The organism is Arthrobacter sp. 10T425, assembly GCF_056393985.1.
Map to the genome: position 1 here is coordinate 111,583 of NZ_JBFTGZ010000011.1, position 46,176 is coordinate 157,758.

Annotated in this window: 42 protein-coding genes and 2 pseudogenes (1 of these 44 only partly in view); 13 read left to right on the forward strand and 31 right to left on the reverse strand. The window is 65.5% G+C overall.

Annotated elements, in window-relative coordinates; all coding sequences use genetic code 11:
- Positions 1-423 carry the 3' portion of a hypothetical protein gene (locus AC1DDH_RS14145; RefSeq protein WP_476955667.1) on the forward strand. The gene continues 414 nt to the left of window position 1, outside the view, so the window shows 423 of its 837 coding nt (coding positions 415-837); its start codon lies beyond the left edge, outside the window; the stop codon is at positions 421-423.
- Between the two features lie 162 nt (positions 424-585).
- On the opposite strand, the gene xylB is transcribed toward AC1DDH_RS14145, so the two are convergent.
- Both xylB and xylA read right to left on the reverse strand, forming a co-directional pair.
- Entirely contained in the window at positions 586-2,100 is a 1,515-nt protein-coding gene (gene xylB / locus AC1DDH_RS14150) for a xylulokinase (RefSeq protein WP_476955668.1), read from the reverse strand.
- A gap of 19 nt (positions 2,101-2,119) precedes the next feature.
- Entirely contained in the window at positions 2,120-3,310 is a 1,191-nt protein-coding gene (gene xylA, locus AC1DDH_RS14155; protein WP_476955669.1) for a xylose isomerase, read from the reverse strand.
- Positions 3,311-3,533: 223 nt separating this feature from the next.
- Between xylA and AC1DDH_RS14160 the strand changes: the two genes are divergently transcribed.
- The 9 genes from AC1DDH_RS14160 (at position 3,534) to AC1DDH_RS14200 (ending at position 12,185) form a co-directional block, all read left to right on the forward strand.
- On the forward strand, positions 3,534-3,686 hold the full coding sequence (locus AC1DDH_RS14160) for a hypothetical protein (RefSeq protein ID WP_230010248.1): 153 nt from the start codon (positions 3,534-3,536) through the stop codon (positions 3,684-3,686).
- A gap of 10 nt (positions 3,687-3,696) precedes the next feature.
- Positions 3,697-4,917 carry an ROK family transcriptional regulator gene (locus AC1DDH_RS14165; RefSeq protein ID WP_476955670.1) on the forward strand — a complete coding sequence of 407 codons (1,221 nt, stop codon included), beginning with the start codon at positions 3,697-3,699 and terminating at the stop codon, positions 4,915-4,917.
- A gap of 196 nt (positions 4,918-5,113) precedes the next feature.
- Complete coding sequence (locus AC1DDH_RS14170) at positions 5,114-6,133, forward strand: VOC family protein (RefSeq protein ID WP_476955671.1); 1,020 nt, start codon at positions 5,114-5,116, stop codon at positions 6,131-6,133.
- 6 nt (positions 6,134-6,139) lie between these two features.
- Positions 6,140-7,102: a fumarylacetoacetate hydrolase family protein gene (locus AC1DDH_RS14175; protein ID WP_476955672.1), complete on the forward strand. Its 963-nt coding sequence runs from the start codon at positions 6,140-6,142 to the stop codon at positions 7,100-7,102.
- Positions 7,099-8,142 (forward strand): cyclase family protein, encoded by a 1,044-nt coding sequence (locus AC1DDH_RS14180; protein ID WP_476955673.1) that lies wholly within the window; start codon positions 7,099-7,101, stop codon positions 8,140-8,142. The genes AC1DDH_RS14175 and AC1DDH_RS14180 overlap by 4 nt, the downstream gene beginning before the upstream one ends.
- A 61-nt stretch (positions 8,143-8,203) precedes the next feature.
- Positions 8,204-9,328 carry an FAD-dependent monooxygenase gene (locus AC1DDH_RS14185; RefSeq protein ID WP_476871428.1) on the forward strand — a complete coding sequence of 375 codons (1,125 nt, stop codon included), beginning with the start codon at positions 8,204-8,206 and terminating at the stop codon, positions 9,326-9,328.
- Positions 9,325-10,398, forward strand: a complete 1,074-nt coding sequence (locus AC1DDH_RS14190; RefSeq protein ID WP_476955674.1) for an amidohydrolase family protein — start codon at positions 9,325-9,327, stop codon at positions 10,396-10,398. Before AC1DDH_RS14185 ends, AC1DDH_RS14190 begins: the two co-directional genes overlap by 4 nt.
- A 10-nt stretch (positions 10,399-10,408) precedes the next feature.
- Positions 10,409-11,407: a fumarylacetoacetate hydrolase family protein gene (locus AC1DDH_RS14195; protein WP_476955675.1), complete on the forward strand. Its 999-nt coding sequence runs from the start codon at positions 10,409-10,411 to the stop codon at positions 11,405-11,407.
- Position 11,408: 1 nt separating this feature from the next.
- Positions 11,409-12,185 carry an SDR family NAD(P)-dependent oxidoreductase gene (locus AC1DDH_RS14200; protein WP_476871431.1) on the forward strand — a complete coding sequence of 259 codons (777 nt, stop codon included), beginning with the start codon at positions 11,409-11,411 and terminating at the stop codon, positions 12,183-12,185.
- An 18-nt stretch (positions 12,186-12,203) separates the two neighbouring features.
- Here the strand turns inward: AC1DDH_RS14200 and AC1DDH_RS14205 are convergent, their stop codons facing one another.
- From AC1DDH_RS14205 to AC1DDH_RS14230, 6 genes are all read right to left on the reverse strand, one after another.
- The gene (locus tag AC1DDH_RS14205) at positions 12,204-12,986 is read right to left on the reverse strand and encodes an SDR family NAD(P)-dependent oxidoreductase (protein ID WP_476871432.1); all 783 of its coding nucleotides are present in this window, start codon (positions 12,984-12,986) and stop codon (positions 12,204-12,206) included.
- A 73-nt stretch (positions 12,987-13,059) separates the two neighbouring features.
- A complete protein-coding gene (locus tag AC1DDH_RS14210; RefSeq protein ID WP_476871433.1) occupies positions 13,060-14,022 on the reverse strand; it encodes a LysR family transcriptional regulator in 963 nt (320 codons plus the stop codon).
- Between the two features lie 75 nt (positions 14,023-14,097).
- Positions 14,098-15,675 carry a GMC oxidoreductase gene (locus tag AC1DDH_RS14215; protein WP_476955676.1) on the reverse strand — a complete coding sequence of 526 codons (1,578 nt, stop codon included), beginning with the start codon at positions 15,673-15,675 and terminating at the stop codon, positions 14,098-14,100.
- 16 nt (positions 15,676-15,691) lie between these two features.
- Complete coding sequence (locus tag AC1DDH_RS14220; RefSeq protein WP_476955677.1) at positions 15,692-17,173, reverse strand: MFS transporter; 1,482 nt, start codon at positions 17,171-17,173, stop codon at positions 15,692-15,694.
- Between the two features lie 186 nt (positions 17,174-17,359).
- Positions 17,360-18,157: a hypothetical protein gene (locus tag AC1DDH_RS14225; protein WP_476955678.1), complete on the reverse strand. Its 798-nt coding sequence runs from the start codon at positions 18,155-18,157 to the stop codon at positions 17,360-17,362.
- Positions 18,154-19,194, reverse strand: a complete 1,041-nt coding sequence (locus tag AC1DDH_RS14230; RefSeq protein ID WP_476955679.1) for a Gfo/Idh/MocA family protein — start codon at positions 19,192-19,194, stop codon at positions 18,154-18,156. Before AC1DDH_RS14230 ends, AC1DDH_RS14225 begins: the two co-directional genes overlap by 4 nt.
- Positions 19,195-19,299: 105 nt before the next feature.
- Between AC1DDH_RS14230 and AC1DDH_RS14235 the strand changes: the two genes are divergently transcribed.
- Positions 19,300-20,562, forward strand: coding sequence for an ROK family protein (locus AC1DDH_RS14235; protein ID WP_476849715.1), 1,263 nt, complete (start codon positions 19,300-19,302; stop codon positions 20,560-20,562).
- Between the two features lie 29 nt (positions 20,563-20,591).
- Here AC1DDH_RS14235 and AC1DDH_RS14240 read toward each other — a convergent pair whose 3' ends face one another.
- Positions 20,592-21,008 carry a C-glycoside deglycosidase beta subunit domain-containing protein gene (locus AC1DDH_RS14240; protein ID WP_476931959.1) on the reverse strand — a complete coding sequence of 139 codons (417 nt, stop codon included), beginning with the start codon at positions 21,006-21,008 and terminating at the stop codon, positions 20,592-20,594.
- Positions 21,009-21,076: 68 nt separating this feature from the next.
- Between AC1DDH_RS14240 and AC1DDH_RS14245 the strand changes: the two genes are divergently transcribed.
- Positions 21,077-22,105 (forward strand): apurinic/apyrimidinic endonuclease family protein, encoded by a 1,029-nt coding sequence (locus AC1DDH_RS14245; RefSeq protein ID WP_476955680.1) that lies wholly within the window; start codon positions 21,077-21,079, stop codon positions 22,103-22,105.
- An 86-nt stretch (positions 22,106-22,191) separates the two neighbouring features.
- On the opposite strand, the gene AC1DDH_RS14250 is transcribed toward AC1DDH_RS14245, so the two are convergent.
- From AC1DDH_RS14250 to AC1DDH_RS14305, 12 genes are all read right to left on the reverse strand, one after another.
- Entirely contained in the window at positions 22,192-23,196 is a 1,005-nt protein-coding gene (locus AC1DDH_RS14250; RefSeq protein ID WP_028275812.1) for a sugar phosphate isomerase/epimerase family protein, read from the reverse strand.
- A 13-nt stretch (positions 23,197-23,209) separates the two neighbouring features.
- Positions 23,210-24,421 carry a Gfo/Idh/MocA family protein gene (locus tag AC1DDH_RS14255; RefSeq protein WP_476955681.1) on the reverse strand — a complete coding sequence of 404 codons (1,212 nt, stop codon included), beginning with the start codon at positions 24,419-24,421 and terminating at the stop codon, positions 23,210-23,212.
- Positions 24,418-24,816 (reverse strand): C-glycoside deglycosidase beta subunit domain-containing protein, encoded by a 399-nt coding sequence (locus AC1DDH_RS14260; protein ID WP_223913478.1) that lies wholly within the window; start codon positions 24,814-24,816, stop codon positions 24,418-24,420. Before AC1DDH_RS14260 ends, AC1DDH_RS14255 begins: the two co-directional genes overlap by 4 nt.
- Before the next feature lie 8 nt (positions 24,817-24,824).
- Entirely contained in the window at positions 24,825-25,889 is a 1,065-nt protein-coding gene (locus AC1DDH_RS14265; protein WP_476955682.1) for a sugar phosphate isomerase/epimerase family protein, read from the reverse strand.
- A 20-nt stretch (positions 25,890-25,909) separates the two neighbouring features.
- Entirely contained in the window at positions 25,910-27,013 is a 1,104-nt protein-coding gene (locus AC1DDH_RS14270; protein ID WP_476931962.1) for a sugar phosphate isomerase/epimerase family protein, read from the reverse strand.
- Positions 27,010-27,405, reverse strand: coding sequence for a C-glycoside deglycosidase beta subunit domain-containing protein (locus AC1DDH_RS14275; RefSeq protein ID WP_230009126.1), 396 nt, complete (start codon positions 27,403-27,405; stop codon positions 27,010-27,012). Before AC1DDH_RS14275 ends, AC1DDH_RS14270 begins: the two co-directional genes overlap by 4 nt.
- Before the next feature lie 73 nt (positions 27,406-27,478).
- On the reverse strand, positions 27,479-29,041 hold the full coding sequence (locus tag AC1DDH_RS14280) for a GMC oxidoreductase (protein WP_476955683.1): 1,563 nt from the start codon (positions 29,039-29,041) through the stop codon (positions 27,479-27,481).
- Entirely contained in the window at positions 29,035-29,811 is a 777-nt protein-coding gene (locus AC1DDH_RS14285; RefSeq protein ID WP_476955684.1) for a TIM barrel protein, read from the reverse strand. The genes AC1DDH_RS14280 and AC1DDH_RS14285 overlap by 7 nt, the downstream gene beginning before the upstream one ends.
- Before the next feature lie 31 nt (positions 29,812-29,842).
- The gene (locus tag AC1DDH_RS14290) at positions 29,843-30,214 is read right to left on the reverse strand and encodes a nuclear transport factor 2 family protein (protein WP_476955685.1); all 372 of its coding nucleotides are present in this window, start codon (positions 30,212-30,214) and stop codon (positions 29,843-29,845) included.
- A 6-nt stretch (positions 30,215-30,220) separates the two neighbouring features.
- Entirely contained in the window at positions 30,221-31,057 is an 837-nt protein-coding gene (locus AC1DDH_RS14295; RefSeq protein WP_223913472.1) for a carbohydrate ABC transporter permease, read from the reverse strand.
- 3 nt (positions 31,058-31,060) lie between these two features.
- Positions 31,061-32,020, reverse strand: a complete 960-nt coding sequence (locus AC1DDH_RS14300) for a carbohydrate ABC transporter permease (RefSeq protein ID WP_476857624.1) — start codon at positions 32,018-32,020, stop codon at positions 31,061-31,063.
- A 53-nt stretch (positions 32,021-32,073) separates the two neighbouring features.
- The gene (locus AC1DDH_RS14305) at positions 32,074-33,363 is read right to left on the reverse strand and encodes an ABC transporter substrate-binding protein (RefSeq protein WP_476857625.1); all 1,290 of its coding nucleotides are present in this window, start codon (positions 33,361-33,363) and stop codon (positions 32,074-32,076) included.
- 229 nt (positions 33,364-33,592) lie between these two features.
- On the opposite strand from AC1DDH_RS14305, the gene AC1DDH_RS14310 reads away from it, so the two are divergent.
- Positions 33,593-34,537, forward strand: a complete 945-nt coding sequence (locus AC1DDH_RS14310) for a LysR family transcriptional regulator (RefSeq protein WP_223913469.1) — start codon at positions 33,593-33,595, stop codon at positions 34,535-34,537.
- A gap of 64 nt (positions 34,538-34,601) precedes the next feature.
- On the opposite strand, the gene AC1DDH_RS14315 is transcribed toward AC1DDH_RS14310, so the two are convergent.
- The 10 genes and pseudogenes from AC1DDH_RS14315 to AC1DDH_RS14360 all read right to left on the reverse strand — a co-directional run.
- Entirely contained in the window at positions 34,602-36,080 is a 1,479-nt protein-coding gene (locus AC1DDH_RS14315) for a sugar phosphate isomerase/epimerase family protein (RefSeq protein WP_476955686.1), read from the reverse strand.
- A gap of 32 nt (positions 36,081-36,112) precedes the next feature.
- Positions 36,113-37,405, reverse strand: coding sequence for a C-glycoside deglycosidase beta subunit domain-containing protein (locus AC1DDH_RS14320; protein ID WP_476955691.1), 1,293 nt, complete (start codon positions 37,403-37,405; stop codon positions 36,113-36,115).
- A 123-nt stretch (positions 37,406-37,528) separates the two neighbouring features.
- The gene (locus AC1DDH_RS14325; RefSeq protein ID WP_476955687.1) at positions 37,529-38,437 is read right to left on the reverse strand and encodes a phosphotransferase; all 909 of its coding nucleotides are present in this window, start codon (positions 38,435-38,437) and stop codon (positions 37,529-37,531) included.
- A gap of 659 nt (positions 38,438-39,096) precedes the next feature.
- A complete protein-coding gene (locus AC1DDH_RS14330) occupies positions 39,097-40,539 on the reverse strand; it encodes an HNH endonuclease signature motif containing protein (protein ID WP_476955692.1) in 1,443 nt (480 codons plus the stop codon).
- A 77-nt stretch (positions 40,540-40,616) separates the two neighbouring features.
- A complete protein-coding gene (locus AC1DDH_RS14335; RefSeq protein WP_476955688.1) occupies positions 40,617-41,519 on the reverse strand; it encodes an aminoglycoside phosphotransferase family protein in 903 nt (300 codons plus the stop codon).
- A gap of 390 nt (positions 41,520-41,909) precedes the next feature.
- Positions 41,910-41,990 (reverse strand): annotated as a pseudogene (locus AC1DDH_RS14340) (short-chain dehydrogenase); the annotation flags it as partial.
- A 672-nt stretch (positions 41,991-42,662) separates the two neighbouring features.
- Positions 42,663-43,592 carry a formyltetrahydrofolate deformylase gene (gene purU, locus AC1DDH_RS14345; protein ID WP_223913465.1) on the reverse strand — a complete coding sequence of 310 codons (930 nt, stop codon included), beginning with the start codon at positions 43,590-43,592 and terminating at the stop codon, positions 42,663-42,665.
- Positions 43,589-45,055 carry a D-serine/D-alanine/glycine transporter gene (gene cycA, locus AC1DDH_RS14350; protein ID WP_476849732.1) on the reverse strand — a complete coding sequence of 489 codons (1,467 nt, stop codon included), beginning with the start codon at positions 45,053-45,055 and terminating at the stop codon, positions 43,589-43,591. The genes purU and cycA overlap by 4 nt, the downstream gene beginning before the upstream one ends.
- The gene (locus tag AC1DDH_RS14355; protein WP_476955689.1) at positions 45,045-45,881 is read right to left on the reverse strand and encodes a methylenetetrahydrofolate reductase; all 837 of its coding nucleotides are present in this window, start codon (positions 45,879-45,881) and stop codon (positions 45,045-45,047) included. Before AC1DDH_RS14355 ends, cycA begins: the two co-directional genes overlap by 11 nt.
- A gap of 76 nt (positions 45,882-45,957) precedes the next feature.
- Positions 45,958-46,176: pseudogene (locus AC1DDH_RS14360) on the reverse strand (lipoyl synthase); the annotation flags it as partial.

A 46,176-nucleotide genomic window follows, 5' to 3' on the forward strand; every position in this document is an offset into this window, starting at 1 on the left:
GTCGAATTCGGAACCAATAAGCCCATCTCCAGCCTGGTCTCGTCGGCGTCGAGCATCGACGGTGCGGCTGGCCCCACGACGACGCTGGGCACGGCCCTGGGTGGCACTCCGACTGTCCCGGACAAAACGGACGCATCGACCAAGGACGTGAAGGAAGGACCCGGGCAAATCGCGCAAGTGCCCGGGCAGGTCGAGCAAGGTGCCACCAAGACAGATGGCCTGACCACGGAGGGTAGCCCCAGTGGCGCGGACAGCGGCTCGGCCGGAACCGCAGTGCCGGGAGCCGGCGCACCAAGCGACACCACGCCGGCGGACGTCGCCCCCGAAACCGGCCAGAGCCCGAAGCCTGCCCCCGCAACCGAACAGACCCCGCAGCCCGAGGTGTCCTCGGATTCGGGATCGGCCGAGCAGCCCGCACCGTAATGGCGATGACAGGGATCAAGGACCGATAGGAACCTGTTAGGGCTGGCGGGGTCGGACGGCGGTGGTGTGGCGGCTGGCTCATCCGACGAGGACCACCGTATTCTCAGCGGTCAGCCGGCATTTCGTTGCCGCGATGAAGCAAAGGCATTCACGAGCTCCGGCTCAGTTGCCGGGGTCAACGCGACTGCTCGCCCGCAGGTAGTTTTGCCTGATGGCCGGGTGGAAGTCCGGGGCGGGTGCGGCGTCCACCGCGACCGGCCAATCCGGCCGGTTGCCGATGGAGGCCCAGACTGCCTGGACGGCAGCACCCCGGGCCACGTACTCCCCCGGGCTGGGAACCACGACCGGCAGGTCGAAGACCTGGGCCGCGATGGCCTGCACCGCGGGGCTCTGCACGGCGCCGCCGATCAGCAGGAGCCGTGTTGCGGGGCTCCCTTGCGCCCGGAGGGCATCCAGGCAGCCGGACAGTCCGCACATCATGCCTTCGATGGCGGCCCGGGCCAGATTGCTCCTGGTGCTGGAGGCAATGCTGAGCCCGTGGAAGCTGGCCTTGGCGTGGGGCAGGTTGGGCGTGCGCTCACCTTCGAAGTAGGGCACGAGCACCACGCCACCGGCGCCGGGTTCGGCGCCCAGGGCAAGTCGCGAAAGTTCGTCGAAGTCCACGCCCAGGATGCCTGCCACGGAGCCGAGCACGCGCGCGGCATTAAGCGTGACGGCGATGGGCAGGTACTCGCCGCTGGCGTCCGCGAAGCCCGCCACCGTTCCGCTGGGATCGGCGACGGCACGGGAGGCCACCGAGAACACCGTGCCGCTGGTGCCGACGGACACCACCACGTCCCCGGGTTCGGCCCCCAGACCCAGGGCGGCGGCCGCGTTGTCCCCGGCGCCGGCACCGAGGAGAATGCGGTGCCCGGGTCCGGCAGGGCCAGCCAGTTCCGCTGTGCCGGAACCAAAGCAGCCGGGGTGAACCGCCCCGGCAGAGCCGCCGGGGCCCAGCACCCGCGGCAGAACCACGGTGCCTGGATCCCGGTGCCCGGCACCCCCGCCGGCCTCCCTGGCGTCCCGGCCGAAGGCCAGTTTGAACAGCTCCACATCGTATTCGCCGGCCGAAGGGCTCCAGTATCCGGTGCCGCTGGCATCGGAGCGGTCGGTGGTGAGCTGGTCCAGGTCCGGGCCCAGCGGGCTGGTTGCTGCCGGACCGTAACCGCGGAGCCGCCAGGTCAGCCAGTCGTGGGGCAGCGCAACAGCCGCCACCCGGTCCGCCAGGTCCGGTTCGTGGTCCCGGACCCAGCGGATCTTGGTGATGGTGAAGGAGGCCACCGGGACCAGCCCGGTCCTGCGGGCAAAGTCCTCCGCCCCCACTTCGTCGGTGAGAGCGGCCGCTGCCGACGCCGATCGGGTGTCGTTCCACAGCAGCGCCGGGCGCACCACGTTGCCGGCGTGGTCCAGCAGCACCATGCCGTGCTGCTGTCCCCCCACCGAGAGCGCGCTGACGTCCGCCAGCCCGCCGGCGTCGTCGAACGCCGCTGACAAGGCCCGCCACCAGTGGTCGGGGTGGACTTCCGTTCCGTCCGGGTGGGCGGCCCGGCCCTCGCGGACCAGCGTGCCGGTGCCGGCGTCGAGGATCACCACTTTGCAGCTTTGGGTGGAGGAGTCGACGCCGGCAACAAGGTTCATGGAAGCAGCCGTCACGGTCTTAGCGGGCGCCGAGCAGGTGCTCGATGAAGAGCTGCTGCAGCTTCACGAAACCGAAGCCCTTGCCGCCGAAGTAGGCGTCGGCGTCGAAGTCCTCGTAGGAGGCGCGGTCCGCGCGGAGCTGGTCGTAGCCTTCGCCCGGGTTGAGGGTGGGTTCGTTGATTTCCGCCACGCGGGAGGACTGCAGCGCGGCCTGGACCTCGGGGTCGGCGCGGAAGGCCTTGGCGCGTTCCTTGAGCAGCAGGTAGGTCTGCATGTTGGCGGCCGCGGAGTCCCATACGCCGTCGATGTCCTCGGTGCGGCTGGGCTTGTAGTCGAAGTGGCGCGGGCCGTCGTAGGCCGGTCCGCCGTCGGGGCCGCCGTTTTCGAGCAGGTCCACGAGCGAGAACGCGTTCTGCAGGTCGCCGTGGCCGAACACCAGGTCCTGGTCGAACTTGATGCTGCGCTGGCCGTTGAGGTCGATGTGGAAGAGCTTGCCCTGGTAGAGCGCCTGGGCGATGCCGTGGGTGAAGTTCAGTCCGGCCATCTGCTCGTGTCCGGTCTCGGGGTTGATGCCCACCAGTTCGGGGCGCTCGAGGGTTTCGATGAACGCCAGGGCGTGGCCGAGGGTGGGCAGGAGGATGTCGCCGCGGGGTTCGTTGGGCTTGGGCTCGATGGCGAACCGGATGTTGTAGCCCTTGTCCGTGACGTAGTCGCCCAGCAGGTTCACGGCTTCGCGGTAGCGTTCCAGGGCGCCGCGGATGTCCTTGGCGGCGTCATATTCGCTGCCTTCCCGGCCGCCCCACATGACGAAGGTTTCGGCACCCAGCTCGGCGGCGAGGTCAATGTTGTCCAGGACCTTGCGCAGGGCGAAGCGCCGGACGCCGCGGTCGTTGCTGGTGAAGCCGCCGTCCTTGAAGACGGGGTGGCTGAAGAGGTTGGTGGTGACCATCGGGACGATCATGCCGGTGGCCTTCAGCGTGCCGGTCAGCCGGTCGATATCGCGCTGGCGGTCAGCCGCGGAGCAGCCGAAGGGAAAGAGGTCGTTGTCGTGGAAGGTGATGCCGTAGGCGCCGAGGTCGCTGAGCCTGTTGACGGCTTCCACCGTGTCCAGCGGCGGGCGGGTGGCGGAGCCGAACTGGTCCTGGGCCTCCCAGCCCACTGTCCAGAGGCCGAAGGAAAACTTGTCGTCACGGGTGGGCTGAATCGCCATTGAATGCTCCGAAGGTAGGTGTGGCTGCTGTTGCGCGGCTGGCGGGGAACCAGAGGGAATTGTTCTTGACCCAAACATATTATGAATTTTTGCGGTGTCAACCCCGCCAAGCACGGAATGGATACCCGGCTCTGGCCCTGCGGGTGGGTGAATGTTAAGTTGTTCGTAACAGCAATTTGGCCGGCAGATCAAGCAATGAGGCCCTTGGGGGAAGGATCCCACCGTGATTGATCAGATGGTGACCGAACGCAACTGGCCGGAAAACCTCAGCTACGAAACCCATCCGCGCACTGCGTCGGAACCGCAAGACCTCCGGCTGGATTCGGATGAGAAATTCCGCAACGCCTTCCTGGACCGCGCGGTGGCCGGCCGCTGATAGTGTCACGATGATGCCTCCACGTACTCTTGCTTCCGCGGCGGCGAGGGAGCCGGATCCGTCCCGCCGCAACAATTTGTCGCTGCTGACCTCCCTCGTCCACCACCACGGCGTCCTCAGCCGTGCCCAACTGACCCGGCACACGGGACTGAACCGTTCCACCGTCGGGACGCTGATCGGACAGCTCGTTGCGTTGGGCCTGGTCTATGAAACGGCGCCCGCCGGCGAAGGGCACGTCGGCAGGCCGAGTCCGAACGTCCATCCGAGCCCGTCGGTCGCGGCGTTGGCAGTCAACCCAGAAATCGACGCCGTCACTATCGGCCTGGTCAGTCTCGGGGGGAAGGTGCAAAAGAAGATCCGCTTCGACACGGAACGGATACCGAGCGCCCGCGAAGCGGTGAATATCGCATCGGCCGTGATCGCCGGGATGCGCTCCGAGCTGGATGCGTCCTACCGGATCACGGGCATTGGCATGGCCGTGCCGGGCCTGGTCAACCGCGACGACGGCGTGGTCCGGCACGCTCCGCACCTGGGCTGGCGGAACGAGCCGGTCGCCCGAATGCTGAGCGAAGCCACCGGCTATCCGTGCCAGGCCGCGAACGACGCCTCCCTCGGCGCCGAAGCGGAGCTGATTTTCGGCGCCGGCGCCGGGCAGGGGAACCTGATCTACCTCAACGGCGGCGCCAGCGGCATCGGCGGCGGAATCATCTCCGACGGGCAATTGCTCAGGGGCGCCTCCGGCTACGCAGGGGAGATCGGCCATACCTTTGTCCGCTCCGGAGGAAAGCGCTGCCACTGCGGCGCCACCGGCTGCCTGGAAACCGAAGTCTCCCAGTCCCGCCTCCTCGAACTGGCCGGGCTAAGCCGCGGCGACACCGCCGACCTCGAAAAGGCGCTGGCAACCAGCAGCAGTGCTGAGGTGAACGACGAAGTGGCACGCCAGCTCATGTTCCTGGACATAGCCCTGCGCAATGCCGTGAACATTTTCAACCCCGAGGCAATCGTCCTGGACGGCTTCCTGGGAACGCTGTACGCCCTCGCACCGGAGTCGGTGGACGGAGTGCTGCTGTCCCAGGCAATGGACGGCCCCGCCGGGCAGGTCCAGATCTACCGTGCAGCGCTCGGTTCTGACCTGATGATGATCGGGGCCGCGGAGCTGGCGTTTACCCCGCTCCTGGCCGACCCCGCGGGCCTCGGCACAACCACCCGCACCGCGCCCGCGGCGGGCTAGGAACCCGACACTGGTTCGAAAGCCGGAGCAGCCGGTACGGCGTTGCGCGCGGATCGACCCCTCAGGCCAACTATCTGCCATACAAATAGGTGGCATCAGTAAACGCCTCTTCACCGAATACCTCTCTTGCCTCAGTCTGGTTACTAGACCTGCAGCGACCCCACTCAAGGCAATCAGTACTTAGAAGGAATTCAACGTGGAAACTCCCCTCTCCCATCTTGCCCACCTGGAAATCACCACTCCCGACGTCGAAGCCTCGGCACGGTTCTACGAGGAAAAGTTCGGCATGCGCATCGTCGACCGGGTGGACGGCAACGTCTACCTGCGCTGCTGGGGTGACTACTACCGCTACAGCCTGGTCCTCACCGAAGGGCCGGAAGCGTCCCTGGGCCGGATGGCCTGGCGCGCCAACTCCCAGACCGCCCTGGAAGCCGCAGCCCAGCGCGTCGAAGCAACCGGTGTCCAGGGCAGCTGGACCGCCGGCGGCCACGGCTACGGCAAGGCCTACGAATTCACCGGCCCCTATGGCCACCCCATGCGCCTCTTCTTCGACGTTGAGAAGTTCGTGGCTGAGCCCGGTTTTGAATCCACCTACCCGGACCGGCCGGAGCGCCGCAGCAGCCACGCCGCAGCGCCCCGCTTCCTGGACCACGTCACCGTGGCCTCCTCCGATGTCCGAGGCTTCGCCAAGTGGTACAACGAGGCCCTGGGCTTCCGCGTCATGGCCTTCGTGGACCTGGACGAGGCACCCATCACCGTCTTCTCCGTGCTCACGACCAACGAAAAGTCCCACGACCTGGGCGTCGTCCTGGACACCTCCAGCCGCGCGGGACGCGTGAACCACATCGCCTTCTGGGTGGACGCCACCGAAGACCTGCTGCGCACCGCGGATGTCATGATGGAAAACGGCACCGCCATGGAATACGGCCCCTCCATCCACGGCGTGGGCGAGCAAAACTTCCTCTACTTCCGCGACCCGTCAGGCCTGCGCGTCGAGCTCAACTCCGGCGGATACCGCAACTACGTCCCGGACTGGGAAGCCAACACCTGGAAGCCCTCCGAAGGCTCCAATAACTTCTACAAGAACGGCGCCATGCCGCACTCCATGACCGAATCCTTCCCTCCCGCGGAAGGCTTTACCGCCACCGAAGAAGGCGCCTCCCCCGAAATGAAGGAAGCCCTCCTGAACCCCTACGCCAAGCAGGGACGGGGCTAGGACACCATGGCCGAAACACAATATGCACTCATCCGGTTCCAGGAGACCGGTGACAGCAAGGCCCGCGCGGGCCTGCTGGTCGGCGACCGCGTCGTGGCCCTGAATGAGGAGATCAATACACTGATCGAGCACTGGGGCGCCGCCGAGAGCCAGCTGGACGCCATCGCCGCGTCGGTCGGCGAGGACACCGGCCTGGCGATGGCCGACATCGAGGTCCTCGCCCCGGTAGAGCCTGTCCAGGTCCTTCAGACCGGCGCCAACTACCGCAAGCACGTCATCGACCTCGCCGCAGCCCACCGCGAACCGGGCCAGGACGAGGACGAAGTCCGGGACCGGACCGCCGCGATGATGGACAAGCGCGCGGGCCAGGGAACGCCGTACTTCTTCATCGGGCTGCCGACGGCGATCGCGTCCGCCACGGACGACCTCACCCTGCCTGCCTACTCCAAGTCCCACGACTGGGAACTTGAACTGGCCGCGGTGATCGGCAGGACGGCGTTCCGGGTCACCCCCGAGGAAGCCCTGGACTACGTCTTCGGCTACACCATGGTCAACGACATCACGACCCGTGAGTACGTGTTCCGCAAGGACATGCCGGCGATCGGCTCGGACTGGTACCGCGCCAAGAACGCCCCCGGCTTCCTGCCCACCGGACCGCTGCTGGTACCCGCCAAGTTCTTCGGCGACCCGCAGGACGTCCAGGTTACGCTGAAGCTCAACGGCAAGGCCATGCAGGACGAGTCCACCTCAGACATGATTTTCGGTGTCGCCAAGCTGATCAGCGAGGCCTCGCAGATCATGCCGCTGCGCCCGGGAGACCTCGTGCTCACCGGAAGCCCCGCCGGCAACGGCCAGCACTTGGGAAGGCTGCTCCAGGACGGCGACGTCATGGAGGGCACCATTACAGGTCTGGGCACCCAGCGCATCCATTGCAAGGACGAAGTTGTATCTGAAGGCAGCCAGCAGTGACCAGCCAGGACACAGCACCAACCACCACCGGCACCGGGGAATCAGTCACCGATTCCCCGGTCATCCGGCGTGAGGATCCGCTCGGCAGCATCCGCGCCATGGCCGAATCCCACAACAACTGGGGCCGCTGGGGCCAGGACGACGTCCTTGGGACCCTGAACTTCATCGACGCGGACAAGCGTATTGAAGCAGCAGCCCTGGTAAAGACGGGCGAGGCCTTCTCGCTGTCCCAGCCGTTCGACACCAACGGACCGCAGAAGGGCTGGCGGCGACGCACCAACCCTGTCCACACCATGACCGACACCGGCGTGGACGCCGAACGCGGCAACCAGGGCTTCCCGCACGGCTTCGGCGGCGCGGACGACGTCATTGCGATGCCGCTGCAGTGCTCCACCCAGTGGGACGGCCTCGGCCACATCTTCGACCAGGGCAAGGCCTGGAACGGCCGCGCCGCAGGGGACGTGGTCACCTCCGAAGGCGACCTGGTCACCGGCATCGAAACCGCCGCGGCCAAGATCGTCACCCGCGGCGTCCTGCTGGACGTCGGCCGCGCGCTCGGACCCGAACTGGGAAGGAACGACGGCGAGCTGCCGGACGGTTTCGCCATCACCCCCGAACACCTCCAGCGGACCATCGACCTGCAGGGCCCCAGCTCAAAGGTTGGCCGGGGCGACATCCTTGTGATCCGCACCGGACAGCACACCCGGGTGCGCCGCGACGGCTGGGGCGACTACGCCGGCGGCTCAGCCCCGGGGCTGTCCTTCAGCACCGCACCCTGGCTTCACCGCAGTGAAATCGCGGGGATCGCCACGGACACTTGGGGTTTCGAGGTCCGGCCCAACGAGTTCGACGGCGCCTTCCAGCCCCTCCACCAGATCGCCATCCCCAACCTTGGGCTGTTCCTCGGCGAAATGTGGGACCCGGACGGCCTCGCGGAGGCTTGCGCGGCAGACGGCAGGTACGACTTCCTGCTCACCGCGGCGCCCCTGCCCATTACCGGCGCCGTCGGATCGCCCGTCAACCCGATCGCCCTCCGGTAGCTTTCAGTACAACAGCACCACAACCATCATCAGTCAGGCCGTCAATACAAAGGAGTCAGCGATGGCAGCAGTACAGAACGTCGGAATCGTCGGGGCGGGAGCCGCGGGACTGACCGCCGCCATCCTGCTGGCCGACGCGGGAATCCAGGTTGAAATCCTGGAGAAGGCCGATGCCCCGCAAACCCTTGGCTCTGGAATCACATTGCAGGGGAACGCCCTGCGGGTCCTCCGCCAGCTGGGCGTCTGGGAGCAAATCGAGGCGAAGGGCTACGCGTTCAGCACCCTCGGCCTGCGCGCCCCAGACCCCGCCGGCACCGTCATCGCCGTATTGGATGACATGCGGACCGGCGGCGACGACCTCCCAGCCACCCTGGGCATGTACCGCCCCGACCTCACCGCCATCCTCCGCGAGCGTGCCGGGCAGGCAGGCGCACGGATCAGCTACGGCAAGACGGTCACCGAAATAACGGACGACGGCGGTTCCGTCACCGTGAGCACCTCCGACGGCGGCACCGACCGCTACGACCTCCTGATCGGCGCCGACGGCCTGCACTCAGCTGTCCGCAAGGCCATCGGCATCGATGTGGAACCCCGGTCCACGGGCATGGGCATCTGGCGCGCGTTCGTGGAACGGCCGCAGGACGTGGTCCGCACCGACCTGACGTACGGAGGCCCTTGCTTTATTGCCGGCTACTGCCCCACCGGCCCTGACACCATCTATGCCTACCTCGTGGAAAGGGCCCAGGAGCGCAAACACGAGGACGGCCCGCGCATTATGGCCGAACTCGCCGCAGCCTACGGCGGCCCATGGAACGAGATCCGCGCCAACCTGGACCAGAGCGCCCGTATCAACTACACCTGGTTCACTACCCACCTGGTGGACGGGCCGTGGAACCGCGGCCGCACCGTCATCATCGGCGACGCCGCCCACAGCTGCCCGCCAACCATCGCGCAAGGTGCTGCCATGGCAATGGAAGACGCAGCCGTGCTGGCCGATCTCCTGATCGGCGCCGACGAGATCACCGAGACACTCTGGAAAGAGTTCACCGACCGCCGACTGGACCGGGCAAAAGCAGTGGTCGACGCCTCCGTCCAGCTGGGCCAGTGGATGCTCGACGGCGTCCGGGACGCCAACGTGCCGGGCCTCATGCATTCAGTCTCCAGCTTGGTTAGGGAGCCCGCATGAGCACCGGCCCTGCTGAAAAACCCACCGTGGACGTCCACGCCCACATCCTGCTTCCGGCCCTGCAGCAATTGGTGGCCGAAGCTGATCCCGAGGGCTTCGGCGCTCAACAGGCTCTGGAAGTCCGGCGCAACGGACCAGAGTCGATGGCCGCTTCGGGAAAAATGATCAAGGAGCGCTGGCCGCAGCTGACGGACCTGGACCGCCGTCTTGCGGACATGGACGCCCAAGGCGTGGACGTGCAGCTGGTTTCGCCGTCGCCGTCGCACTTCTACTATTTCGCCGCGGAAGAGCTGGCCCTGCAGGTTGCCAGGGCCGCCAACCAGGCGGTGCGGGAGTTCGTGGCCCGCGCCCCGGAACGGCTGAACGGCCTGGGCCTGGTCCCGCTGCAGCACCCTTCCTTGATGGTCGAAGCCCTGGAACACGCCATGCTGGAGTGCGGGTTGCTAGGCGTGGAAATCGGCTCGTTCGCCGCCACCCCCGCCGACCCGGAGCGCAGCACCGTTGAGCTGTCCGACCCCAGGCTGGAACCGTTCTGGAGCCGGGCCGAGGAGCTTGGTGCCCTGATCTTCCTGCACCCGTTCGGCTGCTCGCTGGACGAGCGGCTGGACCGCTTCTACCTCGCCAACACCGTCTCCCAGCCCGCGGAAAACGCGGTGGCCCTGTCCCACCTGATCTTCAGCGGTGTCCTGGACCGGCACCCGAGCCTGTTGGTTCTGGCCGCGCACGGCGGCGGCTACCTTCCCACCAGCCTTGGCCGCTCCGACCATGCCTGGAGGGTCCGGCCGGAGGCACGCGGCTGTGCTGAGCCGCCGTCGTCGTATGTGAAGAAGCTGTTCTTCGACTCCCTGGTCCACAGCCCGGCTGAACTGCGGGCGCTCGTGGCCGCCGCTGGCCCGGGGCAGGTCCTGCTCGGCTCGGACTACCCGTTCGACATGGGCTCCGACCGCCCCGCGGCCGAGGTCATCGAGGCACAGCTTTCCGCCGAGGACGAGGCCAGGGTGCTGTCCGGCAACGCCGCTGCCCTCGGCATCACGCCCGCTTCCCTCCTCGCCGCCCGCCACACAGCCTAAGGACGTTTTTATGGTCAAGATTGCTCGCTGGAACCACGACGGCGGGACGCAGTCCGGCTTCGTTGACGGCGGAACCTGCTACGCCCTGCCCTCAGGCCACACGGTCCAGACACTCCTGGAAGCAGGGCTCGAGGAGACCCTGGGTTTGGCCCGGCGGATCATCGGGTCTGGCCCGGCCGTTAGGCTGGCGGACGTGCAGCTGCTCGCCCCACTGGCGCCCGCCACCATCCGGGATTTTGTCGCGTTCGAGGAACACGTCGAAGGCGTGCGGAAGAGCATCGACGGCGTGGCCGGCGTGGTGCCCGAATGGTACGAAGCGCCCACCTTCTACTTCACCAACCCGTATACGGTGACCGGCACTGGCGAGGTGATTGGTATTCCGGCGGGTTGCGAGGATCTGGACTTTGAAACCGAAGTCGCCGCCGTCGTCGGGCGCGTCCCCGGAAGCGACGGCCGGAACCTGACTGCAGCGGAGGCGCACCGGCACATTTTCGGCTACACCGTCCTCAACGACTGGTCGGCGCGGGACCTGCAGCGCCGGGAGATGAGAGTCAGCCTGGGGCCGTGCAAGGGCAAAGACTTCGCCAATACGCTGGGGCCTTGGATTGTCACCGCGGATGAGTTCGAGGACCTGCACGACGCCGAGGGGTTCCTGCCGATCTCCATGGCCGTGGAAGTCAACGGGAATGCCATCGGCCAGGACCTGCTGTCCAATATGGGTTGGCCGTTCGCCGAGCTAGTGGCCTACGCCTCGCAGGACTCCGTGGTCCGGCCCGGCGATGTGTTGGGCTCCGGCACGTGCGGCAGCGGTTGCCTCGCGGAGCTCTGGGGACGGAACGGCGCGAAGACTCCCCCGCCGCTGAAGACGGGAGACGTGGTCCGCATGACGGTGGAAGGCATCGGGACTATAGAGAACACGGTAGGTGAACGCCGTAACGCCGGGACCCTGGTGCGTGCCCGGCAGCGTCCGCGCGACCGGGTCGCCTCTGCGGTTCCTTCCGGGACGTAGGGTGGTCTCCCTTCAGCTCGATGGCCGGACCGTGGTGGTCACCGGCGCTGGCCAGGGCCAGGGCGCTGCCGAAGCGCACATGCTGGTGGAGGCCGGGGCCCGCGTCATTGCCACAGACCTCGCAGTGGACATGCCGGCCGAGCTGGCCGCCGTGTCATCGTCTTCGGCCGGTGCGCTGGTGTACCGGCAGCTGGACGTCAGCGATGCCTCCGGCTGGTCCGAACTCGCTTCCTGGATCGAGTCCCATGGGTGGCAGGTGGACGGGTTGGTCAACAATGCAGGCATCACCCAACGGAGCCGGTTGCTGGATGCCTCTGTGGCTGACCTGCAGCGCGTCTATGAAGTCAATGTCGCCGGATGCCTGCTGGGGATCCAGGCGCTCGCACCGCTGATGGGCAGTGCCGCATCCATCGTCAATGTCGGTTCCGTCGCAGGCCTGACCGCGCACTATCCGGTGGCCTACACCGCCAGCAAGTGGGCACTGCGGGGCCTCTCGCAGGTGGCCGCCATGGAGCTCGGCCCGCGGGGGATCCGCGTTAATACTGTCCATCCGGGCTTCATCGAAACGCCCATGACGGCGAGCGCTAAGCCGGAATTCAGGCAGGCCACCCTGGCCGAGACCCCGCTGGGCCGCACTGGAAGCGTGGAGGAAGTGGCCGGCGTCGTGCTGTTCCTCCTCAGCCCGCTCTCGTCCTTCGTGACCGGTGCCGAGATCCCGGTGGACGGCGGCCAGTCGGGCCACGGCGGAGCAAAGTCCGTCTCCGACGCCATGCGCTGACGCGGTGCACGATTCCAACTAGCCCGGCAGCACGGCCGACCAGCCGCCGTCGACCATCAGGTTGGCGCCCGTCACGTATGACGCTTCGTCGGAGGCCAGGAACAGCGCGCATTTGGCCACTTCTTCCGGCGTGCCGATCCGGCCCAACGGGATGCTGCCGGCGATGGACCGCATGGGGTGGTCGGCGGCCAGGAGGTTGCCCTCGGTCGCTGCGGTGCGGATCATTCCGGGGCTGACAGTATTGACGCGGAGTCCATGCGGAGCCCCTTCGGCCGCGAGCTGCCTGGTCATGGCCACCACGGCCCCCTTCGTGGCGGTGTGGGCCAGCCGGCCGTTGGTCATGGAACCGGTAACTCCTGCCGTGGATCCCACCAGCACAATGGCGGCGTCCCGCACCCGGATCAGTTGTGGCCAGAAGTATTTGACCGGCAGGAACACCACATCCATCTCGTGTTCGACATTCCACTTCCAGTCGGCAAACGTGAGCTGCTCCACCGGGGCGAAGCGGGTGACCGCCGCGTTGGCATACAGGATGTGCACCTGGCCGTGGTTTGCGGCTACATCCTGCGCCCATGCCGCCACAGCGGCCTCGTCTGTGAGGTCAACCCGGCGGCTGCTCATCCGGCCCCCGGCTGCGGTGACCTGGCGGACGGTGCCCGCGGCGCCGTCGTCGTCCATGTCACAGCCCACCACCACGGCGCCCGCCTCGGCGAAGGCGAGCGCCGCCGCCCTGCCTTGGCCGCTGGCCGTTCCGGTGATGACGGCGGTCTTGCCGTCGAGGCGCTGGCTGGAGACAGGCATGGGGGATCCCTTTCGAAAGTGCGTTTCTTCGACTTTCGCAGGGATGGTCCGGATGGGGAACGGCGCTTTGGTTCTAGGTGGTATCCGCCGCGTGGATAGTTACCGGGTGCGCGGTGATGGGGAAAAGTTCGTGCAACCGCGAACAGGCCCGCTGGACCACGGAACGCAGCCAAACGCTGGCAGGGTCCTCCGCCTGGGACGGGTGCCAGTACATCGCTTCCACGAGGGACGCTTCAGCGCCTTCGGAGAACCCCAGCACAACGATATCCGCGCCGCGCTGGGCCCGTGCTGCCAGCATCCCGGGGACGAGCGCCACGAGGTCTGTCCCTTCCACCAGGAGTGGCAGGGACAGGAACCCGGCCACCACAGCCGCCACGCGGCGCTGGATACCTCGCGATTCGAACAGCTTGTCCGCCGGGGTGCTGATTCCCTCACCGAAATAGCCGACGGCGTGGGGAACGGTGGCCAGGTCCTCCACGGTGAGCCGGGGCCGCTGGATCAGGGGATTTCCGGTGTCAGCCACAGCAACAAAGCTGTCCCGGAACAACTGCTTGCTGGCTCCCTGCATCTGGTATCCCGTGGGCCCGACGAGCAGGTCGATTTTTGAGTAGTCGGCCATCTGGCCCTGGATCCCGGACTTGGCTGTGGGAACGAAATCCACCGACACTCCGGGTGCCTCCTCGCGCAGGATCCCCCGCAGCGGCCCCACGATCAGGGCCGCCGCGTAGTCCGAGGCGGCGATAATGAACTCCCGCTCGCTCGTGCCGGCGTCGAAGCCGGACCGCACGCGCGTGGCCCGCTGGATGTGAAGCATGGCTTCATCAACCAGCGGGACCAGGGACTGCGCGAAGGGCGTGAGGTCATAGGCGCGGCCGTTCCGCACCAGGAGTTCGTCGTCGAAATGGCGCCGGAGCCTGGCCATTGCGGCGCTGGTGGCCGGCTGGCTGAGCTGGAGCCTCTCGGCTGCCCGGGAGATGTTCCGCAGTTCCAGCAGGACCTGCAGCTGGGGCAGCAGGTTGAGGTCCAGGTTCTTCATACCCACAGGTTATCCGTGCCTCGACGTCAGCCCGGCCACAGCTGGCGGGCGTCTGAGCCCCAACGAGCAGCTGACCTAGGCACTCTGCGAACCAAACTCCTCAGCAACCTTCCGGGCACCGCGGACGGCGATGGCCACGCTCATCAGCGTGGGATTCATGGCCGTTGCCGTCGGAATGAGCGCATTTCCGCCCACCACCAGATTGTCGTAGCCCCACACGCGTGACCAGGGATCCGCCACCGAGGTGCCGTCGTCGGTTTCACCCATGCGCATGGTGCCCTGGTAGTGCAGGCTCGAGCCGTTCGGCATGAGCCTGGGCTCGGCCACGAAGGCGCCAAGGGCCTTGCCGGCACGCCGCAGCCGCTCGGTTGCCTCGGCGATTTCCGCGTTTTCCCGTTCTGTGAGCGCATACTCGATTCTCATGTTGGGGAATCCCCGGTAGTCCGGCTCATTGTCGTCGAACGTGACGGCATCCTCGTAGCGCGGGTGCTTGCGCATGCCGTAGCCCATGTTGACGTAGCCCCAGCGGTTCTCGGAGTACGGGGTTCCCGGCTCCATTGGGAACGGCGTGGTCTCTGTGTACATCACCTGGACGGAGAAGGGGTGTTCCGGCTCTGAGAACGGGATGCGGTTGACCGCCGCGACGGGGTCTGCCGGGTTCAGTGCGCGCCGGGCCAGCTCGGCCTTAAGGTCCTCTTCGGTGGCGTACCGCCCCATCCTTTCGGCATCCAGCGCCACCGTGGAGATGACCACGGGATGCTCGGTCAGGTAGTGGCCGAGGGCCTGCGGCCGCACACCGGATGCCCAGAGGAGCTGCGGGGAGCGGAAGGCATCGGCGGCCACCACCACGATGTCTGCTGCCACGAATGACTTCTCCCCGGTGCGGAGGTCCTCGACGGTGACACCGGTGACCCGGTGTCCGTCCAGTTCCACGCGGCGGACCAGGGTGAGGTCACGGAGTTCGAACTGCTTCGAGAGCGGGCTGTCCTTGTCGATCAGCGGGCCGAGGACGACGTCGGCCCCCGCCCAGCGCACGGACCCGTCGGGCTGCGGGTCCCCGGCAACCGGAAGGGTGCCCACGCCATACCCATCCGGCAGCTCCGCGCCGAACTCTTCATCGAGGAGGGTCCGAATGGCCTCACCAACGGCGGAGTCGGCAAACGCTGCGCTGTGGACGTGCAGCAGCTGCTTCGCGTCCTCAATCAGACCGTCCCATTCGTCGTCAGCTATGAAGGGGACTTTTTCACTGAAGGCGGGCGACGGCGTCGCGCAGGTCCAGTGCGCACCTTGGCCACCCACGTTGGTGGCCGCAGCCGCCGCGGGAAAACTCGGGGCGTGGGCGGAGCCCGCGCCGCCGAAGTCCAGAAGGTGGGTTCCCTGGCGGGCGGTGAACATGCCCTCGGTGACTGTGGCTGCCGGGATGCCGAGCGACTCCCGGTAGGCGCCGGCCTGCGGCCCCTGTGACATTTCGCGCGCACGAGCCTTTTCGCCAGGGTCGGCAATGTTGCGGACGCTTTCGCCGGGAACCTCCGTCACCTGCGGTCCGGCTTCGAACATCACCACCCGCGCGTTCGGGACCTGCTCGAGGAGGACCCGCGCATAGGTGGAGCCGATGGGCCCGCTGCCGACGATGGCGATGGTTGGGTTGGACATGTTGTCTCCTTTGAAATCAGGCCGAAAGGGATTCGGAAGTTGTTTGGGGGGCGGGAACGGGTTCGTCGGAGAGGCGCCCGTGCGGGAGCAGGACCGCCGCGACTATTCCCACGGCGTAGGTGGCCGCCAAGGCAATAAAGATGGGGGTGAAGACTGAGCCGTAGATCTGAGCCACGCTGGCCTGGACTGCCGGAGCGGCCCCTTTGACCAGTTGCGGGGTCAGGGTGGAAGCGTCCAGGCCCGCCGGCAAAAGGGCCGCCACGCCGAAGCCGATCACCCCGCCGATAATCGCCGTCGCCACTGTTGAGCCCACCTGCCGCACCAGGTTGATGGTCGCGGTGATGGTGCCGGTCTGGCTGGCCGGAACAGCTCCCTGGACCACAGTGACGATCAGGCTCATGAACGCGCCGGTGCCCATCCCAACAACGGCCATGACGATCATGGGAACCCACAGCGGAAGCCCGGCGGGCAGCACCGCCATCACAAAGAGTCCGGCGGCCCCCAACGATGTTCCCAGGATGGGGAAGATCCGGTACCGCCCCGTCCTGCTGGCCAGCCATCCGGTGAGCAGGTTGCTGGTCAGCATGCCGAACACGGTTGCGATCGGCACGAGCCCGGACACGGTGGCGGTGGTCTGGTACGCCATTTGGACGTATGTGGGCAAATAGGCGGTGATGGAGAAGAGGCCGACGCCGATAATCGCCGAGAGTGCGGTGCCTGCCGCGATGGTCCGGTTGGCGAAGAAATGCAGGGGGACGATGGGTTCGGGTGCGCGGCGCTCAACAAAGTAGAAGGCAACAAAGCCCAGCATGCTGACCGCGAGCGCGGCAGCGGTGGCGGGGCCCGCGCTGCGTTCTGCGGCCCAGGTGGCGGCGAGGACAAGGGCCACCAGTGCAGCAGTAAATACAGCCGCCCCGGCAACATCGAAGTGGCGGGGCATGGGGCCAGGCTCCAGGTGGGGAACCGCAACCAGGGCAAGGGCCAGGGCTGCAGCGCCCACCGGGATGTTGATCCAGAAAACCCACTGCCATCCCCAGTAATCGGTGATGGCGCCGCCGAGAACGGGTCCAACCAGGACCGCGATGGGGAAAGCTGCGCCAATGATGGCCATGTAGCGCGGACGTTCCCGCTGCGAGGTGACCCTGGCGATGATGGTCTGCGACATCAGCTGCAGGCCCGCGGAGCTCATCCCCTGCAGGACGCGCGCGGCGATAAGCCAGGCCATGTCCTGCGAGAACCCGCAGGCCAGGGAGGCCGCCAGGAACATCACCAGCGAACCGAGGAAGATCCGGCGGGCTCCCAGGACATCACCTAGTTTGCCGAGCACCGGCAGCAGCACTGTGCTCGCGAGGGTGTATCCCACAACAACCCAGCTCATGAGCTTCAGCGCGCCCAGCTCACCCGCAACCGTAGCCAGGGATGTGGACACCACGGTGTGGTCCAAGGCCCCGAGGAACGAAACCGTGAGCAGGGAGATAACAAGGAGACGGAGTCTCAAAGGTGAAAGTGGCATAGTGATCTACCCGAACGATCGGGCCGTCGACGCGACGTATTGTGCCTCCGGCGCACCATCACGACGGAGAACGGGTTCGGAAGGAACCCCGGCGCCGTTACTCATGCTACCGCACTTTAGTTTGAAAGCAACAAAAGAATGCGTGAATTAGACGCCTGTGGCGGGCATCCCTTATGTAGCAAGCACGGCGCGCGTGAGGGACATGTCCTCGAGCAGCTCAGCCAGGTCCGTTCCGGGCTGACCGGAAGAGTGCGCCTCGATAGCCCGGCGCAGCGCCAGACGGGCTGATGATTCATAGCGCTCCGGAGCCCTTAGTGCCCCGTCCCCGGTGGACGTCTCCAGCCGCGTCAGCCCGGCCTGCTGGTCCACGGTGACTTCGGTTCGCACCTCGCCGAGGCCCAGCACCTGGAGCAGGCCGTGGGCGTGAAGGCCCGCTGCCGCCGTCGCCCCCAGGGTGACGGGTATTGCCGCGCCCGCGGATCCCCCTGAATCCAGCAGGGCAATCCTGGCTTGCGCCGTGGCACTGCACACCTGGAGCGTCAACGGGCCCCGGACCAGTGACCGGGCCCAGCCCAAGCCGTCGCGGATTACCGCTTCAAGACCTGCCGCGGGGGCAGCGCACTCGACGGTGACGATCCGGGCCGGCCTGCCTCGTCTGGCCCGGAGGGCATCGGCAACCACATCCGGGCGCAGCCGGGGACGTTCAACGATGACCGGGATGTCACCGGGCCACGGGTGGGCTCCGATTCCTTTCTGCGGGAGCGCAGCAGGGTCCGCAACCACCACGGCCGCCGCTCCCCTGGCCCGGGCGTCCAGCATGCCCTGCCACCAATCGCCGGATCCAGGCACCACAGCCACCGCCCCACTGACGTCTCTGGTGAGTGCAGCACTGACGGAAAGCTCGGCGACAGCCGCGACATAGGAGGGCAACACCGTGAAGATGCCGAGCCCTGGATCTGCCGAACTCATTGCGACACCCCTTCCAGAACCTTGGCTGCGGCAGCATCGGCCAGGTCGATTGCAAAGTGCGAGTCAGCCAGCAGCTCGTCGTACTCCACCGGGACCCCGCCTTCAAGGAGCGAGGCAAGCAGGCGCCACTCAGCCATATAGCCGTCTTCCGGATCCCGCCTGTACTCCGTCCACTGCCCGTCCGTGCTTCGCACCCGGGTGGCCGCGCTTCCGGCATGGACAAAGGCTGGCGGGAAATTCACCTCGATGCGGTCGTGGGAGGTGGCGATATTCATCCTCCAGAGGGCATCCGGTCCTTCCGGAAGCATGGTAAGCGCCAACTGGACCAGGATTCCGCCGGCCCGATACCCCACAAGGTAGCCGACTGGCGGAGCGACCCTGGCGTAGACAACCTCGTCGATGCCTGGCGCGATGTCCCTCACGGCCGGGAGATCATGGATCGCAAGACCGGTCAGCAGCTGCCGCAGGACGCCGGCCGCAACCGCAGGACTGTCGACGTCCAGGCGTCCCCGCCGGGCGGCCTGGAAAGGGCCGCCCTCGGCGACCAGCCGGTGGTACCTGTCATTCGGCGGGAGCGCCAGCGTCACGGAGATCGCCTGCACCCGGCCCGCGAGGGCCATAAGATGATGCCTGGCCCGCCCCCATGCGGCGTCAAACAGGTGGTTCGTCCCCACCAGAAGGACCGTTCCCGCGAGCCGGCAGGCAGAGATGACTTCGTCGGCTTCTTCCCTGCTGGTGGCCAACGGCTTCTCGCAAAAGATGGCAGGCTTCCCCGCGGCTACAGCCGCCAGGATTTGGCGGGCATGTTCAGCGGGCGGGCTGCAGATGGCCACCAGGTGGACTGCCGGGTCCGCAAGCAGGTCCGCCTCCCCCACTGACCACCGGGCACCAAGCCTTTCGGCCAGGCCCTGGGCGCGCCCACTTCCCGCATCGGCAATGTGCACCACCTTGAACAGCTCCGCCAGGCGCCCCAGCACCGGCAGATGCAGGGCCGCGACGCCCGGCCCGGCCCCAAGAACTCCTATATTCCAAGGCATCGTCGCCCCCCTCTTTTGTCCTTATTATTCATAAGTACGGAAATATCCGGCTATAGTCGCGTTCAACCCCACCTTAGTCCCCCCTTATGTGTGAGAATTGTGATCATGACGACAGAGTCCACACTCCGCTTTGGAGCACAAACGGATGAAGTGACGAGCCTGCTGAGGATCGTCAACCTGGTGCGAACGGGCGAGGCGACAACGCGCCCTGAAATCGGCAAGGTCACCGGGCTGGGCAGGGGCGTTGTCAGCCAGCGTGTGGACCAGGCCATTGAGATCGGCTTTCTCGGGGATGGAGAATTCGGCGCCTCCTCCGGTGGCCGCGCACCCCGGACCCTTCGCTTCCGCGCGGAGCAGGGCCGGATCGTCATATGCGCCCTCGGAGCCGCTCATATAAGGGTTGGCGTCACTGCCCTGGACGGCGACATCCTGGCACACACGCACCGCACCTGGGACATCGCCCAGGGCCCCGAGAAGACCATTGACGCCGTGATGGCGCTCGTTGACGACGTGCTGAAAAAGGATCACCAAGTGCCCGTCTGGGGTGTGGTGGTGGGCCTCCCCGGCCCGGTTGACTTCGCCACGGGACAACCGGTGGCACCTCCGATCATGCCCGGGTGGAATGGATTCGATGTCCGCACACCCTTCGAGGACCGCTTTAACGCACCGGTGTGGGTGGATAACGACGTCAACCTGCTTGCCCTTGGTGAGCGCGCCCGGCGTCGCGAATCCCTCGCGAACCTCATCTATTGCAAGATCGGTTCCGGCATCGGTGCCGGCCTGCTGTCCCAGGGCAGAATCCACCGCGGCGCCAACGGCGCGGCCGGCGACATCGGCCATGTCCGGGTTTCCGACTCCCATGCCCAATGCCGCTGCGGCAAGATCGGCTGTCTCGAAGCGGTGGCCAGCGGCTGGGCCCTGGTCAGGGACGCGGAAGAGGCTGTCAGGGAAGGCACCCACAGCTCCCTGGCTCCGCTGGCAAAAAAGGGGACACTGACCCTCGAGGAGATCACCCTCGCGGCCCAGGCCGGGGACCCGCTGGCCATCACACTGATTCAAAAGTCGGCCCGGGTAGCGGGTGAGACCATTGCAGCCCTGGTGAACATGTTCAACCCCGGAATCATCGTCATCGGCGGGGCCATGGGATCGGCCGGCGAAGTATTCCTGGCCGAAGTGCGCCAGCGGGTCTACGAACTGTCCCTGCCGCTCGCCACCCGCGACCTCACCATCACCTTGTCCGTCAACGATGAGCGCGAACCCCTGCGCGGAGGAGCCGAGCTGGCGCGCGAGCAGCTGTTCGATGTCACCTTCCCGCGCTGGTTTGCTGACGGCAGGCCCTCACCGGAACGGCACGCCGTTCCCGCATAGGGTCCACTGCGTGGCCTGGGCATAGCCGCTCAGGCCACGTCGCGGGAAACGCTGGGTACCGGCGCCCGGTCAAGCTCCAGCTGGGCCTCCAGATGGAACGGCAGGACCAGCGGCGAACCGGGACGCGCCTGAAGGTAGGGCACCAGCAGCTGGAAGTCGACGGCGATGGCGTGCACCCCGCGGGAAAGCTCGCGCCTGCCGGCCAGGACCAGCCTGTCCTGCACGAACCACCACCCGGACTCCGCCTGCAATGCGTCCGCACGCACGCGCCGGGCCCCCAGCACCACCGCCAACTCCCCTGGTGCCACCGGGATGCCGTCGAGCTCAACTGCGAGCTCAGCCACGCTGGAAAGGGGCATTGAGCGGATCCACGACAGGCCGAGCCGGAGTTCAAAGCCTTCCGGCGTGGCCGTCAGCGCATCTTCGCGCAAAGCGGTTTGCAACATGGCTTCCGTCCTTTATCCTAAAAGTGACATAAGTTTGTCATTAACAAGCATAAATGGGAAGGCATCACATGGCCCCCGCACTTCCTGAGAACTGGACCCTCTGCGCCAGCTCGTTCAACTGGACTCCGGAGATCACGGCAGCCCGCCGGACAGCCTCGGACGTTGTGATTGGCATCGCGGATTCCGTGACGAAGACAATAGAGCTCGAACCTGGGCTGCTGTGGCGGTCCTTCCCCGCTCCGCAGGACGCCGAGGTGGACGAACTGCGGGATTCGCTGGCGGCAAGAGGGGGACGCGTCAGCATCGTTGGCGCCAGCCTCGACGACTTCACGTCCGCAACCGACCGCCGCTCGTTGCAGGAGCGCTTGGACTTCCTGGTCCCCCAGCTCAGCGCCGCCAGCCGAGTGGGTGCCCGCGGGATCCGGTTGCCGATCGGACAGGCGGGCACGGAACTGCTCACGATGCTGCAGCCGCTGCTGCATGAACTCGATCTGGTGCTGTACGAAGAAATCCAAGGGCAGCAGACTCCAAACAACCCTTCGGTGGCACCAGCCCTGGATGCGATAGCCGGGCTGGCAGATGAGCGCGTTCGGGTACTCGTTGACATCAGCATGCTCATGCCGGCCCTTCCCGTCACGTACCTTCATGAGTTGCGGCGGGGCGGCGTTCCTTCCGATCTTCTGGCGCGCCTGGAGAATGACTGGCGCGATCCCGCCACCCACGGTGCCGTTACCGCCCTGCTCCGCGCAGGGAAGGTTCCGCCGCGCATCCACACGCTCTTCATGAACCTGCTCATCCGCTTCGGCCGCAGTGACGCCGCAGACCTGCAGGGCATCCTCCCCCTGGTGGGCGCCTTCCATCTGAAGTTCTGGGATCTGGACGACGACTGCGGTCGCGTTTCCCGGCCGCTGCATGACCTCGGCAGCCTGCTGCGCGGGACCGGCTTCACGGGCACGCTGACCAGCGAATGGGGCGGCCACGAGTGGCTGCAGGACGACCCAACGGAGATGACGCGGAGTCACCTGGCCCTGGCGGGGGCAGCCCTCGCGGAGCCAGCAGCGGTGGAGCCGGCACCAGCGGCCCGGGCTGCCCTCTGACCGATATAAAAAGCTGACCGGATACAAGAAGCTCATGGCATACAAGTGAGGCCGGCCCCGCGGGGCCGGCCTCACTTGTCTGCGAATTATTTCGTGCTGAATGCGGCGTCGAAAGCTGCGGCGGAGGGTTCATAGCCGGAGAGCCGGCGCACGAAAGCCAGCGCCTCGGGGGCGCCATCCAGCCGGTCCATTCCGGCGTCCTCCCACTCCACGGACAGCGGCCCGCGGTAGTCGATGGCGTTCAGCATCCGGAACGCATCCTCCCAAGGCACGTCGCCGTGGCCGGTGGAGATGAAGTCCCAGCCGCGGCGCGGATCAGCCCAGGGCAAATGGGAGGACAGCCGGCCGTTGCGCCCGTTGGACAGGCGCTTCTTCGTGTCCTTGCAGTGCACATGGTAGATCCGGTCCTTGAAGTCCCACAGGAACCCCACAGGGTCGATGTCCTGCCACACCATGTGGCTCGGGTCCCAGTTCAGGCCAAAGGCCTCGCGGTGCCCGATCGCCTCGAGGGCGCGCTGCGTTGTCCAGTAGTCGTAGGCGATCTCTGACGGGTGCACCTCATGGGCGAACCGGACGCCCACCTCGTCAAAGACATCGAGGATGGGGTTCCACCGGTCGGCAAAATCCTGGTAGCCGGCGTCGACCATCTTTTCGGAGGCGGGCGGGAACATCGCCACGTACTTCCAGATGGACGATCCCGTAAAGCCGGTCACCGTTTTCACGCCCAGCTTTGCGGCGAGCCGTGCAGTGTTCTTCAGTTCCTCGGCGGCACGACGGCGGACCCCTTCAGGATCGCCGTCGCCCCATACGACGTCCGGCAGGATGCCGCGGTGCCGTTCGTCGATCGGGTCGTCGCAGACGGCCTGGCCCTTGAGGTGGTTGGAGATGGTCCACACTTTGAGGCCGTGGCGTTCAAGAATGTCCAGCTTGCCCTGCACATAGGCGTCGTCGTCCCAGCGCCAGGGATCCAGGTGGTCACCCCAGCAGGCGATCTCCAGCCCGTCGTAGCCCCACTCGCCGGCGAGCCGGGCCACCTCCTCGAACGGCAGGTCGGCCCACTGGCCGGTGAACAAGGTAATTGGTCGTGCCACGTACTTCCCCTCCTCAACTGGCCGGCACGGGAACGCCGGCAGCGACCCGTGTCCAGGCGGAATCATTTTCGGAACTGCGCTCGACAGCGTCGAGCACCCGCTGCACCCTCAGCCCGTCGGCGAACGACGAATGCGGGGCGGAGCCGCCCACGATGCCCTCCACGAGGTCCTTGACCTGGTGGGAGAACCCGTGCTCGTAACCGAGCATGTGGCCTGCCGGCCACCACGCCGAAACGTAGGGATGCACCGCTTCCGTGACCAGGATCTTCCGGAAGCCCTGGCGGTCCGCAGGGGCCGTGCGGTCGTAGAACTGGACGCTGTTGAGGTCCTCCAGGTCGAAGGCCAGGGCGCCCTTGTCCCCGGAAACCTCAATCTGCAGCGCGTTCTTCCGGCCGGTGGCAAACCGGGTGGCCTCGAACGACGCCAGCGCGCCGGATTCGAAGCGGCCCGTGAAGATGGCGATATCGTCCACCGTCACCTGGCCGGAGCCGACGCCGGCAGCGCCGGAAAGCCCGGTATCGGAAGGTCCGGAGCCTGAAGTGGAGCCCTTCAAAAGAGGCCGCTCCTTCACGATGGTGTCGATAACGCCGGACACCTTCTCCAGGTTCAGGCCGGTGACGAACTGGGCCAGGTCGATGGCGTGGGCACCGATGTCCCCCAGGGCCCCCGAGCCGGCGTGTTCCTTCTGCAGACGCCACGCCAGCGGCATCTCCGGGTCCACCAGCCAGTCCTGCCGGTAGGAGGCACGCACCTGGTTGATCGTGCCGACGGCGCCTTCGGCGATGAGGTTGCGGAGGAAGGTGACGGCCGGAACGCGGCGGTAGGTGAAACCGACCATTGCCTGGATGCCCCGGGCAGCCGCCCGTTCGGCAGCTTCGGCCATCGCTTCGGCTTCCGCCACCGAGTTGGCGAGTGGTTTTTCGCACAAAACGTGCTTACCGGCCTCCAGCGCGGCGATCGCGATTTCGGCGTGGGAGTCGCCGGGGGTGACGATATCGACGACGTCGATATCGTCACGGGCGATCACGTCCCGCCAGTCTGTTGCTGACTCGGCCCAGCCCCACTTGCTGGCAGCGGCGGCGACCGCTTCAGCGTTACGGCCGACGATAACCGCCATTTCCGGTTCGGCAGGCAGGCCGAATACCCGCGGCGCCGTCCGCCAGCCTTGGGAGTGGGCAGCACCCATGAAGCCATAACCGATCATGGCCACGCGCAGGGTTTTCATGCGAGCACCACTGTCCGTTCAACCGCGACGCGGTTGCCCACGTAGCGCATCGGCGCGATCTGCATATACAGCAGGCGCAGGGTGAGGATGACCTCGACGTCGATCTCCTCGCCGGCGTCGGGGACGCGGTCCAGCGGGATGATCACGTCGGGCTTGTCTGCGACGAACCACAGGGTTTCCCATTGCTCCGGGAGTTCAGCTATGGAGTAGGACTTGTCCTGCAATTCGAAGCGGAGGGACTCCTTGGGAATCTCCACGCCATTGACCGTTGCAACGACGTCGTCAACGGCGGACAACCAGAGGCTGCGGTACCAGGGCAGCTGCACCGATACGGCAATCCCCTCGGGGTGCCTGCGGACGTCGGTGTCCTGGAACAGGGAATTGTGAGTTGCCATGGCTTTCCTTACTTAACAGTCTCGACCAGGGTCGCGTGGGAGTCGGATGCATTTGGATCAACGGCTTCTTCGATGGCATGCCGCATCAGCGTGTGCTGCTTCTTGACGAGGTCGATCGGATCGGATTCGCCCAGGTCGGCGAACGCGTGGCCCTCCCACTCGCTGGACAGGTAGCCCTGGTAGCCGCCCTTGACGAACTGGCGCACAATGCGGGGAATGTCCATCGCGGGTTCATTGCCGTGTTCGTCGATGTCGTAGAACTTCGCGTGGACATGGAAGATCTGCGGCATGATATCCAGCCATTCCTCCGGCGGAACCAGTCCGTGCATGTTGAACGCCAGCCGGGTGAAGGGACCAAGGCGCGCGGGGTCGAAGTTGTTGGCGTTCAGGTAGTCCTCGAACTCCTGGTTGCGTTCCTGCATCGGCAACGGCTTGCGCCAGATGTCCTGCATGACGGCAAAGTGCTCCTCGGGCAGCCCCATTTGCGTCAACGTGCGGAAGAGGGTCGGGGAAAGGCTGTGCATCGTCGAGCTGAAGTCTGCGGTGAAACCGAGCCGGTCGCTTCCCAGTTCCTCGTACATCTCGCGGATCTGCAGGATCTTGGGATCGTTCGGGCCCTGCGGCGCGTGAATTTCGTAGCCGAGCTTCTGGTCGTATTTCTCGGCCAGGGGAAGCAGCCGGCGGAGCAATTCCTTGCCCGCGGAGCGGATCACCACGCGGTGGAAACCAAGCTTGTTGGCCGTGTGCAGCTGCGCGGCGAAGAAGTCGTACTCCTCGTCGGGTGTCATGTCCCGGTCCTTGCGGCGGCCCATGTCCAGGTTGGTGCCTACTGCGCTGGGGGTCAGGCCGTAGCGGTCCATGCTGTCGCGCCACAGGCGGACGAAGTCGTCGTCGACGTCCGGGTAGGTGCGCAGCATCTGGGCGATGTTGAACTCAACCCCCGGGCCGAGGCCTTCATCTGCAACAGCTTTGATCAGCGTCTCAGGGGTGTAGAGCCCGGCGGCGAACTCGGAGGTGAGCGAATAGAGGGTAATGCCAAGCTCGATGCCCGAGCCTGCGATGCCTTCTGACATGATTTCTGGTTCCTTCGTTGTCAGCCGCGGACGGGCTGGGCGAGATGGCTGTTGAGGATGCGGCGGGCTTCTGAAGCGTCGGTGATCATGGCCGAACCGGCGTTGGCGGCCGCTGAGCGCTGGACGGCCTGCTCGCCGCGGATGATGTCGAACGGGTCCTGCCAGTTGTTCCAGTGCCAGCCTTCGTATTCGCTGGAGATTGCGCCGGAGTAGCCGTTCTCAACCAGTTGCCGGACAAGGCTCCGGACCGGCACCGAGGGCTCTTCGCCGGTCTCGTCGATGCCGAAGAACTTGCCGTGCACGTGGCGGACCCAAGGCATGATCTCCAGCCAGGTGTCCAGCGGGGCAGGACCGAAAAGCCCTGTTCCGTTGATGGCGAAGTCAATGCCAAGGTCAGGCCGGCCGTTCCGGGCGGCCAGGCCGATGAAGGCACCGAAGCGTTCACCGTGAACCTTTTGCGTGTTTGGCGGTCCGTCGACGTAGAAACCATTCCACAGGTCAACCACCTGTCCGAGAAGTTCCTCCGAAGCACCACGGCGGCGGTAGGCCTCCAGCAGGGAGGGCGCAAAGCCGGTAACGGTGGCACCCCAGTCGGCGGTGAAGCCGAGCAAGGGGGAATTGAGTTTCTCGTAGCGGTCGCGAAGGGCCAGGACACGCTCGTGGGCGCCGTGCTGGTCCGCGTGGACTTCGAGGGCCAGGGTGACGCCGTACTTCTCGGCCACGGGCAGCAGGCTCTCCATGGCGTCCGGAGTCAGTGAGATCTGCACCCGGGCGATCGGGAAGCCGAGCCTGGCGGCTACTTCGATCTGCTTGCGCATGTATTCGACAAGCTCGTCATGGTTCATCAGCCGGTCGCGGCGGATTCCGGTGTCAACGTTGACTGCGAGGGAGGTGGGGACCAGGTCAACCTCGGCCACAAGATCACGGAACTGGCCCACGAAGTTGTCATCGATCCGGTCCGGGAAGCCGCGCAGGCTGGAGAATCCGATGACTTCGAGCCCTGGGCCGAAGCCTTCGGCCGCCACTTTGCGGATCAGGCCATCGAGGTCGTACTGCCGGGCGTGGAAGGCCCGGGTGAAGCTGTAAAGGGTGACGCCCTGGATCGGCGTGCCGAGGCTGGTCATCGCTGTTCCACCTTCATGGTCTTGGTGTCGTGCTCTTCGATGTGCAGCACGCCGTGGTCGGTGATGATGTAGGGGATGTAGAGCTTCAGGTCCACCCTGACCTCGTGCTCGGTCCGGCTGTCCGGGACGGGAAGGTCACCCGAAAGGACTGCCGAGTCCAGCGGGAACCACCATTCGCCGGTCTCGTCCACGAGTTCCTCGAAGCTGAAAGTGCGGTTGTTCATGGTCCAGCGCAGTGAGCCCTCGGGGGCGGCGACGCCGTCCACTGTCAATGCAGCTCCAGCGATGCAGGAACCCGGCAGGGCCCGGTACCAGGGGATGCGGACTTCGACGGCGGTACGGCCATCCTGGGTGATCAGTGTTCCCTGCTCGATTATGCGGTCGGCGATCATCGAGACCTCCTTGTCTGCGGCATGCCTTGCCTGTGATTGAACGAAATAGCAGCGGCATCGCACCACTTATTCATTATTTAGTCAGTCTATTGTCTAATTCAGACATAAGTAAAGAGCTGTTGAGTTCTTCTGTGAGTTTCCGGGCCCCGCGCACTGCGAGCGCCACAGCGGTCAGCGTGGGATTGCAGGCCGTGGCGGTGGGAATGACGCCGTTGCCGGCCACGAAGAGGCCGGGGACCTGCCACACCTGGCTGTCGGGCGAACACACGCTCTCGCCGTCGTCCGTTGCACCCATCCTGGTTGTGCCCTGATAGTGAAGCGAAGCGCCGGGCGGCATGACGAACGGACGCTCGTCGAGCGGTTCACCCACCGCCTTGCCCAGGCGGACAATTTCCTGCTTGGCGCGGTCCAGTACCTCGTGATCCCGCTCTGTGAGGCGGTAGTGGATGCGCATGGCGGGCATTCCGTACGAGTCGCGGACACCGTCGTCGAATGCCACCCGGTCCTCGCGCTGCAGATCCTTGGCGCAGAACAGGCCAAGCCCCACGATAGAGCCCGGGACAACGGGGTCATCGTCGGCCAAGGGAACCGGTGACGCATCCAGTTGCATGATCTGGCCGTGGAAGGGCGCCCCGTCCATGTAGGGAACCCAGGCAACTCCGCTCTGCTCGCTGAGCGCGCCGTTGGCGGCTGCCCGGCCCTGCGGAGCCGTGACATCGCGCAGCCGGCTCGCGAACACCACCTGCGCCTGGTCGTTGAGGTAGCGGCCCAGGGCGTCGGGCCGGATCCCGGAAGCCCACAGCAGCTGCGGCGTGCGCAGGGCATCCGCACCCACCACAACGTAGCGGGCGGTCACCTGATGGGTTTCGCCGCTGCGGCGGTCCTGGACTTCGATGCCGGCAGCAGCGCCATCCTCCAGGAGCACACGCGTTACCAGCGACTCATCAAAGAGTTCAAACTGCGGATTTTCGCGGGTCACATCCCCCATCACGACGTCGGAACCTGACCAGACCAGGCCGCCGTCCTCCCGCCGGTGTACAGCAAGAGGCATGGGCTGGACGCGGTAGGCGATGCCACGGCCCGCGTCCACGGCGGCGGCGAGTCGTTCCCGGACGAGGTCAGAGAACGGAGCCCCGTCAAAGGCGCGGGTGGTCACCCCCAGCAGCCGGTCGGCGTCCTCAAGAAGCTCTTCAAGGTCCGGCAGGAACGGAATGCGCTCTTTGCCGCCCGGGCGGGGGCAGGCAGCGGTCCAGTGAGCGGCCATGCCGCCCACGTTGCTGGACATGGCGGCGACGGGCATCCCGTCCTCGCCGGGGAAGACGTAGCCGTCCTGCAGCAGGTAGGTTCCGGGCCTGGCCCTGCGCTCCCCGCTTTTGACCGCGCCGGGTGAGTTCACGGTTTCGGCACCTGCACCGGGACCTTCCGATGCCCGCTGCGCGAGGCTGCGGCGTTCAGGATCCTCAATGTTCTTGACGTGCGCCCCGGGTGGATTGCTGACCGTGGGGCCCACCTCGAACATGGCGATGGTGGCACCAGGGGCTTCCTCGCTGAGGATCCGCGCGTATGCCGATGCCGTGGGGCCACTGCCGACGATGGCGACGTCGACCGCAGCGGGATACCGGTTACCGCTCACCATCCCGCCACCAGTTCCTGGATGCGCCGGACGGACTTCGCCGAGTCGATCGTCGGGTAGTACTCGAGCCCGATGGGGCCGGCATACCCGCTGTTCCGAAGGTCCGTGAGCCGGGCGTGCCAGTCGATGGATCCCGAGCCGGGTTCGCCGCGCCCCGGCGCATCGGCGATCTGAACATACTTGATGAGGTCGCCGGCGTTGGCGAGCTCGGCGGCCACGTCCTCGCCCTCGACCGTGGAGTGGTAGAGGTCGTAGAGAACGCCGAAGTTGGGCGAGTTGACGCCCTTGGCGACATAGACGGCTTCCGAGGTCCGGTCCAGGAGGGCTCCCGGGTGGTCAACCCTGACGTTCACCGGTTCGAGGACCAGGGTGATGCCGGAACCCTCGATGTGCGCGACGCCTCGGGTGAAGATCTCGATCAGTTCGTCCAGCTGGTCCTGCCGCTTGCGCCCGCCGAATCCGGTACCGCTGCCCACTACCATCCGGGGGCAGCCGAGCTGCTGTGCCACTTCGACGCCGGCGTCCAGCCCGGTGTAGAAAGCATCGTGGTTGCGGGGCGGGATCATGAACTGCATACGCGGTTCCGCCAGTTGGGAGGTGAGCTGGACTCCGGTTTCCTCGAGCGCGTGCTTCAGGGCCGGAATGTCTTTGCCCGTTGGGCCCCACATTTCGACGGCGTCGAAGCCGGCTGCTGCCGCCGCGCGAACCCGATCGGCAGCACTTTCGCCTGCTTCGGCGAACAAAAGGTCGATATTGGGCGAAAGTTGAAACATGGATGTCTCCTAGAGATATAGAGATGGTGGTCTAAAACATGGGGTGGTCGTGGACCGGGTGCTCGGGAACCGGCTGAAGCACGTCCCAGTGCTCAACAATCCGCCCGTTTTCGAAGCGGTAAATGTCTGCGACGGCGGCGTCGGGACGCCCGGGACCTGAAGCGCGTAGATGCACCAACGCCAGGTCACCGTCCACCAGGATGCGCTGAACCTCGAACCGGGAGTCTGGCGATCCGTCGAACTTCGGCGTCAGCATTCTTACTGCCGCCTCGGGCCCGTCAGGAATGGTCGGGTTGTGCTGCCGGTAGTCGTCGGCCACAAGGAAGTCGAAGGCTTCACGCACCCTTTTTTGGGTGTAGAAGATCTCCACGAAGCGCTCGAACGCTGCGCGGTTGTCTACCATCGCGGGTCAGCCCTTCAGGCCGCCGGAGAAGCCCTGGATGAACCGTTTCTGCGCGAACAGGAACAGCGCCAGGATGGGAATCATGGAGACGATCACTATCGCGAAGATCGAGTTCCACTGGGAGACCAGGGAGCCGATGTAGTAGTACATGGCCACCGGCAGCGTCTGGTTGGCGGAGCCGCCCAGGAAGATCAGCGACGTGAAGAAGTCGTTCCACACGATGAGCCCGGCGAAGATGGTGACCGTTCCCGTGGCCGGGGCCATCATGGGGAACACCACCTTGGAGAAAATCTGGGATTTGCTGGCGCCGTCGATGGTGGCCGCTTCTTCGTAGTCCGTGCCGAGGCCGCGGAAGAAGTTTGCGTAGAGGAAGATCGACAACGGCAGGAGCATGCCCGTGTAGAGGATGATCAGGCCCCAAGCGGATCCGGTGAGCCCAAGGGCCCGTGCACCCATGTAGAGCGGGACGGCGCCGAGCTGGCCGGGGAGGATGATGGCGATCAGGAAGAGGTAATACGCGCCCTTGCTCCAGCGTCGGGTGCTGCGGGAGATGACATATCCGGTGATGGAACCGAGTGCGATCAGCCCCACGATGCTGCCTGCGGTGATGATGGCGCTGTTGACCAGGCCCATCACCACGTTGGAGTTGCCGGTGGCGGTGAGGACGTCGATAAAGTTGCTGAAGTCGGGGCTTGTTGGCGGAGCCAGGGCCGAGGTGGTGAACAACTCGTTGTCCGGCTTCAGGGCAGTTGTCACCAGGAAGTAGAACGGTGCGAGGAACACCAGGGCGAGCGCCCATAGGCCGACTTCGCGAAGCAGGGTGAGTTTGGTGTAGCGGAACATGGCTTAGTCCTCAGGGTTCGAACGCGTCAGCCGCTGCTGGAGAACGGCGAAGATCAGGATGATGGCGGCGAGCACCAGGGCCAGGGCGGCACCGCCGCCGAAGTTCCCGAGCGCAAAGGCCTGCTTGTAAACCAGCGTGGCCAGCGTTTCCGTCGCTCCGGCCGGTCCGCCGCCGGTGAGCGCCATGATGGGATCGAAGACGCGCAGCCCCTGGACGATTCCCAGCGTGGTGGCGATGGCGACGGCGGGGCGGATGGCGGGCAGGGTAACGTTGCGGAACCGCTGCCACAGATTGGCGCCGTCAATGGCCGCCGCCTCCTCCACTTCCACGGGGACACCGGCCAGGCCGGCCATAAAAATCACCATGGCAAAGCCGGTGGAAGACCAGACCAGCACCACCAGGACCGTCCAGATGGCCCACTGCGGATCGGCCAGCCACGGCTTGGCCTGGTCGCCGGCGCCTATTGCCGTAAGGAAGGCATTGAGCGGACCGTCGAAGTCGAAGATGTATTTCCAGATGTAGGCCGTGGCTAGCGGGCTGAGCACCACCGGCATGAAGAAGAGGGTCCGGAGGATGTAGCGCGTCTTGACGACGCGGTTCAGGCCCAGCGCAATGACCAACCCGGCGATGTTGCCCAGGAGAACCGAGCCAAAGGCCAGAAAGAGGGTGTTGGAGAGGGCTCCGAGTTTCGTGGGGTCCTTGAAGATGGCCTCAAAGTTTGTCCAGCCCGTGATTTTGAACGAGCCGATGCCCGTCCAGTTGGTAAAGGCGAAGAATCCGCCGATTCCGGTTGCCACGTAGTGAATGGCAAACACCAGGGCGATCCCGGGCAGCGCCCACCACCAGTGTCCGAACTCCATGGGCCCCCGCCGGGGACGGGTGTTCTCACCCGTCCCCGGCGTCCGCTTGCCTCGCCGGGGTGCTTCAGCTGCTTCGCTTTTCGATTGCATCGTCGCAGTCATTGGTATTCCTTGCTTGTCCCTTTGAGTCGTCGGAACGTTGATGGTGAAGAACTCTACTGTTCCCAGGCCGCGTCCATAGCCTGCAGGACCTGGTCAGGGCTCTTCTGGCCGGTGATGATGCCCTGGACCCCCGTGGCCAGTGCGTCGTAGACGGCGGAATTCGGCCACTGGATGTTGGGCAGGGGGCCGTACTTGCCGTCCTTGATCAGGCCTCCGACGTTCTTGTAGGCGCCGGCGTCGAAATCGTACTTGTCGAGTCCGCTGACCGGCAGGGCACCGTCGATTTCTGCGAAGGCCTTGGTCTGCTCAGGCTGGGCGGCCCAGTCGAGGAAGGCCTTGGCAGCGTCCTTGTTCTTGGAGGCCGCGTTGATGGAGAAGGCGTAGTTTGCGCTGGCAAATACGTAGCTATTACCTGAGCCCTGTTCCGCCGGGAACGGCCGTACGGCGAACTGGGAGCCCCCGGCGGCGGACTGCAGCTGCTTCCAGCTTGGAGCCGGGATGAAGCCGCTCACGGACGTTCCGCTGGCAAGCCCCTTGGTGATGGCATCGAAGCCGCCGCCGGCAGCACCCTTCTGGAAGCAGCCCGCGTCCTTCAAGGTATTAACTGCTTCGAGGGCTGCCTTCCAACCGTCCGAGCCGGCGAAGGTGGTTTCCTTGGCAGCGCGCTTATCGTTCCATTTCGGGTCTTCCGCGTAGACGCGCGAGGCTGCCAGGGACATCGCCATCAGCCCTGTGTTGGGAGGGGCTGATCCGGCAAGGGCAAAGAGGGATTTACCGGAGGACTCCAGAGCCTTGCACTGCTGCTGGAGGGAGGAATAGTCGGCAGGGAAGCCGCCGGCTGCAGCTGCAGCCGTCTCATTACTCACCAAGGCAGAGATCGTGATTTCCGTGGCCTGGCCGTACACCTTGCCGTCGGTTCCAAAGGTGCTGGCGCTTCCCTCGGGGAGCAGTTGCTTCGCGGCATCGTCAAGCGGCTCAAGGAAACCTGCCTGGACGAGCGGCAGGATGCTGCGGCCGGTGCCGGAGCCGGGTGAGGTCACTACGACGTCTGAGGCGTTTCCGGCCTGGAGCTGTGTGCGCAGGGTCTGGTCGTAGGAGTCGTTCGGCTGAGGATTGAAGGTGATTTTCACGTTCGGGTGTGACTTCATGTAATTTTCTGCCAACACCTGGAAGGGGCTCTCGATGGTGTTGGATGTCGCGAAGGACAGTGAAAATTCCTGGGAACCACCCGAAGAGGAGCTGCTGCCGGTGGAGGCCGAGCAACCGGTAAGAATGAGTGCTGCGACGGTGGGGACGGCGAGGGCGCCGACCTTCAGGCCTGAATAGCGACGGTGCTGTGTCATGTCCAGCCTTTCTGACTTCATTGTCCAAAAATCCGGGTGTCGTGACCCCGGTCACTCACAAGTATGCAGGAGATGTGCCTAAAACACACATAAGTCTTTGCTATGACGGACATAAGTTTAACGGGGGTCCGCGGAAGGTCCATCCAGATCCCTGATGGCTTCGCCTACGTTATTGATCCCGCTGATACACTCCCTTGAAACGGTTCCACTCCCAAAGGATCGCTGCGCCGTGACGAAACATGTCCTGCTTTCCCGTCTCGACCTCAACCTGCTGATCTCGCTGGATGCCCTCATTACCGAGCGAAGCGTTACCAGGGCGGCCGAGCGGCTCCACCTCAGCCAGCCGGCGCTCAGCGCCTCGCTCGCCCGGCTCCGATCCCACTTTGGGGACCCGATCCTGGCCCGCCGCGGCAATGCTTACGAGCTCACCCCCTTCGCCCTCCGGCTCGCGGAGCACACCACCACCGCGCTGGAGGCCGCACGCCGTGTCTTCGAAAGCCAGGCCACCTGGGAGCCCACAGAATCCGAGCGCGAGTTCTCCATCTACGGCTCGGATTACGGCTTCACTACCATTGGCCGAGTTGTTTCCGAGCTTGCAGCCGAGCGCGCCCCAGGTGTCCGGTTCCGGTTCATGCTCCACAATCCGATGGTGGTGGAGGATGCAGCCAACCGCCTTCGATCGGTGGACGGCATGGTGATTCCTCATGGATTCCTCACCGGGCTGCCCTACCTGGACCTGTGGAGGGACGGGTGGGTGGCCGTGGTCTCCACGTCAAATGAAGCCGTCGGCGAGCAAATCACCATGGAAAACATCGCTGAACTTCCCTGGGTGATGACCTATCAGACGCGCTCAGCCTCAACGTCGGCGGAACGGCAGATCCAGCAGCTGGGCGTTGAGCCCCGCGTGGACGTGGTTGTTGAAAGCTTCCAGTCCTTGCCGCATTTTGTGGTTGGGACCAACCGGATCGCGCTCATCCAGGCGGCCCTGGTGCCGTTCGCCCTGCGCGTGGGCGGGATTCGGATCCTGCCGCTGCCCTTCGATGCCACGCCGCTGGTTAATGCCTTGTGGTGGCACCCCGTGCACAACCGCGACTCCGAGCATGAGTGGATGCGGGGCCTCTTCAAAGAGGCTGCCGACATCGTGGCAGCCGCCGCAACCAAGGAAGCCCCTTAAATGCCTCGATGCCCGGCCGGCTAAACGGACGGGCATCGAGGCTATGGGACGTCGGTCTTTCAGCTCAGGCTGATGCCAGCGCCGTCCGCATGCTCTTGCGGATAAGGTCATGCTGCTCCCGCACCAGCAGCAGCGGATCCACCTCACCGAGCTCAGCGAAGGCATGACCTTCCCATTCGCTGGACCAGTAACCGCGGTAGCCGCCTTCGACGAATACGCGGACCAGTTCCGGATAGTCGATGGCCGGCTCGTTGCCCTGCTCATCAATGTCGTAGAACTTCGCGTGGACGTGCATGATTTGCGGCATGATGTCAGCCCACTCCTTCGGGCTGACGTGGCCGTGCATGTTGAACGCTAGGTGGGCGAAGGACCCAAGCCGGGCAGGATCGAAGTCACGTCCCCGCAGGTACGCAATGAACTCCTCCTGCCGCACCCGCATCGGTGCCTCAGTGCCCCAGATACCCTGCAGCCTTTCCACAGCTTCATCGTCCAGCCCGGCACGGCGAACCGCGCGCAGGAGCGTGGGAGACATGCTGTGCATGGTTGAGGAGAAGTCAGCCACGAAGCCCAACAGCGGTGAATCAAGCTCGGCGTAGACGTCGCGGACCTTCATGATCTCGGGCGAGTTGGGTCCCAGCGGTGCATGGATCTCGTAGGCAAGTTTGAGTTCGAGGTCCTCGGCGAGCGGCAGCAGCCGGCGAAGTAGCTCCGGCTTCGCGCTCTGGATGCGGACGAGCGGGAAACCGAGCTTCTTGGCGCCGTGGAAGAGTGTCTGCGTGAACTCGTACTCCTCGTCCGGGGTCATGTCGCGGTCACGGCGGCGTCCCATGTCCAGATTGGCGCCGAAGGAGCTGGCGGTGAAGCCGTGCTTGTCGAAGGCGCGCTGCCACGAGCGCACGAAGTCGTCAGTCACGTTGGGATAGGTAGGCAGGACCTGCGATGCCACAATCTCGATCCCGGGGCCGATGCCGAGCTCGGCCACGCGGTTCAGCAGACCGTCGAAGTCGTACCAGCCGGCCCGGTATTCGGCGCTTGCCGAGTACAGGGTGAGCCCCAGCGAGAACGGATCTTCCTCCGCTTTCGGTGGGGGCGGCGTGACCGCCGTCGTCAGTTCCGGCGCCGCCGAAGCCCTGTCCGTGACGGTCAGCTCCAACGTCTGGTTCACGAAGTTGGGAACGTACATGCCGGGACCGCCGTCCTTGCCGGGCGCAATCTGCATGTAGGGCAGGCGCAGCTCACCGATGAGCCGGACGGTGTGCTGCTCGCCCAAGGCAACAGGGCTCTCCGTTGTGGCGATGAGCAAGGGATGTTCCTGGAGGTACCAGAGAGTTTCGCTTTGAGCGGGCAGGTCCGGGAGCGCATAGCGGACACCGCCCAGTTCCAGGGACAAGTCCCCGGCGGGGATATCCTGGCCGTCGACGGTGAGCCGCAGGCTGGAGACCGAGGAGAGCCACAGACTTCGGTACCACGGCAGGGTCAGGGCAAGCGCGAGACCGTCGGGATGGGTGCGGAGGCTTGCATCGTCAAGAAGTCCGTTTGGCATTGTTGCTCTCTTTACTGGGGAAAGGGGATGGGTCAGGTAAGTTCGCCGGTGATGCGGCGGATCAGGGCGTGTTGGCGCCGCACTTGCTCAATGGCGCGCCATGGCGTGCGTTCGCCTTCGTATTCACTGGAGAGATAACCGGTGTAGCCGGAGTCCTTGAGGGCCTTGAGCACGGGCAGCCAGGGAATCTGTTGGTCTTCCAGCCGCTCGTTGATGTCGTGGAACTTCGCCTGGACGAACACCACATACTGGGCGATATCGGCGAAGTCGGCGGGGTCGACGCCGATGCCGTCGAGGAAGGCCGGCCGGGTCTCGCGGGTCTCACCTGCGCGCAGCGGAATGGGCCGGTCCTGGAAGATTCCGGTGTCGATGAGCAGGCCGAAGTTCTTGGTTCCAGTCCGTTCGATGAGGCCGATGTAGTCCTCGACGACAGGGTGCCTGATGGGCGTCGGCGAATGAATCTCCGGGCAGATGATGATCCCCAGCTCGTGGGCCAGATCAAGGGAGCGTTCCACGGACTCGGTCCAGATGGGGTCTGGGACCAGATCGCTGGACACCACGCCGATCTTGGGGCGCACGAAGCCGAAACCCAATTGGTTGGCAAGCCGCAGGTCCCGCTGCAGGGCCTCCGCACCCTCGGCGACCGTCATGGTGCGGCCCGGGTGAAGACGGGTGTCAATCCAGGAACCGTAGTTCGTCGGCTCCAGCGAATACTTCTCCAGCAGGCCGAACCAGTTATCGATCCAGGCCGGGGACGGTTCCGGATAGTTGGGAACGTGGCCCTCGCCGAGAATCTCGACGCCGGTGGCGCCCACGTCAGCGACGGCGGCCAGCGCCGCCTCAAGGTCCATCACTGTGCCGTAATCGCCCATAAAACTGTAAAGGGAAACGCCGTAGCGGAAGGTACCTTCGCCGCCTTCCGGCGCGAGGGTCACCTTGCGGCTGGTCCGGTGGGTGGTGGGCTGGTGCTCGACTGGTATGTAGGACATCCGCAGCCGCAGCTCGATGGAGAGCTCGTGGACGCCCTGCGGCAGGCCGCCGTCGAGGGGAACGGTGACCACTGCCGCTTCCTCAAGGGGCCAGCGCACGCCATCACTTTCCCAGAGCTGCTGCAGGGTGTAGGTCCGCCCGCCGAAGGTCCACAGCGGAACGTCAGGTCCGACGTCGACGATGCCGCCAACGCGAACGGCGATGCCGTCGATGAGGGACGCGGCCATGCCCCGGTAGGAAGGCATCCGGACCCGGAACTGAAAGCCGGATACACGTCCGCCGTCCGTTACGTTGCGGAAGCCGACGGACTGGATGAGGTCTCTTTCGAGAAGCATCATTGCTCACTCTCTCTAGGTGCAGAATCCAGAGTAGCAATCATTCTGTCGCTTTTACACCTAAGTGAGCTCCTAACCGGCAAAACATGCCAGGGGCTCGCCGGGCTGGCCGCTTCGAGGGCCTCAGCTCCTTTCGGCCCGTTCCGCGAGGACGCCGATGGCCAGAGAGAAGCGGCCGGGTAGCGGCGAAAGTGCCAGACGGAGCCAGATGGCGTCCGAGTACGCATCGAACCGGACTGGACTGACGCGCAGTTCCTCGGCCACGGCCAGCACCTGCGTGTGAGCGGTCAGATATCGTGCGGGCGTCATGCGGTTATTTCGTAGATGAAGCTCCAGATGGACGTCCAGGCCGGCCAGATCCCGGGCGGCCTCGTGTCGGGCCGTACTGTCGAAGTCCAGCAGCCCGGGCGGGATGTCGCCGTCAGGAACGATGATTTGCTTGTCGTATAAGTCTCCGTGGGCCCATACCACCGGATCCGGCGCCGTCCGTGCGAGGTTCATGGCCACGTTCTCTGCCGCGGCGCGCAGGACAGCGCGCTGAGACGACAGCTCGGGGACGTTTTCATTGTGCCGCAACCAGTCGTCCACCCGTCGGCACACCTTCGTGGCTTCCCACTCTGCTGAACGGAGCGGAAGGCTGTCGAGAACGCCTCGTGCTGCTGGGCCATGGGAGCCGTTCAGTTCCGCGACCCAGGCGCGCGACCATTTCTCCCATGCCCTGGCGAACGCTTCATCGCAGACGGCCGCTTCCACCCGGCCCAGCTCGTTCAGAGTCGGTCCCGGTATGGCGCTGAAAACGATGACGTCCGCCTGGGAACTCTGACGAAGGATTCTGGGCGTTGTGAAGTTGCCGGCGTCCAGCAGGACCTCCATTTGCGCGCAGCGCTCGGCCGGTACGACGGCGCCCCCGGGCCCGAAGATCTTGATATAGCGGCCCTCCGCCCGGACGACAGCCTGATGGTATGGCCAATACGAAATCAATTCCCCCTGCTGCGCTTCCCCCCGCAAGGCGGGAAGCCCCGGATCGTCCAACGGGATTAGTTCGAACTGCCCGTGACGCAAGTAAGCTCCCCGGACGCCTGGCACTCCCGGCGTCCGGACCTCCAGTACAAATTCTCCCGGTGTCTTCTCTGGCCAAGCCCGCTGAACCAGCCAGGACGTGCCGGTATCGTCGTCGGCAGACGCCGGAACGGCGGAGGGCCAATCCATGGAATCAATTCCATGGACTGGCGGAGACACCAGCGAGTGGTGCGACGCAGCAGATTGACGCGTTCCAGGCGTGCCGTGCCCCCGAACAGTAGACAGCCATGCTCCGTCCACCATGCCCCCGCTTCCCCATACCCAGGCTCTTCCGGCGCAAGCCATTCGTGTGTCCAGCGTGAACGACAACAATGAGGCAGGGATGAAACGGTCATGAAGAAACTTTCATCAAGGCCTTCTTCCCCGTCCACTCGGCGTCTTGCGTCGCAGGATCGCCGCAGCAGGCAGACCCGACGAACCCGTCCGGTGAGTCGAGATTGACCCGGACCGTGATGGGCGGGGGGACGGTGGCCTGAGTCGCGCGGGTTCTGGCCGATCCGGCCTTTCAGGGTCACGTCGGAGGGTCACGTCGGAGGCAGGGGTGCAGGCCAATAGCCGGCACATCCTTCGAACCTTTCATTGGACGGGGAGGGGAACATGGAGCGCCGATCCTACGCCGCGATGAACAGTGCCCAGTCAGGAAAGGGATCCACCGGTAATGGCGGCCCGGCCTCTCCGGGTCCAACAGCGCCGGCAAGTACGTCCGGCCAGTCGGGCGGTTCCAACTCCCGGCCTTCACCCGCGTGGCCGAGGTGCTGCGGCCAGCGTGGTGGTTCCCAGTCTTGTTGTTCGCTTGGATAGGAGCGTCCCGCGGGTGAGATCCAGCCGGGTGGCTGGTACCGGGTCGCGTCAACCGGCCTCCACGCTGTGGTGTGTCTGAGCCGGTGGTGCCGCCGGCATGGCTGGCCCAGGTTGGTGACGCCGGTGCCCCCTCCCTCCGACCAAGCCAACAGATGATCCGCTTCGTTATCCAGGGAATGGTTGTTACAGCCCGGAAAAGGGCACCGGCCGTCCCGAAGCCGCAACCATTGGCGCATCGCCTTCGGAACCCGGTAGCTGGTCCGTCCGATCTCCAGCGGCGCTCCGCTGCGCGGATCGGTCAGAACACGCATGAATGATTCGGCGCCATCGCCCACAAGCCGGCGGGCGATGCTCGGCGGAACGGGACCATACCCGTCCAGCGTGGCCGGTTCCGACTCGGCGCCCAAAAGAGACAGCACCGGCACTGTCACCAGGACCTGCGCCTTGGGTGACGGAGTTCCTTCCGCCACCCCCGCCAGCAGCCAGTCGGCGGCGACGTCCGCACGGAGCTGGGTCAGGGTCCGGGATTCATTCGGCTCCTGCAAGGCACGCGCCGCTTCCGTGGCACGGGACCATGCAGCCACCGCAACATCCGCAGTCAGATATGCCGAGAGCCAGGCCATGCCGTCCCGGTCCGGCACATACTCCAGCCGACGGTCCCCCACACCCTTGCGGTGGCGGGTTTCGATGCTTACAGGATGGTGCAGCTCACGCCATCTGCGCGCCTTGGCCCGGAACCTGCCCGGCACCAGCTCCCCCGCGGGGCAGCCACGCGCGGCAAAGGGAGCTTCGGGGTCCAGGAAATGAGCCTCCAAAGCAGCCGCCGCGGCGGGGTCCAGACCGGACGTTTCATCACACATCACCCGCGCGTGTTGCCATGAAATGCTCCCTACTTGCAGCGCAGACAGCGTCAGGGGCAACTTAGTTGTCAGGGTGGCTGACTCCGCCAGGAGCGCCGCCGCCGATCTTTCACTCACGGTCAGGACACAAGCCACCTCTGCTGTCATGGCCATTTCCTGGGCGGTGCGCTCCTGCGGGGAAACGGCTGGGCCCGCCATGGCGACGGCAGCGCGGGCATATCCGGCGGCGAAGTGCACTTTCAGGGCGGCCAGCCTGGCTTCCATGCTGGCGACCTCAGCCATACCATCCAGGCACGCGTCCGCTTCGTCCCGAAGAGGGTCGGCGCCAGTCGAGGCCGCGTTCCCGGCTCCGCGACCTGCAAATGCACACAACCTGGCAAGGGAGGCCTCCATGGCCTCCAACGTCTCCGCAGCTGCTTTGCCTTCCACACCCTCAGCATGGCAGGCGCCACTGACATTTAACTCTGGCGTCAGAGTTGCAGGCGAAGTCCGTCATCCAGGATCTGCCTTATCCCGAACTTTCCTACGGCGAACATCCGCGGATTATCGTCGGAGTTGCTCAGCATGGCGGTGGACAGGATGAGGGCCCAACCGCGGGCCCTCATCCAGGTGTCTCCATCTACTGCGGAGCCAAAGGCGCCCATGAAGCGGTGGCGGGTGCCGGCGTCGAACATCAGCCACCCCACCGCAAGATCGACAGCCGGGTCCCCTGCCCCGACGTCGCCGAAATCGATGACGCCGGCCAGGGAGCCGTCGTCCGCCAGCAGGATGTTGCCTGGGTGGAGGTCCCCGTGGAGCATCATCGCCGGACCATCCCAGGCTTTGGCGGCACAGGCCTGCGCCCACACTGCTCTCAGCGCTGCCGCCTGCGGGTAGCGTTCGCGGTGCCCGAGCCGTTCCACCAGCACAGCGTCACGGTCCGTCAGCGGCACGCCTCGGAAAGGGTTCACCGGGACGCCCGTTTCGGCGGGCACGTGAAGGGACAGCAGGAAATTGGCCAGGCCTTTAGCCGCCGGCCCGCGGTCTGCCGGGCCGACGTCGGCCGCAGCGGCTCCGGGGACCCACCGCACAATGCTCCACGGCCATGGAAAGTCCGACGTCGGCCTGCCGGCATGGACGGGGACAGGAACCGCGACCGGGGAGCGGCGGGCTATGTCGGGCAGGTAGCGCTGCTCATGCAGTATCAGCGGAACGGCCTCCGCCCTGCGCGGAAGCCGGACGGCCAGGCCGTCACCGAGCCGGAAGGTCGCGTTGTCCCAGCCGTTCGCAACCCGCGCTATCGGACAATCGCCGAGGTCGGGCCGCTGGTCCCGGACAAGGCGCTGGACCACCGTGTTACTCACGTCCACCGTGGCTGGCGGCATTCGAGCCATTCAGAAATCCGCCTTCCTTTGTGCCGGCAATGCAGTCCGATCCTTTCCCCTCGTCCGAATATAGGTCAAGACCCCCAAGAGCCGACGGGGTACAGAACGAGGACATGGAATCCGACGGCGGCGGGACGTCCCGCCGTCGTCCTGGGACGACATGAAGTTGCGGCTAGCTCATCCGGCGGGGACCATCGGATTCTCAGCGGTCAGCCCGCGCCCTGGCCCTCGCGGGCCACCTCTTCCAGAATCCTGGCCGTCGGCGCTGCCGTCATCAGCTGCCCTATCACCTCGGGCTTGTCCCACACCTGGCTGCGCAACTTTTCCAGAAAGCCGGTCGCGGCGTCCGGAGGGTGGACTTGAACCGTGGCTGCGCCGCCCTCCTGACGCAGGTAAACGAGCGACGGTGGCGCCGTTGACGTTGGTGCCGTCGTCGCTGAGCAGGAAGGTGATGGAGGCGGCGAGCTGCGCGGCGGTGGCGGCCCAGCCGAACTTCACTACCTCGGAGCGAGACTGTGGCGCGACGCAATCACCAAGGTAGTCGGCGGATGGATCGACGACGACGACTGTTCTGAGGCGGACGCCCGCAGGATCGTGCAACTCGTCGGACGCGACAACGCCCGACGCGTGTACGCGCTCCCCTGAGCGCCGACCGAGATCCCGAGCAAGCAGAACGGACATCTTGCTGAACCCCGGCCCAGCAAAATCGAACCAGTCTGAATTCGACGGACTCTGATGCCGTCGTCTTGACCTTCTATGGAGCCCAGTCGGCGTCGTCCGCTGGCGTTTTGTCAGTTCCCATAGGACAGTGCCTGCCACAGGATCACTGCCAACAGGGCACCGGCCGCGAGAATGACAGCCCAGGTTTCCCTGCGCAACCGCCGATCAGCGCGCTTCCGGTGCGATGACTCGCGCGCTGGCCGCGGCCGGCTACGCGCTAATTTCGACCCGAACATAATCCTCCCGGTGAAACATTCGCCGTTCGGACCAGCCGTCAAGGACAACCCAGATGATGGATCCGTCTGGCGTGGTTCCGTCCACGGTGCCGGAGCCGATAGGGCGGCCGTCCTGCGAGAGCCTCACCGGCTGCCCGACGGGCATGGCGTTCCACGACACTGGGCGCCAGCGTGGCACATTTGTCGGTTTCATGGCCTACCGCAAGATGACGGTGCGGTTGCCGAGCAGCAGGATCCTGCCTTCACAATGCCAGCGGACGGCGTTGCGGAGGGCCGCGCATTCGGCGTCCCGGCCCACCGCCACCAGGTCATCAGCGGTGTACGTGTGGTCCACCTCGATGACCTGCTGGGAAATGATCGGGCCCTCGTCGAGTTCGGCGTTGACGTAGTGAGCCGTGGCGCCCACGGTCTTGACGCCGCGGTCGTAGGCCTGGTGGTACGGCTTTGCGCCTTTGAAGCTGGGCAGGAACGAGTGGTGGATGTTGATGGTCCGTCCCGCCAGCTGTGCTGAGAGCTCATCGCTCAGGACCTGCATGTAACGGGCCAGGACCACGAGTTCCACGTCGAAGGCGTCCACCAGCTCCATTAGCCGGGCCTCCGCCTCGGGCTTGGTGTCCTTGGTGACTGGCAGGTGGAAGAACGGGATGCCGTGCCACTGGACCAGGCCCTCCTGGTCGCGGTGGTTGGATACCACCGCGACGATTTCGACCGGGATGTCGCCGGTGCGTGCCCGGAAGAGTAGATCGTTGAGGCAGTGGCCCATTTTGGACACCATCACCAGGACACGGCGTTTGCGGCCGTGCGGCTCCAGCTGCCAATTCATCTCCCACTTTTCGGCCACAGGCGTGAAGTCGCGGCGCAGGTCCTCGGTGCTGAAGGAATCCCGCCCTAAGGAGGAGTCGGAGGAGGAACCCGAGGAAAAGTGGACGCGCATAAAGAAGTGCCGTTGCCCCTTGTCCCCGTACTGCTTGATGTCCAGGATGTCGCAGCCGTGGTTGAGCAGGAATCCCGAGACCGAATGGACGATGCCCGGCGACTCAACACAGTCGACGGTCAGGATGTGCTCTGCCGTGGCACCGGGTTCCACAGCTGCAGGCTCGGGGCTGTTTGGGGTCTGTGCGGTCATTTCTGCACCTTCTCAAACTTTCGCGCAACAGCTGATTCCTCGTCCTGCGCGAGCTCAGCCTGGAAGCTTTCATAGCGGGCCAAGTGCGCGGGGCGCCGGCGCAGCACGAACCACGCGGCGCCGAGCAGAATGAACCAGACCGGCGTTACCAGGAGTGCCAGAAGTGTGTCCGGCTGCGTGGTCAACGCCCAGAGGACGAAGGCGAAGAACGCGAAGACCACGCAGACCATGGGGATTCCGCCGGGCATCTGGAACTTGGACGCGTCATGCAGGTGCGGGCGGCGACGGCGGAAGGCCAGGTAACTGGCCAGGATGATGGACCATACGAACACGAAGCAGACGGCCGACACGGTGGTCACCATGTCGAAGGCCTTGCCGATGTCCTGTCCGGCGTACATCAGCACCACGCCGGAGAGCAGGAGGACGCAGGACAGGAACAGGGCGTTCTGCGGGACCTTACGCCGGGACAGGCTGCTGAAGACTGACGGCGCGTCGCCCTCCTGGGCCAGCCCGTAGACCATGCGCGACGTGGAGTAAATGCCGGAGTTGGCCGAGGACATGGCCGAGCTGAGCACCACCAGGTTCACGATCGTTGCCGCGGCTCCGAGCCCTGCCAGGGAGAACATGGCGATGAACGGGCTGTGGCCAGCCTGGAACTGGGTCCAGGGAGTGACAGACATCAGGATGATCAGGGCGCCCACGTAGAAGAGCAGCACTCGGATCGGGATGGAGTTGATGGCCTTCGGCAGGCTCTTCTCCGGGTCTTTGGCCTCCGCGGCGGTGGTGCCCACCAGCTCAATACCCACAAAAGCGAACACGGCGATCTGGAAGCCGGCCACAAAACCCATGAACTCGTTCGGGAAGAATCCACCGTGGCTCCACAGATTTGTGAAGCTGGCAGGGCCGGCATCGGACTGGAACCCGCTGAAGATCATAAACAGGCCCACCACGATCAGCGCCACGATAGCGACGATCTTGATCAGCGCGAACCAGAACTCCGTCTCGCCGAACGCCTTCACCGTGGTGAGGTTCAGGAGCAGGAGGATGGCCACGGTGGCCAGGCCCGGGATCCACAGCGGCAGCCCCGGCCAGAGTTCCTTGGAGTAGCCGGCAATGGCGATGACGTCCGCGATTCCCGTGATCACCCAGCAGAACCAGTACGTCCATCCGGTGAAGAAGCCGGCCCAGGGCCCGAGGAGGTCCGCTGCGAAGTCGCTGAAGGATTTGTAGTTCAGGTTGCTCAGCAGGAGCTCGCCCATGGCCCGCATCACGAAGAACAGCATGAAGCCGATGATCATGTAGACGAAGATGACGGACGGCCCGGCCGCGGAGATGGTTTTGCCCGAGCCCATGAACAGGCCGGTGCCGATGGCGCCGCCAATGGCGATCAGCTGGATGTGCCGGTTGCTGAGCTGCCGCTCAAGATGCGGTTCCTGGTGGGAAGTTACGGTTTCAGTTGTCACGTGCTGCTCCTCGAATCAATGCTGTCTGGAGTGCTGCTGAGATGGGCGCCTGACCCGGTCCGCCGGGAACCGAGTCAAGGCTGTTGAAGCTGTAGAGATGGATGCCCGCGAGGTTGCCAGGCTGGTTTTCCAGCCCGGACACCAGGCTTTGCGGCGAGTAGTGGTCGCCGCTCAGGAGTTTGCGGGCCAGCGGGCCCTTCCGGCTCAGGAACTTCAGGGAACTTCCGACGCCGATCTGCGTAGCCAGCGAGACCAGTTTGGTCCGGGGCACGGACCCCGCCACCCCTGCCCAGATGGGCAGCTCAACGCCTTCGCGGCGCAGGAGCGCCGCGAAATCAAGGATTTTCTCCGGGGCGAAGCACATCTGGGTCACAACATGCGAAGCTAGGTGCTGTTTTGCCAGGAGGGCGTCCAGCACCTCCACGGGGCCGGCGGAGGGGTGGCCCTCCGGGTAGCCCGCAATGCCTGCCCGCATCACCCCGCCTGTGTACTGCGCGATGTCCTCCAGCAGAGGAAGGGCGGACTCATACGGGCCGGCCGGCTGCTTCCGGTCCCCGCCGATGACAAAGACCTCGCGGATGCCGGCGGCATCGCAGTCGCGGAGGATTCCGGTCAGCTCGGCCCGGTCATGCAGGGCCCTCGCGGCGAGGTGCGGGATGACGGTGTAGCCCAGCACACCAAGCTGCACGGCAGTGCGCATGGTCCGCTCGATGCCGTGATGGGGCAGGCACGTCACCGTGAGCGTCGTGGTCAACGGCACCAGGTCCGTGACGCGCTCAACGATTCCCCCGGAAGGGATGATTTCTATTCTGATGGGGAACATCATTGGTCCTCTCTGAACATCAGATTTTTTGGGCATCAGGTTTTTGGGTATCAGGTTTTGGGCATCAAGGTTGGGTTGTTCAGGCCGTAGCTGCCAGCAGCGAGCTGGCTTCCTGGCGGGTGCTTCCGGAGCTTTCGATGTGCGCGAGCTCGGCCGGGATTTCCCAGCCCTTCTTGCGCATCGCGGTGGCCCAGAGCCGGCCGGCGCGGTAGGAGGAACGCACCAGGGGCCCGGACATGACGCCGAGGAAGCCGATCTCGTCCGCCTMATTTTGCAGGTCGACGAATTCCTGCGGCTT

Coding starts and splice junctions, on each gene's coding strand:
- AC1DDH_RS14295 (WP_223913472.1), bottom strand. CDS start 31,057: ATGTTCCGCTACACCAAACTCACCCTGCTTCGCGAAGTCGGCCTATGG.
- AC1DDH_RS14195 (WP_476955675.1), top strand. CDS start 10,409: ATGGTCAAGATTGCTCGCTGGAACCACGACGGCGGGACGCAGTCCGGC.
- AC1DDH_RS14265 (WP_476955682.1), bottom strand. CDS start 25,889: ATGTCAGAAGGCATCGCAGGCTCGGGCATCGAGCTTGGCATTACCCTC.
- AC1DDH_RS14320 (WP_476955691.1), bottom strand. CDS start 37,405: ATGCTTCTCGAAAGAGACCTCATCCAGTCCGTCGGCTTCCGCAACGTA.
- AC1DDH_RS14290 (WP_476955685.1), bottom strand. CDS start 30,214: ATGGTAGACAACCGCGCAGCGTTCGAGCGCTTCGTGGAGATCTTCTAC.
- AC1DDH_RS14270 (WP_476931962.1), bottom strand. CDS start 27,013: ATGACCAGCCTCGGCACGCCGATCCAGGGCGTCACCCTTTACAGCTTC.
- AC1DDH_RS14245 (WP_476955680.1), top strand. CDS start 21,077: ATGGCCCCCGCACTTCCTGAGAACTGGACCCTCTGCGCCAGCTCGTTC.
- AC1DDH_RS14315 (WP_476955686.1), bottom strand. CDS start 36,080: ATGCCAAACGGACTTCTTGACGATGCAAGCCTCCGCACCCATCCCGAC.
- AC1DDH_RS14210 (WP_476871433.1), bottom strand. CDS start 14,022: ATGAAGAACCTGGACCTCAACCTGCTGCCCCAGCTGCAGGTCCTGCTG.
- AC1DDH_RS14240 (WP_476931959.1), bottom strand. CDS start 21,008: ATGTTGCAAACCGCTTTGCGCGAAGATGCGCTGACGGCCACGCCGGAA.
- AC1DDH_RS14225 (WP_476955678.1), bottom strand. CDS start 18,157: ATGAGTTCGGCAGATCCAGGGCTCGGCATCTTCACGGTGTTGCCCTCC.
- AC1DDH_RS14190 (WP_476955674.1), top strand. CDS start 9,325: ATGAGCACCGGCCCTGCTGAAAAACCCACCGTGGACGTCCACGCCCAC.
- AC1DDH_RS14285 (WP_476955684.1), bottom strand. CDS start 29,811: ATGTTTCAACTTTCGCCCAATATCGACCTTTTGTTCGCCGAAGCAGGC.
- AC1DDH_RS14355 (WP_476955689.1), bottom strand. CDS start 45,881: ATGATGTTCCCCATCAGAATAGAAATCATCCCTTCCGGGGGAATCGTT.
- xylA (WP_476955669.1), bottom strand. CDS start 3,310: ATGGCGATTCAGCCCACCCGTGACGACAAGTTTTCCTTCGGCCTCTGG.
- AC1DDH_RS14280 (WP_476955683.1), bottom strand. CDS start 29,041: ATGGTGAGCGGTAACCGGTATCCCGCTGCGGTCGACGTCGCCATCGTC.
- AC1DDH_RS14205 (WP_476871432.1), bottom strand. CDS start 12,986: ATGCCTGTCTCCAGCCAGCGCCTCGACGGCAAGACCGCCGTCATCACC.
- AC1DDH_RS14255 (WP_476955681.1), bottom strand. CDS start 24,421: ATGAAAACCCTGCGCGTGGCCATGATCGGTTATGGCTTCATGGGTGCT.
- AC1DDH_RS14215 (WP_476955676.1), bottom strand. CDS start 15,675: ATGTCCAACCCAACCATCGCCATCGTCGGCAGCGGGCCCATCGGCTCC.
- AC1DDH_RS14185 (WP_476871428.1), top strand. CDS start 8,204: ATGGCAGCAGTACAGAACGTCGGAATCGTCGGGGCGGGAGCCGCGGGA.
- AC1DDH_RS14165 (WP_476955670.1), top strand. CDS start 3,697: ATGATGCCTCCACGTACTCTTGCTTCCGCGGCGGCGAGGGAGCCGGAT.
- AC1DDH_RS14235 (WP_476849715.1), top strand. CDS start 19,300: ATGACGACAGAGTCCACACTCCGCTTTGGAGCACAAACGGATGAAGTG.
- purU (WP_223913465.1), bottom strand. CDS start 43,592: ATGACCGCACAGACCCCAAACAGCCCCGAGCCTGCAGCTGTGGAACCC.
- AC1DDH_RS14335 (WP_476955688.1), bottom strand. CDS start 41,519: ATGGCTCGAATGCCGCCAGCCACGGTGGACGTGAGTAACACGGTGGTC.
- AC1DDH_RS14330 (WP_476955692.1), bottom strand. CDS start 40,539: ATGGAGGCCTCCCTTGCCAGGTTGTGTGCATTTGCAGGTCGCGGAGCC.
- AC1DDH_RS14305 (WP_476857625.1), bottom strand. CDS start 33,363: ATGACACAGCACCGTCGCTATTCAGGCCTGAAGGTCGGCGCCCTCGCC.
- xylB (WP_476955668.1), bottom strand. CDS start 2,100: ATGAACCTTGTTGCCGGCGTCGACTCCTCCACCCAAAGCTGCAAAGTG.
- AC1DDH_RS14275 (WP_230009126.1), bottom strand. CDS start 27,405: ATGATCGCCGACCGCATAATCGAGCAGGGAACACTGATCACCCAGGAT.
- AC1DDH_RS14230 (WP_476955679.1), bottom strand. CDS start 19,194: ATGCCTTGGAATATAGGAGTTCTTGGGGCCGGGCCGGGCGTCGCGGCC.
- AC1DDH_RS14175 (WP_476955672.1), top strand. CDS start 6,140: ATGGCCGAAACACAATATGCACTCATCCGGTTCCAGGAGACCGGTGAC.
- AC1DDH_RS14260 (WP_223913478.1), bottom strand. CDS start 24,816: ATGGCAACTCACAATTCCCTGTTCCAGGACACCGACGTCCGCAGGCAC.
- AC1DDH_RS14300 (WP_476857624.1), bottom strand. CDS start 32,020: ATGACTGCGACGATGCAATCGAAAAGCGAAGCAGCTGAAGCACCCCGG.